56 protein-coding genes and 1 pseudogene (1 of these 57 only partly in view) are annotated in these 54591 nt (G+C 71.5%); 19 read left to right on the top strand and 38 right to left on the bottom strand.

Annotated features, from left to right (window positions below):
* Window positions 1–525 (top strand): TCP-1/cpn60 chaperonin family protein (locus tag ACFY5C_RS16405; RefSeq protein ID WP_389444849.1); only part of this gene is annotated, 525 nt, incomplete at its 5' end.
* A 113-nt stretch (window positions 526–638) separates the two neighbouring features.
* Here ACFY5C_RS16405 and ACFY5C_RS16410 read toward each other — a convergent pair.
* The gene (locus tag ACFY5C_RS16410; protein ID WP_389444850.1) at window positions 639–1043 is read right to left on the bottom strand and encodes a cupin domain-containing protein; all 405 of its coding nucleotides are present in this window, start codon (window positions 1041–1043) and stop codon (window positions 639–641) included.
* Between the two features lie 238 nt (window positions 1044–1281).
* On the opposite strand from ACFY5C_RS16410, the gene ACFY5C_RS16415 reads away from it, so the two are divergent.
* A complete protein-coding gene (locus tag ACFY5C_RS16415; protein ID WP_389444852.1) occupies window positions 1282–2409 on the top strand; it encodes an NADH:flavin oxidoreductase in 1128 nt (375 codons plus the stop codon).
* Window positions 2410–2476: 67 nt separating this feature from the next.
* Here the strand turns inward: ACFY5C_RS16415 and ACFY5C_RS16420 are convergent, their stop codons facing one another.
* The 13 genes from ACFY5C_RS16420 to ACFY5C_RS16480 are packed head-to-tail and all read right to left on the bottom strand — an operon-like array spanning window position 2477 to window position 15293.
* Window positions 2477–2773: a putative quinol monooxygenase gene (locus ACFY5C_RS16420; protein ID WP_389444853.1), complete on the bottom strand. Its 297-nt coding sequence runs from the start codon at window positions 2771–2773 to the stop codon at window positions 2477–2479.
* Window positions 2773–3741: an NAD-dependent epimerase/dehydratase family protein gene (locus ACFY5C_RS16425; protein WP_389444854.1), complete on the bottom strand. Its 969-nt coding sequence runs from the start codon at window positions 3739–3741 to the stop codon at window positions 2773–2775. Before ACFY5C_RS16425 ends, ACFY5C_RS16420 begins: the two co-directional genes overlap by 1 nt.
* Entirely contained in the window at window positions 3734–4978 is a 1245-nt protein-coding gene (locus ACFY5C_RS16430) for an MFS transporter (RefSeq protein WP_389444856.1), read from the bottom strand. Before ACFY5C_RS16430 ends, ACFY5C_RS16425 begins: the two co-directional genes overlap by 8 nt.
* Entirely contained in the window at window positions 4975–6288 is a 1314-nt protein-coding gene (locus tag ACFY5C_RS16435) for a hydrolase (protein WP_389444858.1), read from the bottom strand. The genes ACFY5C_RS16430 and ACFY5C_RS16435 overlap by 4 nt, the downstream gene beginning before the upstream one ends.
* A complete protein-coding gene (locus ACFY5C_RS16440) occupies window positions 6285–7538 on the bottom strand; it encodes an ATP-grasp domain-containing protein (RefSeq protein WP_389444860.1) in 1254 nt (417 codons plus the stop codon). Before ACFY5C_RS16440 ends, ACFY5C_RS16435 begins: the two co-directional genes overlap by 4 nt.
* Window positions 7539–7594: 56 nt before the next feature.
* Entirely contained in the window at window positions 7595–8554 is a 960-nt protein-coding gene (locus tag ACFY5C_RS16445; RefSeq protein WP_389444862.1) for a transketolase family protein, read from the bottom strand.
* Window positions 8551–9369 carry a thiamine pyrophosphate-dependent enzyme gene (locus ACFY5C_RS16450; RefSeq protein WP_389444864.1) on the bottom strand — a complete coding sequence of 273 codons (819 nt, stop codon included), beginning with the start codon at window positions 9367–9369 and terminating at the stop codon, window positions 8551–8553. Before ACFY5C_RS16450 ends, ACFY5C_RS16445 begins: the two co-directional genes overlap by 4 nt.
* Complete coding sequence (locus ACFY5C_RS16455) at window positions 9366–11222, bottom strand: M20/M25/M40 family metallo-hydrolase (protein ID WP_389444866.1); 1857 nt, start codon at window positions 11220–11222, stop codon at window positions 9366–9368. Before ACFY5C_RS16455 ends, ACFY5C_RS16450 begins: the two co-directional genes overlap by 4 nt.
* Window positions 11219–12286 carry an N-acetyl-gamma-glutamyl-phosphate reductase gene (gene argC, locus ACFY5C_RS16460; RefSeq protein WP_389444868.1) on the bottom strand — a complete coding sequence of 356 codons (1068 nt, stop codon included), beginning with the start codon at window positions 12284–12286 and terminating at the stop codon, window positions 11219–11221. The genes ACFY5C_RS16455 and argC overlap by 4 nt, the downstream gene beginning before the upstream one ends.
* Window positions 12279–13598 carry a DegT/DnrJ/EryC1/StrS family aminotransferase gene (locus tag ACFY5C_RS16465; RefSeq protein WP_389444869.1) on the bottom strand — a complete coding sequence of 440 codons (1320 nt, stop codon included), beginning with the start codon at window positions 13596–13598 and terminating at the stop codon, window positions 12279–12281. Before ACFY5C_RS16465 ends, argC begins: the two co-directional genes overlap by 8 nt.
* Complete coding sequence (locus ACFY5C_RS16470; RefSeq protein ID WP_389444871.1) at window positions 13595–14224, bottom strand: DegT/DnrJ/EryC1/StrS family aminotransferase; 630 nt, start codon at window positions 14222–14224, stop codon at window positions 13595–13597. The genes ACFY5C_RS16465 and ACFY5C_RS16470 overlap by 4 nt, the downstream gene beginning before the upstream one ends.
* Window positions 14225–14238: 14 nt before the next feature.
* The gene (locus ACFY5C_RS16475) at window positions 14239–15108 is read right to left on the bottom strand and encodes a RimK family alpha-L-glutamate ligase (protein ID WP_389444872.1); all 870 of its coding nucleotides are present in this window, start codon (window positions 15106–15108) and stop codon (window positions 14239–14241) included.
* Window positions 15105–15293, bottom strand: coding sequence for a lysine biosynthesis protein LysW (locus ACFY5C_RS16480; RefSeq protein WP_389444874.1), 189 nt, complete (start codon window positions 15291–15293; stop codon window positions 15105–15107). Before ACFY5C_RS16480 ends, ACFY5C_RS16475 begins: the two co-directional genes overlap by 4 nt.
* A 176-nt stretch (window positions 15294–15469) precedes the next feature.
* On the opposite strand from ACFY5C_RS16480, the gene ACFY5C_RS16485 reads away from it, so the two are divergent.
* A complete protein-coding gene (locus tag ACFY5C_RS16485) occupies window positions 15470–18571 on the top strand; it encodes a BTAD domain-containing putative transcriptional regulator (protein ID WP_389444875.1) in 3102 nt (1033 codons plus the stop codon).
* On the opposite strand, the gene ACFY5C_RS16490 is transcribed toward ACFY5C_RS16485, so the two are convergent.
* Entirely contained in the window at window positions 18565–18732 is a 168-nt protein-coding gene (locus ACFY5C_RS16490) for a hypothetical protein (protein WP_389444877.1), read from the bottom strand. The two genes, ACFY5C_RS16485 and ACFY5C_RS16490, sit on opposite strands and share 7 nt — an antisense overlap.
* Before the next feature lie 217 nt (window positions 18733–18949).
* On the opposite strand from ACFY5C_RS16490, the gene ACFY5C_RS16495 reads away from it, so the two are divergent.
* Complete coding sequence (locus tag ACFY5C_RS16495) at window positions 18950–20431, top strand: MFS transporter (protein ID WP_389444878.1); 1482 nt, start codon at window positions 18950–18952, stop codon at window positions 20429–20431.
* A 34-nt stretch (window positions 20432–20465) separates the two neighbouring features.
* On the opposite strand, the gene ACFY5C_RS16500 is transcribed toward ACFY5C_RS16495, so the two are convergent.
* From ACFY5C_RS16500 to ACFY5C_RS16515, 4 genes are read right to left on the bottom strand one after another with little or no spacing between them, the layout of a single operon-like run.
* Window positions 20466–21041 (bottom strand): hypothetical protein, encoded by a 576-nt coding sequence (locus tag ACFY5C_RS16500; protein ID WP_389444880.1) that lies wholly within the window; start codon window positions 21039–21041, stop codon window positions 20466–20468.
* Between the two features lie 49 nt (window positions 21042–21090).
* Window positions 21091–21624: a DinB family protein gene (locus ACFY5C_RS16505; protein ID WP_389444882.1), complete on the bottom strand. Its 534-nt coding sequence runs from the start codon at window positions 21622–21624 to the stop codon at window positions 21091–21093.
* Between the two features lie 26 nt (window positions 21625–21650).
* Window positions 21651–21854 (bottom strand): DUF397 domain-containing protein, encoded by a 204-nt coding sequence (locus tag ACFY5C_RS16510; RefSeq protein WP_389444883.1) that lies wholly within the window; start codon window positions 21852–21854, stop codon window positions 21651–21653.
* Window positions 21838–22677, bottom strand: a complete 840-nt coding sequence (locus ACFY5C_RS16515; RefSeq protein WP_389444885.1) for a Scr1 family TA system antitoxin-like transcriptional regulator — start codon at window positions 22675–22677, stop codon at window positions 21838–21840. Before ACFY5C_RS16515 ends, ACFY5C_RS16510 begins: the two co-directional genes overlap by 17 nt.
* A 117-nt stretch (window positions 22678–22794) precedes the next feature.
* Between ACFY5C_RS16515 and ACFY5C_RS16520 the strand changes: the two genes are divergently transcribed.
* Window positions 22795–23058 carry a hypothetical protein gene (locus ACFY5C_RS16520; RefSeq protein WP_389444886.1) on the top strand — a complete coding sequence of 88 codons (264 nt, stop codon included), beginning with the start codon at window positions 22795–22797 and terminating at the stop codon, window positions 23056–23058.
* A 6-nt stretch (window positions 23059–23064) separates the two neighbouring features.
* Here ACFY5C_RS16520 and ACFY5C_RS16525 read toward each other — a convergent pair whose 3' ends face one another.
* The 3 genes from ACFY5C_RS16525 to ACFY5C_RS16535 all read right to left on the bottom strand — a co-directional run bounded on the left by ACFY5C_RS16525 (window position 23065) and on the right by ACFY5C_RS16535 (window position 25899).
* Window positions 23065–23907, bottom strand: a complete 843-nt coding sequence (locus tag ACFY5C_RS16525; protein WP_389444888.1) for an aldo/keto reductase — start codon at window positions 23905–23907, stop codon at window positions 23065–23067.
* A 43-nt stretch (window positions 23908–23950) separates the two neighbouring features.
* Window positions 23951–24898, bottom strand: coding sequence for an N-acetylmuramic acid 6-phosphate etherase (gene murQ, locus ACFY5C_RS16530; protein ID WP_389444889.1), 948 nt, complete (start codon window positions 24896–24898; stop codon window positions 23951–23953).
* Between the two features lie 80 nt (window positions 24899–24978).
* Complete coding sequence (locus tag ACFY5C_RS16535) at window positions 24979–25899, bottom strand: MurR/RpiR family transcriptional regulator (RefSeq protein ID WP_389444891.1); 921 nt, start codon at window positions 25897–25899, stop codon at window positions 24979–24981.
* Between the two features lie 63 nt (window positions 25900–25962).
* On the opposite strand from ACFY5C_RS16535, the gene ACFY5C_RS16540 reads away from it, so the two are divergent.
* A complete protein-coding gene (locus ACFY5C_RS16540; RefSeq protein ID WP_389445445.1) occupies window positions 25963–26361 on the top strand; it encodes a hypothetical protein in 399 nt (132 codons plus the stop codon).
* Window positions 26362–26365: 4 nt separating this feature from the next.
* On the top strand, window positions 26366–26635 hold the full coding sequence (locus ACFY5C_RS16545) for a DUF4031 domain-containing protein (protein WP_328426892.1): 270 nt from the start codon (window positions 26366–26368) through the stop codon (window positions 26633–26635).
* Window positions 26636–26677: 42 nt separating this feature from the next.
* On the opposite strand, the gene ACFY5C_RS16550 is transcribed toward ACFY5C_RS16545, so the two are convergent.
* The 4 genes from ACFY5C_RS16550 to ACFY5C_RS16565 form a co-directional block, all read right to left on the bottom strand.
* Window positions 26678–27151: a carboxymuconolactone decarboxylase family protein gene (locus ACFY5C_RS16550; protein ID WP_389444892.1), complete on the bottom strand. Its 474-nt coding sequence runs from the start codon at window positions 27149–27151 to the stop codon at window positions 26678–26680.
* Window positions 27152–27257: 106 nt separating this feature from the next.
* The gene (locus ACFY5C_RS16555; RefSeq protein ID WP_389444894.1) at window positions 27258–27701 is read right to left on the bottom strand and encodes a PPOX class F420-dependent oxidoreductase; all 444 of its coding nucleotides are present in this window, start codon (window positions 27699–27701) and stop codon (window positions 27258–27260) included.
* Window positions 27702–27741: 40 nt separating this feature from the next.
* Window positions 27742–28860 carry a GNAT family N-acetyltransferase gene (locus ACFY5C_RS16560; protein WP_389444895.1) on the bottom strand — a complete coding sequence of 373 codons (1119 nt, stop codon included), beginning with the start codon at window positions 28858–28860 and terminating at the stop codon, window positions 27742–27744.
* A 28-nt stretch (window positions 28861–28888) separates the two neighbouring features.
* Window positions 28889–29551 carry a hypothetical protein gene (locus ACFY5C_RS16565; protein WP_389444896.1) on the bottom strand — a complete coding sequence of 221 codons (663 nt, stop codon included), beginning with the start codon at window positions 29549–29551 and terminating at the stop codon, window positions 28889–28891.
* A 300-nt stretch (window positions 29552–29851) separates the two neighbouring features.
* Here ACFY5C_RS16565 and ACFY5C_RS16570 point away from each other — a divergent pair, with 300 nt between their 5' ends.
* A complete protein-coding gene (locus ACFY5C_RS16570; protein WP_389444898.1) occupies window positions 29852–30526 on the top strand; it encodes a maleylpyruvate isomerase family mycothiol-dependent enzyme in 675 nt (224 codons plus the stop codon).
* An 88-nt stretch (window positions 30527–30614) separates the two neighbouring features.
* A complete protein-coding gene (locus ACFY5C_RS16575; protein ID WP_389444900.1) occupies window positions 30615–31310 on the top strand; it encodes a copper homeostasis protein CutC in 696 nt (231 codons plus the stop codon).
* A 459-nt stretch (window positions 31311–31769) separates the two neighbouring features.
* Here ACFY5C_RS16575 and ACFY5C_RS16580 read toward each other — a convergent pair whose 3' ends face one another.
* Window positions 31770–33818, bottom strand: a complete 2049-nt coding sequence (locus ACFY5C_RS16580; RefSeq protein WP_389444901.1) for a HelD family protein — start codon at window positions 33816–33818, stop codon at window positions 31770–31772.
* A 545-nt stretch (window positions 33819–34363) separates the two neighbouring features.
* On the opposite strand from ACFY5C_RS16580, the gene ACFY5C_RS16585 reads away from it, so the two are divergent.
* Window positions 34364–34543: a hypothetical protein gene (locus ACFY5C_RS16585; protein ID WP_389444903.1), complete on the top strand. Its 180-nt coding sequence runs from the start codon at window positions 34364–34366 to the stop codon at window positions 34541–34543.
* 109 nt (window positions 34544–34652) lie between these two features.
* A pseudogene (locus tag ACFY5C_RS16590) lies at window positions 34653–35657 on the top strand (glycosyltransferase 87 family protein); the annotation flags it as partial.
* Window positions 35658–35659: 2 nt separating this feature from the next.
* Here the strand turns inward: ACFY5C_RS16590 and ACFY5C_RS16595 are convergent.
* Window positions 35660–37303, bottom strand: a complete 1644-nt coding sequence (locus ACFY5C_RS16595; RefSeq protein WP_389444904.1) for a DNA repair helicase XPB — start codon at window positions 37301–37303, stop codon at window positions 35660–35662.
* A 141-nt stretch (window positions 37304–37444) separates the two neighbouring features.
* On the opposite strand from ACFY5C_RS16595, the gene istB reads away from it, so the two are divergent.
* Window positions 37445–38665, top strand: coding sequence for an IS21-like element helper ATPase IstB (gene istB / locus ACFY5C_RS16600; RefSeq protein ID WP_389444906.1), 1221 nt, complete (start codon window positions 37445–37447; stop codon window positions 38663–38665).
* Here istB and ACFY5C_RS16605 read toward each other — a convergent pair.
* Entirely contained in the window at window positions 38643–38861 is a 219-nt protein-coding gene (locus ACFY5C_RS16605) for a hypothetical protein (protein WP_389444908.1), read from the bottom strand. The genes istB and ACFY5C_RS16605 overlap by 23 nt on opposite strands.
* 346 nt (window positions 38862–39207) lie before the next feature.
* Window positions 39208–41745, bottom strand: coding sequence for a helicase-associated domain-containing protein (locus ACFY5C_RS16610; protein ID WP_389444910.1), 2538 nt, complete (start codon window positions 41743–41745; stop codon window positions 39208–39210).
* A gap of 210 nt (window positions 41746–41955) precedes the next feature.
* Between ACFY5C_RS16610 and ACFY5C_RS16615 the strand changes: the two genes are divergently transcribed.
* The 3 genes from ACFY5C_RS16615 to ACFY5C_RS16625 all read left to right on the top strand — a co-directional run bounded on the left by ACFY5C_RS16615 (window position 41956) and on the right by ACFY5C_RS16625 (window position 45437).
* Window positions 41956–43611 (top strand): substrate-binding domain-containing protein, encoded by a 1656-nt coding sequence (locus ACFY5C_RS16615; protein WP_389444912.1) that lies wholly within the window; start codon window positions 41956–41958, stop codon window positions 43609–43611.
* Window positions 43612–43686: 75 nt separating this feature from the next.
* On the top strand, window positions 43687–44715 hold the full coding sequence (locus ACFY5C_RS16620; protein ID WP_389444913.1) for a hypothetical protein: 1029 nt from the start codon (window positions 43687–43689) through the stop codon (window positions 44713–44715).
* A gap of 77 nt (window positions 44716–44792) precedes the next feature.
* Window positions 44793–45437, top strand: a complete 645-nt coding sequence (locus tag ACFY5C_RS16625; protein WP_389444915.1) for an HAD family hydrolase — start codon at window positions 44793–44795, stop codon at window positions 45435–45437.
* Here the strand turns inward: ACFY5C_RS16625 and ACFY5C_RS16630 are convergent.
* Window positions 45413–45664: a hypothetical protein gene (locus ACFY5C_RS16630; protein ID WP_019760504.1), complete on the bottom strand. Its 252-nt coding sequence runs from the start codon at window positions 45662–45664 to the stop codon at window positions 45413–45415. The genes ACFY5C_RS16625 and ACFY5C_RS16630 overlap by 25 nt on opposite strands.
* A gap of 165 nt (window positions 45665–45829) precedes the next feature.
* Here ACFY5C_RS16630 and ACFY5C_RS16635 point away from each other — a divergent pair, with 165 nt between their 5' ends.
* On the top strand, window positions 45830–46213 hold the full coding sequence (locus ACFY5C_RS16635; protein ID WP_328426909.1) for a cold-shock protein: 384 nt from the start codon (window positions 45830–45832) through the stop codon (window positions 46211–46213).
* A 117-nt stretch (window positions 46214–46330) separates the two neighbouring features.
* Here the strand turns inward: ACFY5C_RS16635 and ACFY5C_RS16640 are convergent, their stop codons facing one another.
* From ACFY5C_RS16640 to ACFY5C_RS16655, 4 genes are all read right to left on the bottom strand, one after another.
* Complete coding sequence (locus tag ACFY5C_RS16640; RefSeq protein ID WP_389444916.1) at window positions 46331–47191, bottom strand: 1,4-dihydroxy-6-naphthoate synthase; 861 nt, start codon at window positions 47189–47191, stop codon at window positions 46331–46333.
* Window positions 47181–47909, bottom strand: coding sequence for a futalosine hydrolase (locus ACFY5C_RS16645; RefSeq protein ID WP_389445447.1), 729 nt, complete (start codon window positions 47907–47909; stop codon window positions 47181–47183). Before ACFY5C_RS16645 ends, ACFY5C_RS16640 begins: the two co-directional genes overlap by 11 nt.
* Before the next feature lie 14 nt (window positions 47910–47923).
* Window positions 47924–48397: a DUF2771 domain-containing protein gene (locus ACFY5C_RS16650; RefSeq protein WP_389444917.1), complete on the bottom strand. Its 474-nt coding sequence runs from the start codon at window positions 48395–48397 to the stop codon at window positions 47924–47926.
* 81 nt (window positions 48398–48478) lie between these two features.
* Window positions 48479–49906, bottom strand: coding sequence for an MFS transporter (locus ACFY5C_RS16655; protein ID WP_389444918.1), 1428 nt, complete (start codon window positions 49904–49906; stop codon window positions 48479–48481).
* Between the two features lie 325 nt (window positions 49907–50231).
* Between ACFY5C_RS16655 and ACFY5C_RS16660 the strand changes: the two genes are divergently transcribed.
* Window positions 50232–51158, top strand: a complete 927-nt coding sequence (locus ACFY5C_RS16660) for a DUF3027 domain-containing protein (RefSeq protein WP_389444920.1) — start codon at window positions 50232–50234, stop codon at window positions 51156–51158.
* Between the two features lie 3 nt (window positions 51159–51161).
* On the opposite strand, the gene ACFY5C_RS16665 is transcribed toward ACFY5C_RS16660, so the two are convergent.
* The 3 genes from ACFY5C_RS16665 to ACFY5C_RS16675 all read right to left on the bottom strand — a co-directional run bounded on the left by ACFY5C_RS16665 (window position 51162) and on the right by ACFY5C_RS16675 (window position 53362).
* Entirely contained in the window at window positions 51162–51776 is a 615-nt protein-coding gene (locus ACFY5C_RS16665; RefSeq protein WP_389444922.1) for a Uma2 family endonuclease, read from the bottom strand.
* A 52-nt stretch (window positions 51777–51828) separates the two neighbouring features.
* Window positions 51829–52689 (bottom strand): helix-turn-helix domain-containing protein, encoded by an 861-nt coding sequence (locus tag ACFY5C_RS16670; RefSeq protein ID WP_389444924.1) that lies wholly within the window; start codon window positions 52687–52689, stop codon window positions 51829–51831.
* A gap of 199 nt (window positions 52690–52888) precedes the next feature.
* Complete coding sequence (locus ACFY5C_RS16675) at window positions 52889–53362, bottom strand: ATP-binding protein (RefSeq protein ID WP_389444925.1); 474 nt, start codon at window positions 53360–53362, stop codon at window positions 52889–52891.
* Between the two features lie 156 nt (window positions 53363–53518).
* On the opposite strand from ACFY5C_RS16675, the gene ACFY5C_RS16680 reads away from it, so the two are divergent.
* Both ACFY5C_RS16680 and ACFY5C_RS16685 read left to right on the top strand, forming a co-directional pair.
* On the top strand, window positions 53519–54394 hold the full coding sequence (locus ACFY5C_RS16680; protein WP_389445448.1) for a helix-turn-helix domain-containing protein: 876 nt from the start codon (window positions 53519–53521) through the stop codon (window positions 54392–54394).
* Window positions 54391–54591 carry the 5' portion of a DUF397 domain-containing protein gene (locus ACFY5C_RS16685; RefSeq protein WP_389444927.1) on the top strand. The gene runs 12 nt beyond the window's last position, so 201 of the gene's 213 nt are visible here — the first part of the coding sequence; its start codon is at window positions 54391–54393; its stop codon lies off the right edge, out of view. The genes ACFY5C_RS16680 and ACFY5C_RS16685 overlap by 4 nt, the downstream gene beginning before the upstream one ends.

Below are 54591 nucleotides of genomic sequence, written 5' to 3' on the forward strand. Positions count from 1 at the left end.
CTGGCGAAGCTCGCCGGCGGTGTCGCGGTCATCAAGGCCGGTGCCGCCACCGAGGTGGAGCTCAAGGAGCGCAAGCACCGCATCGAGGACGCCGTTCGCAATGCCAAGGCGGCCGTCGAGGAGGGCATCGTCGCCGGTGGTGGCGTGGCGCTCATCCAGGCGTCCTCCGTCTTCGAGAAGCTCGACCTCGAGGGTGACGAGGCGACCGGCGCCAACGCCGTGAAGCTCGCGCTCGAGGCCCCGCTCAAGCAGATCGCCGTCAACGGTGGTCTCGAGGGTGGCGTCGTCGTCGAGAAGGTGCGCAACCTTCAGGTCGGCCACGGTCTCAACGCCGCGACCGGCGAGTACGTCGACATGATCGCCGAGGGCATCATCGACCCGGCGAAGGTGACCCGCTCTGCCCTGCAGAACGCCGCCTCCATCGCCGCGCTGTTCCTCACCACCGAGGCCGTCATCGCCGACAAGCCGGAGAAGGCCGCCGCGCCTGCCGGTGGCGGCATGCCGGGCGGTGACATGGACTTCTGAGCCTCTTCGCAAGAAGGCTCGGACCCGGTCCGTCCATACCGAGGGCGGCACTCCCTGTTACGACAGGGGGTGCCGCCCTCGGGCGTTTGCTCACCCGGCGATGGTCATCCTGGCTACGCGACCCGGAGGTGCCGGCGTTCGGCGAGCTCCTGCGCGCCGACCACGGTCAGAACCGGGGAGCCAGGCGGCGCGAACATGGTCACCACCAGCTGCGACTGCGCGTCCGGAAGGTTGTTGGCGCCCTGGTAGTGGATCACGTCACCCCCGGGCTCGAACAGGGCGTCACCCGCCTTGAGCACCCGGGGCGGCTGCCCCTCCAGCTCAAAGAGGATCTCGCCCTGGGTCACATAGCCGAAGAGCGGCCCCGGGTGCCGGTGCGGCGGCGCACCCGGGTCACCGGGCGCCAGGGTGACCCGGATCGTCCTGGCTTCGGAGCCCGCCGGAATCCGGGCCGCCGCCTCCGGCAGGGTCGTGATCACCTCGACGCCCGGGGGCAGGTGTGCGTGCTCAGCGCTCATGTATTCCTCCAAACAGGGAGTGTCCGCAGTGAGGACCGGACCGCTTCCCCGTTTGTGACAGCCCGCTCCACGAACGCAGCCGTGCCGGTCGTGCCGCGCTGTGTGTGGCCGGGGTCACGGCCGCCCGGGGCGGGATACGGAATAGGCAGCCTTCGGTGAGCAGTTGCTTAAGGGGGTGCAACAATGCGTGTGCACATACCCACTGGTCAACAGAACTGCTCACCGAGGAGACCCCCACGTGACCGTCACCGAGCCCACCGCCTCCCGTGCGGCCCAGATCCTGTCCCGGCCGACCGTGATCAATGGTCTGACTGTTCCCAACCGCATCGCGATGGCGCCGATGACGCGCATGTTCTCCCCGGGCGGCGTGCCCGGCGAGGACGTCGTGTCGTACTACGCGCGCCGTGCCGCCGCGGGTGTCGGTCTGATCGTCACCGAGGGCACGTACGTCGGGCACGACTCGGCCGGACAGAGCGACAGGGTGCCGCGTTTCCACGGTGCGGAGCAGCTGGCGGGGTGGGCGAAGGTCGCCGAGGCCGTGCATGCGGCGGGCGGCACGATCGTGCCGCAGCTGTGGCACATCGGCATGGTGCGTGAGCAGGGCCAGCCGCCGTACGCCGAGGCTCCCGCCGTCGGCCCCTCCGGCCTGCGCATCGGTGCCGACGAGGCCACCGGCAAGGCGATGACCCGGAGCGATCTGGACGACGTCATCGGCGCGTTCGCCCAGGCCGCCGCGGACGCGGAGCGCATCGGCTTCGACGGCGTGGAGATCCACGGCGCCCACGGCTACCTCGTCGACCAGTTCCTGTGGGAGGGCACCAACCGCCGCACCGACGCGTACGGCGGTGACCCGGTCGCCCGTACGACGTTCGCGGCGGAGATCGTGGCCGCCGTACGCGAGAGGGTCTCCGCATCCTTCCCGGTGATCTTCCGCTACTCGCAGTGGAAGCAGGAGGCCTACGACGCCCGGCTCGCCGAGACCCCCGAGCAGCTGGAGGCCATCCTCACGCCGCTCGCCGCGGCCGGTGTCGACGCCTTCCACGCCTCCACCCGCCGCTACTGGGTCCCGGAGTTCGACGGCTCCGACCTGAACCTCGCCGGCTGGACCAAGAAGCTCACCGGCAAGTCGGTCATCACGGTCGGCTCGGTCGGACTGAACGGCGACTTCATCAAGGCCTTCGCCGGTCAGGGATCCGAGCTCAAGGGCATCGACGACCTCCTGGACCGCCTGGAGCGCGACGAGTTCGACATGGTGGCTGTCGGCCGCGCCCTGCTTCAGGACCCGCAGTGGGCGGCGAAGGTCCTGGCGGACCGCCTCGACGAGCTGAAGCCGTACGACGCGACGGCGCTGAAGACGCTGTTCTGAGCCCCGGATTCCCGCTGCCGTCCGAGAGATGCGAGTACGGCATCTCTCGGACCTTCGGGGCGCCGAGCTACCGCGCGCTGCTCACGGGGCTGCTCGGGTGCACCTCGCGTTCGATGCGCGGCATGATCTCCTGGACGTAGATCTTCTGGATGGCGTCGCCGGAGTCGTGCGCCTCCCAGTGGGCGCGGCTCGCCCAGCGCTCGACGAGGACGAAGCGGCCCGGGTCGTCCTGCGACTGGTACGCCTCCCAGCTGACGCAGCCGTCCTCGGTGAGACACAGGGGGCGCATCCGGGCCAGCGCATCGGCCACCGGCGCGATGTCGTCGGACTCGGGGACCCGGACGATGACGATGAGGTCGAACATCACTGCTCCTCGGAGTGGGGGGAGTCGGCCCGGCCGGCCATGGCGGCGCGGGCAACTGCGGGAAGCCACTGGGCGATCGGGGTGAAGCGGTAGCCGAGGGCCTGCGCCCGGTCGCTCGCCATGCCGAAGTCGGACGGGCAGGAGAACGGGGACAGGTCGGAATCGCCCGCGGGGTCCTCCTTCTCGATCACGTCGGCCGTGAGTCCGGTGGCGCTCTCCACCGCGGCGCAGACGTCATAGACATCGGCGGTGTCCGGAGAGGCGACGTTGACCGCTCCGGTGGCGTCGGACAGGGCCGCCCAGGCGAGGAAGCCGGCGGCCTCCTCGGCCCGAACCAGTGACGTCCGGCCGGGCGACGTGTGGGCGACGACGGGCTGCCCGGCGCTGATGCGGTCGAGATGGAACCGCAGCCGACCGGTGAAGTCGCCCTCCGCGGCCAGCACATGGGCGACCCGGGCCAGCAGCACCGGCACCTTCGCGCGGCGGGTCAGCGCGGTTTCGGCCTGGCGCTTTCCCTCGCCGTAGTGGATGTCCAGGTAGCCGGGCGCGTACCAGGGCAAGGTGGTGTCGAAGTCGTAGTCCGCCGGGTCGAGTTCCGCCTCGCGGGCCCGGGCACTGAACGGCGGCGCCTGGAACCGCCACCGGAAGGTGTCCCTGTTGTACACCTCGATGGTGCTGGTCATGACGATCTTCCCGGCCCGTTCCCTGAATGCCTCGCACGCCTCCACGGCGGCGTTCGGCGTGTAGCACATCTGATGCACCACCGCGTCGAACCGTTCCCCCGCCACCGCGGCGGTCAGCTCTCCGAGGACATTGACGTCGGCGCGCAGCCGCCGCACCGAGTCGCCGAACGGGTCGGGGGCCTGCCCGCGATTGACGAGCGTGACCCGGTGCCCGTCGTCCAGCAGCTGTCGCACCAGCATCTTGCCGAAGTACCGGGTCCCCCCGATGACGCAGATGTCAGACATTCTCCCTCACCTTTTCCTCGTTCTCCGTGCCTTCTGTGACCTCGGCCCGCTGACTCCCGTCGGCAGTGCCGGAGTTCCGGCCGCTCAGGCAGACCAGTGCACAGCCCGCCGCCAGCAGGGCCGCGACGTACCAGTTGCCACCCGCCACATCGAGGGAGCGTGACAGGTCGAACAGGATCCCCGCGGCCAGGGAGCCGGCCATGTTCCCCGCGCTTCGGAAGAAGTGCATCGCGCCCATGGCCCTGGCCAGCCGGTCCTCGGGAACCCTGCGGGCGATCCAGAGGTCGAACGACGGCACGAAGAGAATCTCTCCGAGCACGACGGTCAGACAGCCGACCACCACCCAGGGGGCGGTGCGACCGGCCCCGAAGGCGACGAACGCGACCGTCATGCCGGCCAGGCCGACGGCCATGACCGCCCCGGGGCTGAATCGCTTGTCGAACAGCTTGAACAGCGGGTACTGCAGCGCCAGGACGCTCAGACCCGTGATCCAGAACGGCGCGGAGGGGGCCCACCCCGGCACGTACTCCGCCATGTGCAGCGGGATGCCGACCACGAAGCCCAGGGACAGGAACCAGAACGCGGCGGACAGCAGGAAGTAGCGGGTCGCGCCGCGCACTTCGATGCCCTTGAACGCCGTCAGGCTGAACAGCGGGACGCGGCTGCCGCCGGCCGTCGCACTCTCGAAGCCGTCCCGGGGAATCAGCGCCGAGGCGATCAGACAGAAGCCGATGAAGAACGCGAACACCACCGAGAACAGGGTCCGCAGTTCCACGTCGGCCAGTACGGCGCCCAGCAGCGCGCCACCGAAGAGGCCGACCTGCCCCGCCATCTGGAACGCGGAGAACGCCTTGGGCCGTTCGTCCTCGGGAAAGGAGACCAGCACGTTCTTCAGCCCCGGGAAGGAGACTCCCGAGCCGAAGCCGATGAAGAACGCCAGCACGCTGTACGCGAGCACGCCGTCGGTGAACCCCATGAGCCCGAGCGCCACAGCTTCCAGCGCGGTACCGAGGAACACACCCCCGCGGACACCCGAGCGGGCCGCGATCCCTTCGTAGCAGAAGGTGGCGAGCAGCCGGCCGACGTACGTCATACACATGACCACGCCGGCCCAGAAGCCGCTGTCGGTGCCGCCGAGGGTGGCGACGAGCACGGGGAACCAGATGTAACTCCCCACGTTCGCCAGGAGGATGCCCCCGGTCACGCCGACGAGTGCGCGTTTGCGTTCCTTGATCAAAGCTCCTCCTTCCGGTCCGCCCCGGCGGCGCGCAGCTCGGCGATGGTGCGCGCGACGGCCTGCCGGTCGATCGGCACGCCCCGGACGACGGTCCGCACCGGAAGGGCGGACAGCGGTCGTCCCGGAGCATGCAGGTTGTAGGTGGCGCACTCGCCGACGCTCAGCGGATGGACGTCCCGGGTGTCGCCGCTCAGTTCGCCGAAGTAGCGCCGGCCCCCGACCGTGGCCTGGTGCCGCAGCCGCTCTTCGAGCGAGGCGTCGTCGCCGCGCAGCAGGTCGAGTTCGCTCAGGAAGGAGTAGCCGTGGTACGCGCCCGTGTTGCCCGAGTCGGTTCCGATCAGCAACTTGCCCTCGTGCAGGGTGGCCAGGGCGTTGCGGCGCATGTCGGCCAGCGCTGCCGTGCGCGTCTCCTGGCAGCCGAACTCGATGCCGTACGGCTTCTCGATGGCCTGGGCGAACTCCAGGTTGCGGATGTCCTGGGTCTCGGCGAAGCCCTCGCGTCCGTACTCGGCCCGGAATTCGTCCCCGGTCATGATCATGGGGCGCAGGCCGGCCAGGGTGGAGACGAAGCGGGCACCCTCGAACTCCTTCCAGTCGGCCGCGTCGAGCGTCCGGTCGCGCACGCTGTGGGCGAAGAGGCGGAAGCCGCACTCGTAGGCCCAGCGGGTCTCCTGGAGGGTGTTGCAGTCGATGACCGCGGTGATGCCCCGCTCGGCGGCGATCCGGGCGGAGAACTCGAGCACCCGGCGGGACAGCCGGGAGAACTTCACCGGGCTGTCCGGCTGTTCGGTGCCGTCCGTGAACATCACCTTGAGGAAGGTGCCGCCGCGTTCGACGTTGGAACGTATCGCGTGTTCCAGGTCGGCCTCGGTGCCGATCATGTGCACCGGGGCCGGGAACTCGACGCCGTGGCCGGTGAGGCCGGCGGCGTTCGTCATCGCGGTGACCGCGTAGCCGCAGTGGACGATCTCGGGGTACGGCACGGTCGAGGCCTCGCGGCCGGCCGCCCAGGCGTCGGCCACCAGCGGGAAGCCGAACATGTCCACCACATGGGTGACGCCGTGGTAGAGGTACTGCAGCGCGACGATCCGCGGGTCGTCGGCCGTGTCGTCCCAGTTGGCGGGCAACGAGACATGGGCATGGGTCTCGGTGTAGCCGGGCCACAGCTCCGTCTCGCCGCCGCGCCGGCCGCCCGAGGGCTCGATGCGGGTGAAGACGCCGTCCTCGACGGTGACGTCGTACACGGCTCCGGCGTCGAGGGAGGGGATCGCCACCCCGTGCAGTTCCTGACGCCGCGCATCCGCGGTCATCGGGCCACCTCGACCTTCATCCGCAGGTCGATGCGGTCCAGGGCCTCCACACAACGCTTGTTGACCTCGGTGCGGTCGGCGCCGGTGAAGATGGTGTGCCCGATCCAGTCGAAGTTGCTCCGGGAGAGCCGGTTGACCTGGGTGCCGGGCTTCTTGTACGCCAGCGCGCTGTGGAAGCCGGGCAGCTCCTGCAGGCCGTCGAAGCCGATGGCCTCGACGGTTCCGCCGATCGGGGCGCCGAACCAGCGGCCACCGGCGGTGGTCTCGCCGGGGAAGGGGAGCTCGGGACGCTCGCCGAGCGCCTGCCGGATGACCTCCAGGTAAGGGTCGACGCCGGAGGTCAGCTCCATCAGGCTCGGCACGATGCCGCCGACCAGCCGGCCGTTGACCTCGCACAGGACAGGGCCGTCGGGGCTGAGGAGGAACTCGGTGTGGATGAAGCCGAAGTCCACACCCAGCTCGTTCAGCAGGCGCGTCGTCAGGTCGAACAGTTCGTCCTGGAGCGGGTGCCCGGTGAAGTAGGTGGCGCCCATCTCGATGAAGTACGGGAATCCGCTCAGCGGACGGTCGGTGAGGCCGAGGTTGACCACCTCGCCCCTGCCGAGGACGCAGGACTCCACCGAGATCAGCTCGCCGGTGACGAACTCCTCGATCAGCAGGTCCGGGACACGGACCACACCGCGGCCGTAGTCGGCCACATCGGCGAGCTCCGCGAGGTAGGCGCGCAGGTCCTCCTCGTCCTTGAGGTGCAGGACGTGCAGGCTGGCCGTGCCGTCGGACGGCTTGACCACACAGGGGAAGCCGATCTCGCGTACGGCCGCCTCCACGTCCTTCGGGTCGGCCACGTGGACGAAGCGGGGCTGGCGGATGCCCTTGCCGTCCAGGGTGAGCCGGGTCAGGTGCTTGTGGCGGGCGTTGCGCGCGCCGTCCACGCTCATGCCGGGCAGCCCCAGGGCTTCGGCGACCGCCGCCGTGTGGACGGTGTGGTACTCGCTGTAGGTGGTCACGCCGTGGATCGGCTTCTGAGCGTGCAGCGTGCGGGCCAGCGTCTTCAGCTCCTCGATGGAGAAGGCCTCGGCGCTCTTGACCACCTGGCAGTTCGGGTGGGCGTAGGCCGCCTCGGCCAGCGGGGAGGCCGCGAGGTAGAAGTCGGGGTCCACCGACACCAGCGTGACGTCGTGGCCCAGGTCCAAGGCGTTGGCGATGCCCGCGATGCCGTTGGGATTGCATTCGATCATGAGGATATGCATGTTCAGTGCTCCGTAACTTCCTGGAGTTGGATGAGGAGTTGCCCGGGACGGCGGAGTCAGTGGGCGCAGGCGGGGGCGTACCCTGCGGCGGTCGTGGCCGCCGGCCGGCCGTGACGGGCCCTTGCCACGGCTGCGAGCACGGCGGGCAGATCGAGGCCGAGCGCCGCCATGACCTCCTGGTGGTCGCCACCGGTCGAGGGCCATTCCTGGCCGGCTCCCACCGACGTGACCTCGCACCGGGGCATCAGCAGCGCGAGCGCTTCGGCCACTCCGCCCTGGCTGCGGTGTTCCTCGACGACGACGAACCGGGTGTGCCGGCGGGACAGTTCAGCGGCCGCATCGGCCAGGTGCTCGTGGTCCAGGTAGACCAGGTGGGCGTGGGAGACCCCCGTGGTGGCGCGGGCCTCCAGGGCCAGGCGGGTGCCCTCCTCGCCCACCGACACCAGGCAGACGTCCTCGGGGCCCGCTGCGAAGTCCCAGTTGACCAGCGGCAGTTCGGTGCCGGGCAGGTCGAGCGACTCATAGGTGGCGTTGCGGCCCGTGCGGATGTAGTGCGGTCTGCCGCTGCGCGCCGCGGACCGGATCACGGCACGCATCTCGGCCTCGCCGTAGGGGGCCGCGATGGTCACGCCGGGGACGCTGCGCAGCACCGCGAGGTCCTCCAGACAGTGGTGGGTGGTGCCGAACCAGGCACCGGACACGCCCGCGTACGGTGCCACGACGGTGACCCCGGCGTTCAGGTAGCCCAGCGTCAGCTTCAGGCTCTCCGCGGCCCGCAGTGCCGCGAACGGGGCGAAGGTGCTGACGAAGGGCTTGTAGCCACCGGCGGCCAGTCCCGCTGCCATGTCGACCATGGCGCCCTCGGCGATACCGACGTTGAAGAACCGGTCCGGATGCGCGATGTGGAAGGGGTGGTTCTTGCCGCCCAGGTCCGCCTCCAGGCAGACGATGGAGGCGTCCTCGACGGCGAGGGCGGTCAGCTCCTCGCGGTAGGCGTCACGGCCGGAAAGGGTCATCGGATCGCTCGCTTCCACTTCGCGGCGCGGGTGGCGTCGATGGTCACGTAGTGACAACCCGCCTTGCCCTCCACGGCCGGCACACCCTTGCCCTTGACGGTGTGGGCGACGACGGCGAGAGGGCGGCGCGCCGCCGACCGGTCCCGGGCGAACAGCTCGGCCAGCGCGGCCGGGTCGTGCCCGTCGGTCTCAGCGACCTCGAACCCGAAGGCGGCGAATCGCTCGGTGAGACCGGGCAGCGGCGAGATGTCCGCGACAAGCCCGTCGTTCTGCCCGCCGTTGCGGTCCACGACGAGCACGAAGTTGCCCAGTTCCTGCGCCGCGGCCACCTGGCAGGTCTCCCAGACCAGCCCTTCCTGGAGCTCGCCATCACCTGCGACGGCTATGCCCAGGCCGCCCTGTCCGCCGATCCGGCGGGCCAGGGCCCAGCCCGCCGCGTACGGGACGCCGTGCCCGAGGCTCCCGGTGGGGAACCGGACACCGGGCACCTTGGGGCCCGGATGGCCGGTGTAGGGCAGGCCCGCCCTGCCGTACAGCGGCGCCGGGTTCTCCGGCAGCATGCCGCTGACGTACAGCGCGGCATACAGTCCGGCGGCGGCGTGCCCCTTGCTCAGCACGACCTCCGTGCCGTCGGCGGCGGAGGACCGGTGCAGGGCGGCGACCAGGATGTCGAGCACCGACAGGCTGCCGCCCAGATGGCAGCCGCGTTCGGACGCCGCCATGTCGACGACCAGCCGCCGGGCTTCCAGGGCCCGTTCGGCGAGCGTGGCCGCGAGGGCCTCGGTGCCGGTGGGACTGTCCAGCACGGCAGTCATCGGCGGCTCCCTTCCAAAAGGGCGAACCAGCGGTTCACCGCGTCGGCGAGCAGCGCGCGGGCGGCGCGGTACTCGTCGCCGCCGATGCGTTCCTCGTCGGTGTGGTCGAGGGCGGAGTCGCCCGGCCCGTACGCCACCATCGGCACGTCGTGCCACGTGGTCGCCAGGGTGTTCATGTCCGACGTCCCCTTCTTCACCACGAAGCGGGGCCTGACCCCGGCCTCGGCGAAGGCCCGGGTGAACGCCTTGGCCAGCGGGCCCGAACGGCCGCCCTGGTGACCCGGGGTGGCGCGCAGTGCCTCGATGTCGACCCCGTCGCCGGCGTGCCGGAGCGCGGCGGTGCGCAGCGCTTCGAGATCGGCCCCCGGCGGCACCCGGAAGTTGAGGACTCCGGACGCCCGGTCGCGCTCCCGGCCGCGCTCGCAGCGGATGTCGATGACCGCGCTGAGCGCTTCGGGAGCGTGCTCCAGAACCGACGCGCGGATCTCCCCGAGGGCGCGGATCAGGCGGTCGGGGGCCGACACCGCGTCCATGCCGGCCGAGTGGCCGGTGGGCACCGAGGCGGTCACCGCCAGTTTGAAGAGCCCGAAGTAGCCGAGGGTGAGCTTCCCCGAGCCGCTGGGTTCGCCGATGACGACCGCGTCGGCGGGGTAGTTGTCCCGTACGTGGAACGCCCCCTTGGAGGAGGAGATCTCCTCCTCGACCGCGCCGACCACGGTCAGTTGTCCGTCCTCGGGTATCGCCGCGTCCGCCAGTACCTCCAGGAACGCGGCGAGGCTGCCCTTGGCGTCGACGCTGCCGCGCCCCCACAGCTCACCGTCCCGCCACTCGGCGGGCCAGCGGTGCGGGACCGTGTCGAGGTGGCCCAGGAGCAGCAGCCGGCGGGAACCGGTGCCCTTGGACGCGACGAGGTTGCCCGCCGGGTCGATGCGGGCCTCGATGCCCCGCCCCAGGCACCATTCGGCGAGACAGGCGGCGAGTTCCGCCTCGTCGCCGGAGACCGAGGGCACCAGGACCGCGCGAGTGAGCAGGTCGAGGTCGTCGGCGGGTCCCCGGGTGCGCCAGAACCGGGTCCATCCGGACGCCTCGCTCATGGTGTGCGGACCGGTGATGGCCACGTCGGCGCTGCTGTCCTGCAGGGCGATCTCGGCCGCGCGCACCTTCTGGCGCATGCGCCCACCGGCGTACCGCGCCCCGTCGCCCGGGTAGGCGTCGCGCAGCGTCGAGTCCGGGTCGTCCGGATCGGTCAGCAGACCCGCGGTGCCGGTGACCAGCCGGAGGTGGTCGGCGTCCAGGGCGACCGCGAGCACCGCGGCCAGGACGTCGGCGTCCACGTTCAGCGCAGCGCCGCCGTCCCGGTCCGCGACCGGCGGGGACAGGCAGACCACGTCGTACGTGTCGAGCAGGGCATTCAGCGCCTCGGTGTCGGCATCGGCGGGCACACCCGCACGGTGGTCCCGGACCACGACGGGGCGGCCCTCGGCGGACAGCGCCTTCAGCGGGCGATTGGCCCGGCCGACGACCAGGCCGCCCCGAGCGGCGACGGCCGTGAACGTCCGCAGGCCCTGGGCTCGCAGGCCGCGTTCCACGGCGGGCAGGGTGACCCGCTCGTAGGCGTCGACGAGGTGGTCCATCTCCTCGGGAGGGCAGTAGCGCACCTCGTCGCCGTTGGTCAGCCGGAGCGTGGGGACCGGGCGGTCGATCGCCGCGTAGTGGCGTTCGATGCCCGTGGCCCCGCCCGCCACCAGGAGCACCCGGGCGCCGCGGGCGGCCACGTCGGCGATCTCCTTGTGGATGGCGTCGCGGTCGAGCGTCGCACTGCCGACCTTGATGACGTACAGCGGCCGGGTCATGGCGACACCGCCGTGATCGGCAGCCCGGCCGCCTCGTCGAAGCCGTGGATGAGGTTCATGGCCTGGATGGCCTGGCCTGCCGCCCCCTTGATCAGGTTGTCGAGGGCGGCCACCGTGACGCACTGGCCGTCGCGGACGGAAACCGCCACCTCGGCGACGTTGGAGCCGGTGACGGCCTTGAGCATGGGGAAGTCCTGGGGCGCCTTGGGCGCCGGGCGGACCCGCACGAACGGCTTGCCGACGTAGGCCTTGGCGTAGGCGCGCTTGACGTCCAGGGCCGTGACTCCGGGCCGCAGCTCCGAGTAGGCGGTCACCATGATGCCGCGCGACACGTCCAGGCTGTGCGTGGAGAACCGCAGATCGACGGCGGCGCCCGTGAAGTCGGCGATGGCCTGCTCGACCTCCGGCGCGTGCCGGTGGCCGTGCAGCTTGTGCACCCGGAAGTTGCCGCTGCGCTCGGCCGGCTGCTCGCCGCTGCCGCGGCCGCCGCCGGTGGACCCGGTCTTGGCGTCGACCACCACCCGGTCGGCGACCAGCGGACCGGCGTCGGCGAACAGCGGGTACAGGGCGTAGATCGTGGTGACGGCCATGCAGCCGGGCAGGCTGACGAACCGGCTCTCGGGGATGCCGGGACTCAACTCCGGTACGTAGTAGGCGAAGTCGTCCAGCGGCGGGTGGGCCGCGGTCCCCGGGTAGTGCTTGCCGACCTGCTTCTCGTCGCGCAGCCGGAAGTCGCCGCCCAGGTTCAGCACCCGCTTGGCCCGGTCGGCGACCAGCGGCAGCTGCTCGGGCAGCGCACCGGTGGGCAGGCAGCCGAAGGCGACATCGACGGTGTCGGTGTCCGCGAGCTCGGCCAGCGGCCGGAATGTGAGGCCGGACGCCTTGGGGTGGTTGCGCAGCCAGGGGTGGATGCTGCCGACAGCGGTGCCCGCGGCGCGCTCCGCCGAGAGGAACGCGAGTTCCACCTGCGGGTGCTCCAGGAGCAGCCGGATCACCTCGCCGCCGGTGTAGCCGCTGGCGCCGAGGACGGCGACGCGGATCTTCTCGTACGCTGCGTCAGCCAAGGCGGGCCGCCTTGTCGTACGGGCGCTGGTAGTCGCGGGTCTCGACGAGCTTGCGGATGGCGTCCGGACGACGAGCGACCTTCCGGAAGGCGTCGGCGTAGCGCAGGATCCGCTCGTACTCCACCGGGGAGCGCAGCTCGCGGCAGAGGACGAGGGTGCTGTCGAGCATGCCGAGGGTGACCGGGAAGTCCTCCGGCCGGTGGTCGCGCACGGCACCGGGGTTGAGGGTGAACGGGTAGCCGTTTCCGAAGCCGTCCCGGTGCTGGAAGGGCAGGTGGCAGGGGATGGGGGTGTTCTGCCACTCACGGGCCGGGACGCCCTCGGCGACCAGCAGCTCGTGCACGGCCTCCTTGACCGCGAACACCGGTACGTCGTCCAGGCCCACGGCCTCGGGGTGCAGGGTGACGCGGTACATGTTGTACGCGTGGACGTGCCCGTCGGGTACGTGCGGCGGGGTGAACAGGCCGGTTTCGCGCAGCGCCGCACCGAGCAGCGCGGCATTGCGTGCCCGGACCTCGTCGTAGTACGGCAGCCGCTTGAGCTGGCTGGCGCCGAAGGCGGCCGCGACCCACGACATGCCGTAGTCGATGCCGTGCCGCTCCAGGTAGGACCGGGCCCGGTCGTAGCTCTCCTCGGTGGCGAAGAAGGCGATGCCGCCCTCGCCGCCGAGCGGGAAGTTCTTGTCGGCCATCAGGCTCTGGCCGGCGGCGTCCCCGAGGGAGCCGGCCACCCGCTCGCCGACCTTCGCGGAGTGGGCGTGCGAGGCGTCCTCGACGAGGGCGATGCCGTGCCGGTCGGCGAGGGCGCGCAGGGCGGACACATCGGCGGGCAGGCCGTGCACGTGCACCGGCATCAGCGCGCGGGTGCGGTCGGTGATCGCGGCGGCCGCTGCCTGGGGGTCCATGCAGTAGGTGACGGGGTCGATGTCGACGAACACGGGGATCGCGTGCGCGGCCACGACGGCCTGTGCGGTCGCGATGAAGGTGAACGCCGGCACGATGACCTCGTCGCCGGGCTGCACACCGGCGCCGACGAGGGCCATGTGCAGGCTGGAGGTGCCACTGGCGGTGGGCAGCGCGTGCGCCGCACCGACGTAGGAGCGATAGGCCTCGGCGAAGTCGGCGACGACCTTCTCGGGCGCCTGCCGCTGGGCGAGCATCAGGTTGAAGACGTCTTCCTTGGTGATGACCGGGAAGAGGGTGCGACGCGACGCCTTGGGAATCATGGCCCCGCCGCCGAGGGCGGCGAGTTCGGAGCCGAGTTCAGCGGGGTCGGGCAGGGGCAGCGGCGCTGCCGGGAAGTCGGTGATCATGAGCGCGCTCCGGTGGAGGTGGCGGGACGTACCGCCTGGGTCAGGGCCATCCGCACGCAGGCGGCCACGAGTGGGCTGAGCCGGTAGTTGAACTGGACCCCGGGCACCAGGGCGGCGTCGGCCTCCTGCTGCGTCCACATCGTGCGCAGGTCGTAGGCGCCGAAGATCTTCAGTCGCTCGGCGCGGGCCCAGATGCCGTCGTCGTCGGTGAGGACGGCGGCGGCCGGCCCGAAGCCGAGGCCGGTGAGGTCCACGACGAGGGCGGGGGCGGGGGCGGACCGGGTCAGCTCGCCCAGCTGGTCGGCGTTCGCTGAATCCAGCGACACGTGGTCGTACGCGGCCGGCCCCTGTTCCCCGACGCTGACGCCGAGCCAATTGAGGAAGCGGCCGGTCGCCGGGTCCGGTTCGGGGAGGGCGACGGTGTCCCCGTGGCCGATGCCCTGGCCGGCGAGCGCCGCGTGGATCGCGGCGGTACGGCTGTTGACGAGGACGGCCCGTGCGCGTCCGGTCTTCTTGGTCAGGAGTCGTTCGAGGCCGGGCAGTTCCCGGTCACTCTTCTCGATGCTCATGACCACGCCCGTGGTGAGGACGCGGGCGAGCACCGTTGCGGTGTCGAACAGTTCCATGGGTCTTCTCCGTGTCACACGGCCGAGGCCGTGAGGGTCTCCGCGACGTAGGCGGCGAGGTGGCCGGCCACGTTCACTCCGTGCTGGGCGGAGGAACGGGCGAATTCGGGATTGGCGTTGACTTCGAGCACGAGCAGTTCGCCCGTGGACCGGTCCTCGACCAGGTCCACCCCGAAGAAGCCCGGGCCGAGGGCGTCGACGACCTGGCCGCAGAGCTTCTCCATCTCCGCGGTGACCTCGACACGCCGGACCTCGGCGCCCAGGTGGGTGTTGGTGCGCCAGTCGTCCGACACCCGCTGGATGGCCACCACCGGGGTCCGCCCGACGACCACCACCCGCAGATCGTGGCCGGGCTTGTCGATGTACTCCTGCACCACGACCGGGAAGTGCTTTCCCGTGGCGTCGGCGGACTCGCGGCCCGCGGCCCACGCCTCCACGCAGTCGGCGTGCGTCATCTTGCTGACCCCGCGGCCCCAGGAGCCGCTCACCGGCTTGATCACCGCGGGCATGCCCAGGTCGGCGACGGACTCGCGTACCTGGTCGAAGCTGAAGGCGTGCCGGGTGTCGGGGTGCGGAATCGCGTGCCGGGCGAAGAGCAACGACTGCAGTCCCTTGTCGTTGCAGGTCTCGATCGTCGCCGCGCGGTTGAGGGTGGGGACTCCGGCGTGTTCCAGACGGCGGGAGACGCTGATCGCGTCCCGGTGGGAAAGGTTCCTGATCAGGGCGAGAGCGGGCGGGCCGGTGCGGCCCGCCACGATCTCGGCCAGATCCTCCATGAGCAGCGGTTGCGCCGTCAGGCCCTCGTCACGCAGTGCGCCCAGGAGCAGCTTCTCCTCCGGGCGCAGCATCGTGACCGAGAGCAGGACCTGGTCGGAGGTTGTCACTCGCCCCAGTCCTCTTCCACCTCAGGGGCAAGGTCCAGGCGTATGCCGGTCGCGGACTTCTCGACGACCTCGTGTTCCTGGCCGCAGGCCCCGCACTCGGTGATCTCGCCCTTCTCCCAGTCCTCGCGCACCTCGAATTCGGTGTCGCATACGAGACAGCTGGCGACGGTAGTCGCAGTTGCCATGTCGATGGCTCCTTTGTGTGGAATGGCGCCGCAGGACGTGCCGGCGCGCCTTTCGGTGGCTGGAAGGAGCCTGCCTGGCGGCGATACCGCTCACCTACCGGTCGAGTACCGCTGTTCGGGGTGTCGCCGCAAGCGCTTGACCTGTTACTTTCCAGGACAGCGCACGGGGGGTGCATATGACGGTCACAGAAAGTCGCGGGCTGCGGTTCAACGTTCTCGGGTCCCTGGAATGCCTGGCCGACGGGCGTCGGATCAAGCTCGGGGGACCGCTGCAGGACCGCATTCTGACGTCCTTGCTCTTGGAGTCCGGGCGGACGGTGCCCATCGAGCGCCTCATCGAGACGGCTTGGGGAGAAGCCGCACCCGACACCGCCAAGCAGCAGGTCCGCAAAGCAATTGCCGACCTTCGGCGGCGCATCCCCGACGGTCCGGCGCTGATCGTGACGGAGGACGCCGGGTACCGCGTGTCCGTGGAGCCGCTCCAGGTCGACCTGCATCTCTTCTCGCGCCATGTCCAGGTGTCCGCGGCCGAGCGCGCCGCGGGAGAGCTCGGTGCGGCGGCCCGGGAGTTGCGCCGGGCCCTCGCGCTGTGGCGGGGCCCGGTACTGAACGGGACGGGCGGGCCGGTCCTCGACGCGGCGTCCACCGTCCTGGAGGAACGGCGCCTGGCCGCGGTCGAGGAGCTCTTCGCGCTGCGCCTCCAGCTGGGTGAGGACAGCGACATCGTCAGCGAGATACGCGAGTTCGCCGACGCCCACCCACTGCGCGAGGGGCTGCGCGCCCAGCTGATGCTCGCTCTGTACCGTGCCGGCCGGCAGGCTGACGCGCTCCACGAGTACGCCGCCGTACGAGAGTTGCTGGCGGAAGAGCTCGGGATCAGCCCCTGTCCGGACCTGACCGGCCTGTTCGAGAAGATCCTTCGGGCCAGCCCCGACCTGGACACGCCCGCACCGGCGCCCCCGGCCCCGTCCCCGCGCCCGTCCGAGGAGGTGCGACCCGCCGAGAACGCCCCGTGCACCCTGCCGTACGAACTGCCGGACTTCACCGGCCGTCAGCTGGAACTCGGCTACCTGCTCGACCGTGGACAGGCGGGCGACGGGGTGCGGATCGTCGCCGTCGACGGGATGGGCGGCGCCGGCAAGACCACCCTCATCGTGCGTGCGGCGCACCGCTTGGCCGCCTCCTATCCCGACGGTCAGCTCTACATCGACCTGCGCGGCTTCACCCCGGGGGAGCGCCCCATGCCGCCCGAGGAGGCGACGCGGATACTGCTGCGCGCCCTGGGGACACCCGACAACGCCGTCCCCGACGACACCGAGAGCCGTCTCGCGATGTGGCAGGCCGCCACGGCCTCGCGCAGGCTGCTCCTCGTCCTCGACAACGCGGCGGAGGCGGCACAGATACGTCCGCTCCTGCCCGTCACGTCCGAGTGCCTGGTCCTGGTGGCCAGCCGTGGCCGACTGCTCGATCTCGACGGTGCCCACTGGATATCGCTGGGCACTCTGGCGCCTCAGGAAAGCGCGGCGCTGCTCGCCCGCACGCTCGGCGAGGAACGCGTGGCCGCCGACCCCGAAGCCGCGAAGTCACTGGCCACGCTCTGCGGGCATCTGCCTCTCGCGCTGCGTATCGCCACCGCCAGGCTCCACAACCGCCCCCGCTGGACGCTGCAGTACTTCGTCGACCGCCTGCGCGAGGGGGACGCCCTGCTCACGGAGCTCCGCTCCACCGAACGCAGCGTCGCCACCACCATCCAGCTCTCCTACGAGGCCCTGGGCGAGGAGCACCGCCGGGCGTTCATGCTCCTCGGGGTGCACCCCGGGCCGAACTTCGACCCGCACGCGGCCGCGGCTCTCACGGACATGGCGCCCAAGGACGCGGAGCAGATGCTGGAGGACCTGCTCGATTCGCAACTGCTGCAGCAGCACGAGGCAGGGCGGTATTCGTTCCACGACCTCATCCGCAGCTTCGCCCTCAGCCTCTGGGACGATTCCGTGCGGCATGAGAAGGACTCAGCGGTCGGCCGGCTGCTGAACTACTACCTGGGCGCGACCAACGAGGCGTGCCGGATCCTGTTCCCCGGACTGCGTCAGTACGCGTCCGCTCCGGCGGGCAACGCGCCGGGGCTGCCCGCGTTCGGTGACGCACCGACCGCCCGCCGGTGGTACGACCGGGAGAGCAGGGGCCTTCAGGCCACCGTCCGACTGGGACAGAAACACGCCTTTCATCGCCTGGCCAGCTACCTGGCCAGGAACACGGTGCTCCACCTGCACGCGCAGGGAGACATCCGGGATTTCCGGGAGCTGGCGGAGGTCGCGGTGGCCGCGGCCCGCCGGGCGGCGGACACCCAGGCCCTGTGTCTGAGCCTGGCCAATCTGGCTTCGGCTCACCAGATACTCGGAGAGTTCCGGCTGGCGACCGAGGCCGCGGAAGAGGGTCTGCGGGTGGCACGGTCGCAGGGGGACCCCGTCAGCGAAGCGGCCTTCCTGGACCTGCTCGGCTGGGCACACATCGTGCTCGGCAGCCTTTCCGAGGGGTACGACCTCCTCATGCGGGGCATCGCGCTGCACCGCGAGTTCGGAGCCCTGCGGCGGGAATCCATCGCGCTGTGCAATCTCAGCACGCTGCACCTGTGGCAGAGCCGGACCACGGAAGCGATCGCCGCCGCCGAACGGGCCGTCATGCTCTGCCAGGAAGTCGGGGAGCAGGAACACGAAGTAGCCGCCCTCAACGACCTGGTCATAGCGCACCTGGACGGAGGCGACGACGCGTCGGCACAGAAGTACCTCGACCGGGCCCTGGCACTCGGCGAACACTCACCGATGCCCAGGAACCGGGCCATGTCCCTGGCTTTACGAGCCGTTCTCCACCAGCGGCGCGGACAGGGCGACGACGTGATGACGTACATCGAGCAGGCACTCGCGCTGGTCAGCCCGCTGGGTACGGTGACATGGCAGTGCGAGGTCGAGAACATCGCGGGACTGGTCCACCAACGCGGCGGGGACCACGAGAAGGCGCTCGGCCTGCACCGAAGTGCCCATCACAGGGCACTGGGTATCGGATACCGCATGGGTATGGCACAGGGACTGCACGGTATGGCGAAAGCCGAGAAGTCGCTGGGCAGAAATGAAATTGCCCGGGAGCACCTGCGCGACGCTGAGGAGCTTTTCGCTGCAATGAACATCCCCCGGGCCATCTTCGGCTCACCCGGCCGTGCGTCTGTGGGCTGCACCCTTGGGTCATTTTGCTGCAGCACACAGACGCAAGGCGTGGGTCAGTAGCCCGTCCCCCTCATCGGCGGCAGACCCGGCCCCTCATTGGTGGCCAGAATGTGCACGCCCTTACCGACTCCGTCGGTCTCGGAGTGGTGCACCATCACTCCGGTCCCCAGAACGACGGCCATTGCGAGTATGCCGATCAGGCCGGTCAGCTTTCCGCGCATGTTTCCCCCTCGATGTGCAAGATCCCCTCGGATGCCACCGATCTTCATGCAATCACGGCCCGTTTCTGTTCCATTTGGATACCCCTCGCCTCACCCCGGGCAGGGCGTGGGAAGCCGGAGGCGTGAGCAGGGTCGCTTGAGTAAGTCAATCAACTGACTTAAGGTTGCCTCGGTCAATTACGTACCTTCATGTTCGTACGCCGACGGAGGCCCCGCCATGTCCCACGCCCCTGCCCCTGCCGCCGAGGCCGGGGGCGGCTCCCCGCCGAGGTCGAACGCCGTGGTGGCGGTGCTGGCCTTCGCCGGGATCGTCGTCTCGCTGATGCAGACCCTGGTCATCCCGATCGTCCCGGAACTGCCCCGGCTGCTCGACGCCCCGGCGTCGGACACCGCCTGGGCGGTCACGGCCACGCTGCTCGCCGCCGCCGTCGCCACGCCGGTGATGGGGCGGCTCGGCGACATGTACGGCAAGCGGCGGATGCTGCTGGTCAGCGTCGTACTGCTGGTGGGCGGCTCCGTGGTCTGCGCCCTGAGCGACACACTGGTCCCGATGATCGTCGGTCGGGTGCTCCAGGGCCTGGCCTCCGGCGTGATCCCGCTCGGCATCAGCATCATGCGCGACGAACTCCCCGCCGATCGCCTCGGCTCCGCCACCGCCCTGATGAGCGCCTCCCTGGGTATCGGCGGCGCGCTCGGACTGCCCGCCGCCGCGCTGATCGCGGACAGCTTCGACTGGCACATGCTGTTCTGGACGTCGGCCGTTATGGGCGTCGTGGCGTTGGTGTGTGTGGTGCTGTTCGTGCCCGAGTCGCGGGTGCGTACCGGCGGGCGTTTCGACCTGGTGGGCGGCATCGGGATGGCGGCCGGACTGGTCTGCCTGCTCCTCGGCATCTCCAAGGGCGCCGACTGGGGCTGGACCAGCGGTACGACGCTCGGTCTGTTCGTGGCGGCCGTACTCGTCCTGCTCGCCTGGGGCTGGTGGGAGCTGCGCACCGAGCAGCCGCTGGTTGATCTGCGGACGACCGCCCGGCGTCAGGTGCTGGTCACCAACCTGGCCTCGATCGCGGTGGGCTTCGCGATGTTCGCGATGAGCCTCGTCATCCCGCAGCTCCTCCAGCTCCCCGCGCAGAGCGGATACGGCCTCGGCAAGTCGATGCTCGTCGCGGGCCTGTGCATGGCCCCCTCCGGCCTGGTGATGATGGCGACGGCACCGGTGTCGGCCGCGATCTCCCGTGCCAAGGGCCCGAAGGTCACGCTGATGATCGGCGTCCTGATCGTGGCCGTGGGCTACGGCCTCAACATCGTCCTGATGTCCGAGGTCTGGCACTTCGTCCTGGTGGCCTGCATCATCGGCGCCGGTGTCGGGTTCGGCTACGGCTCGATGCCCGCCCTCATCATGAGCGCCGTGCCCGCATCGGAGACGGCCGCCGCGAACAGCCTCAACACGCTGATGCGTTCCCTCGGTACGTCCACCGCGAGTGCCGTCGCGGGCGTGATCCTCGCCCAGATGACGACCGGCCTCGGCGGTTACGCCCTCCCGTCCGAGAACGGCTTCAAGGTGGTCCTGGCGGTGGGTGCCGGGGCGGCGTTGCTGGCGTTCGTGGTGGCGTCGTTCATCCCGAGGCAGCAGGCGGCCGTCGCCGGTGCCCAGCCGGTGACGGAAGTGGCGGCCCAGCCGGCGGGAGCGACGGCGAAGTAGCAGTACGGGACGGCAGCCGGGCCCTGCGGAGTCCCTACAGGTTGCCGAGCGGCTCGATGTCGACCTTCACCGGGGTGCCCCACACGCGCAGCACCTCGTAGTCGGTGAACTCGTGCACGAGCCGGTAGGCCATGGCGGGGCGCGGCCCGCGACGCTGGGCGGCGATGTACAGCTCGGCCTCGCGGCGGTCGCGGCGCGGCGTTCCGCACAGCTGCCACTCCTGACCGTTCCACAGCTCCGGCAGCCAGCGCTGCTGGGGCTGTGGACGGTCGCCCCGCACGCCGTAGCGGGACGGGGCGGTGTGCTCGGGGGAGCGGGGGGCCGCCGGGCCGGTGCCGTTGTACTCGGAGCGGCGGGCCGCCCGGCGGCGGGTCTCGCAGAGCAGACAGAGGTCCGGGGCCGCCGTGTCGACCGGGCCGCCCGGATGCTCCGGGCAGCGGGTGGTCGGGGCGGCCGTGGACACGCTCTCGTCCAGGAGATCGACAGCGCGCCGCAGGTCCGCCTTGACCTCGTGCAGCTTGGCATCCGGGGTGGTGGCAGTGAGGGCCTCGCCGTGCTCGCCGAGGAGGCGGAGGGCGCGGCCCAGGGCGGTCAGCTGGGCGTGGTTCATGGGTGCCAGTGTGGGCGAAGCCCTCGGCTCTTCGCCAACGACCCCGACGTCAGCCCATGCTCTTCGCCCCGTCCAGGGACTCCCTGAGGATGTCGGCGTGCCCGGCGTGCTGGGCGGTCTCCGCGATGATGTGCAGCAGCACCCTGCGGGCTGACATCCGAGCCCCGGGCTCGTTCCAGGGGGCCTTGGGAAGCGGATGGCTGATGTTCAGGTCGGGCAGGGCGACGACCAACTCGTCGGTCTGACGGGCCACTTTTTCGTACGCCGCCAGTACGCCCGCCAGCGTCTCACCGGGCAGCATCCGGAATTCGTCGGCCCGCTTGGCGAAGTCGGCCTCGGTCATGGCGGTGAAGTCGGGCATCGCCGACGGGCCGTGCTGGATGAACTCGGCCCAGTGCCGTTCCACCGACGTGACGTGCTTGATCAGGCCGCCGATGCACAGCTCGCTTGCCGTGGTCCGCTGTCCTGCCTGCTCGTCGGTGAGGTCGCGGGCGGTGAAGCGGAGGAAGTGCCGGTGCTTGGCCAGCGTCTCCAGCAGGTCGCTGCGCTCGGCGGTGGCGGTGTTGTGCGTGGTCTCAGTCATGAGAGTCACGGTAGGAGCCGATTAGGTCAGATTCTGACCGCATTGACGAAGGCGGACCAGGCGGATGCGGTGAATATGAGATTGGGGCCGTGGGGGGTCTTGGAGTCTCGGACGGGGATGAGGGTGGGGAGGTCGTGGGTGACTTCGAGGCAGTCGCCGCCGCTGCCGCCGCTGTAGCTGGACTTGTGCCAGGTCACGCCGTCCAGGTCGTACTCAGGGATGCTCCTCATGGGCGTAATCCTGCGCCATTGCCTCGATCAGGGCCAGGGACTTCTGCGGCGATAGCGCGCAGGCCGTGAGGAGTTCGTAGGTGAATCTATGGTGCTTGACAGTTGCCGGATCGTCGTCGAGCCGTCCGGTGCCGACTCCTTCGAAGTAGACCAACGGTGGGGCGTCCTCGAAGTCCATCAGCTTGATCGAGCCCTCCATCGCGGCGTGTGGTCCCGCGTCGAACGGCAGCACCTGCACGAGGACCCGACTCCTGCGGCTCAAGTGGGCGATGCGATGTAGGGCTTCCGCCATCACCTCGGACCCGCCCGTCACTCGTCGCAGGGCGGCCTCGTCAATCACCACCCACAACAACGGATCTGTTGGATCGTCCAGGAGTCGGGTCCGCTCCATTCGGGCCGCCACGAACTCCTCGATCTTCTCTTCCGGGGCCGTCGGCTGGTACGCACGGCACACAGCCCGTGCGTACGCGGGCGTCTGCAGCAGTCCGGGGATGAGCAGGGGGGCGTACTGCCTGATCGCCGTCGCGTCTGCTTCGGCCTCCGCCGCCTCCGCGAAGTGCTCCGGATACCTGGACTTGGTGGCGGCCCCGCAGTTCCGCGTGAAGAAGCCCTTCGTCTCCAGCACCTCGTCCACCATCACGGCCATGTCGGGCCGCAACCGCCGCGTCCCCGCCTCCAGTTGGCCGATGAACGCGCCGCTCACGAACAGCTTCATGCCCAGGGCGTCCTGACTGAGCCCCTTCTTCTCGCGTGCATGGCGCAACTCCGCGCCCAGCAGCGCGCGTGGCGACGACGACGGATCGAGATCCTTCGGTGCTGGCATGTGCAACTCCCGGTCCACCAGACGAGGTTGTTGGGGCGCCCCGTATGGCCAGGCTAGAGCCGTGACCGACACGCTGTGTTGTGAATCGCAAACTCTGCGTGGAGAGGTGAGGCAAACGTGCGGTCGACCGAGGAAGTCGTGCTGTCCCTGCGGGAGGCTCTCAGGGGCGTGGGTGTCGTCCTGCCGTCCCTGTCTGTGGACCCGGTGACCGGCGCCGGCGAAGAGCCGTTCGCGCTCGTCCAGTTGGGGCGTTGCAATGTGCGGACCGCGGAGCGGCTGGCGGCGGTGCTGCGGGGCGAGCCGGTGGAGCCCGCGCCGACGAAGGAGGAGCTGTTGGCGCGGGTCCGGCAGGTCAACCGTGAGGGGAGACTGCCCCGTTAGGCCGGGTCAGGCGGACTCGGAGGCGCGGCTGAGGCGGTCGTACTGTTCCTGGGTGAGGTGGACGGCGTCCGCGCCGACGTTCTCCTCCAGGTGCGCGATGCTCGTGGTCCCCGGGATGGGGACGATCACGGGCGAGTGGGCGAGGAGCCAGGCGAGGACGACCTGCGTCGGGGTGGCGTCCAGTTCCTTTGCCACCGCGGCGATTTCCGCCCTCGCCCCCGACTGCCCGGCGGCCACCGGCCGCCACGGCAGGAAGGCGATACCCGCCTCCTCGCAGGCCTTGAGTACGGGCTCGTGCTCGCGGTCGAGGAGGTTGTACCGGTTCTGGACACTCGCGATGTCGACGACGGTCCGGGCCTCCGCCAGCTCTGCGGCCGTGACCTCGGACAGGCCGATCCGGCCCACCTTGCCCTCGGCGCGCAGGTCGCGCAGGGCGCCGAGCTGGTCGGGGAGCGGTACGCCGGGGTCGAGCCGGTGGAGCTGGAGCAGCTCGATGCGGTCGAGGCGGAGGCGGCGCAGGGCCTCGTCGACCTGGACGCGCAGGTCGGCGGGCTCGCCCGCGTGCCGCCAGCCCTCGCCCGAGGTGGTCTGGCGGATACCGACCTTGGTGGCGATCACGAGGTCGGCCGGGTAGGGGTGCAGGGCCTCGGCGAGGAGGTCCTCGTTCGCTCCCCAGCCGTACAGGTGCGCCGTGTCGATCAGCGTGACGCCGAGTTCGACGGCACGCCGGGCGACGGCGAGGTGGGCGGCGCGGGCCTCGTCGGTCTCCGGGCGCAGATGCATGGCCCCGAACCCGAGCCGTCGTACTTCCAGATCGCCGCCGATGCGGAACGTCTTCGGAGCCGTCATGTCGCCACGCTAACAGGGGAGTTGATACGGCGAAGGGGTCCGGTCAGCGGCCGCCCGTCCGCCCGCCCGCACCCATCGCTGCCCGCAGATGACCGTTCGCCGCAGCCAGAAGCCCCGTCGCCGTCGGGCCGTCCACGTCCGCCAGGAGGATCAGGATCGCCGTCTTCACCTCGCCGCCGGCCTCGGTCAGGGCCCGTTCGATGTCGGTGTCGTCGGCGCCCGTGGCCAGGGCGACGATGCGGCGGGAGCGGGCTCGCAGCTTGGCGTTGGAGGCGCGGACGTCGACCATCAGGTTTCCGTAGGTCTTGCCCAGGCGGATCATCGTGATCGTCGAGAGCATGTTGAGGACCAGCTTCTGGGCCGTGCCCGCCTTCAGGCGTGTCGAGCCGGTGAGGAGTTCCGGGCCCACGACGATCTCGATGCCGTGCTCGGCGGCCGCCGCCAGGGCGCTGTCCGGGTTGCAGGACAGGCCGATCGTCAACGCGCCCTGCGTGCGGGCGTGTTCGACCGCGCCGATGGCGTACGGCGTGCGCCCGGAGGCGGAGATGCCGACCACCGTGTCGGTGGGGGTGAGCGCGAGGGCGTCGAGGTCGGCGCGGGCCAGGTCCTTGGAGTCCTCGGCGCCCTCGACCGAGACGACCATGGCCTCGGGGCCGCCCGCGATGAGGCCGACGACCTGGGAGGGGGCGGTGTTGAAGGTGGGCGGGCACTCGGAGGCGTCGAGCACGCCGAGGCGCCCGGCGGTGCCTGCGCCCGCGTAGATGAGACGGCCGCCCTGGGCCATCCGGTCCGCGATGGCGTCGATGGCGGCGGCGATCTGGGGGAGGCACTGCGCGACGGCGGTGGGTACGGCCGCGTCCTCGCCGTTCATGAGCCGGGCGATGTCGAGGGTGGGGAGACGGTCGATCTCGGCGAGCTCGGGGCGGAACGCCTCGGTGGTCAGGGTCTCCAACTCGGCGCGGAGATCACGGGGGTTGGATGGAGAGGTCATGGCGGAGGCGGCTCTTTCCAGTTTCCGGTGTGCTGTCCGACCCAAAGGCAACGGGGTGCGGGAGCCGTCGGGCCTGCGGTCTATCTGCGGTGCCGGTGCGCCAGCGCCTCGTAGGACGCGGACAGCGCAGGCGCCGCCGTGTCGTAAGTCCGCTGCGCCACCCCCACGAACAGGCAGTCCACGACGAGAAGCTGACTGGTCCGGGACGACATCGCCGCCGGCCGCAGCTCGCTCTCCCGCGCCGTGGACGTCGTGAGGATGTGATCGGCGTACTGGGTGACGGCCCCGTCCGGACGCCCGGTGATCGCGACGGTCGTCGCCCCGTGCTCGAACGCCACCCGCAGCGGCTCGATGACGTCCCCGGTGGATCCGGAGTGGGTGATGGCGATCGCCACGTCACCCGCGCGCAGCTGCACGGCATTCGTCACGGCGAGGTGCGGATCGCTGTGTGCGTGGGCTATGAGCCCTATCCGCAGCAGCTTCTGGACGAGATCCTGGGCGACCAGCCCGGACGCCCCGACGCCGTACACGTCGATGCGGCGGGCGGCGGCGGCAGCCGACACGGCCGCTCCGAGCTGGGCGGTGTCGAGGCCGGCGGCCGTGTCGGCGAGGGTCTGCTGCTCGTCGTAGGCGAGCTTCGCCACCACGTCCGCGATCGGGTCGTCCACCGCGATGTCGGTCGTTATGGCGGGGGCGCGGCCCGACTGCTGCTGGGCGGCGAGGCCGGCGAGGGCGAGGCGCAGATCGCGGTAGCCGGGGTAGCCGAGGAGACGGGCGGTGCGCACGACGGTGGCCTCGCTGGTGCCGGTGAGTTCGGCCAGGCCGGTGACCGTGAGGGCCGCGCATCCCGCCGGATCGCTCGCGACCGCTTCGGCGACGCGCTGCATGGAGCGGGTCATCGACGGGGCGAGCGTGCGCACCTTGGCCGCGAGGGCGGCGGGCGCCGGGGCCGGACCGGTCGGCCCGGCGCGGCCGAAAGTTTCCTTCACTTCATTGGTCACCTTTGAAAAATATTTCCACCCCGTGCGGTGGTCAAGAGTGCGCACAATAGGACCATGGAACCCATCAGTCCGCTCAGCCCGCTGGAACAGGCGCTGCACACGGCCCGCGCCCTCGTGCTCGCCGACCTGGTCGCGGGCGAGGTCGCCGAGGCGGACGTCGTGTCGCTGGTCGAGGAGTCGGTCGTACAACGGCGTTGGTGGGTGGAGCAGTGGCCGGACGGCGTGGAGTTCGTGGCGGGGCTGGTCGCCCAGGACGTGCAGGACGCGCTGCTGGACCGGTTCGGGCGCTGGCCGCTGTGCCCGGTGTGCGGCGCCGGCGATCCGCATGCGCTGGAGGTCGAGCCGGAGCTGGGGCCCGATCCGCACTGGGTGTGCCACAAGGCGGGTGTGACGGTCGCGGCGGTGGGGTCGCTGGGGGCGGCCGGTGCGGGCGGAGCGCAGTCCTCGGGAGAGAGCGCGTGACGCCGTGACGATCTACATCGACCCGCCGACCTGGCCGGGGCACGGGCGGATGTGGTCGCATCTCGTGAGCGACCTGTCGTACGACGAACTGCACGCGTTCGCCGACGGTTTGGGCGTACCGCGGCGGGCCTTCGAGCGGGACCACTACGACGTGCCGTCCCACCGCTATGCCGATGCGGTGCGGGCCGGTGCCGTGGAGGTCAGCAGCCGTGAGGTGGTCCGGCTGTTGCAGGGGGCGGGGCTGCGCAGGCCGAAGGGGCGGGAGGCGGGCTGACGCCCCCCTGACCGCCCCCTGGGCCGGCGGGATGGGTCCCGGCTACGCGAACTGGCCCGGCTGGTAGTCGCCGGCGGGCTGCTGGATGAGGACGTTCATCCGGTTGTAGGCGTTGATGAGGCCGATCAGGAACACCAGGGAGGCGAGCTGCTCCTCGTCGTAGTGCTTGGCGGCGTTGGCCCACACCTCGTCCGAGACCCCGCCGGCCGCGTCCGCGATGCGCGTGCCCTCCTCCGCCAGCTCGAGGGCGGCGCGCTCGGCCTCGGTGAAGCAGGTGGCCTCGCGCCAGGCCGCGACCATGTTGAGGCGCAGCCAGTCCTCGCCCGCGGCGACGGCGTCCTTGCTGTGCATGTCGGTGCAGAAGCCGCAGCCGTTGATCTGGCTGGCGCGGAGCGTCACCAGGTGCTGGGTGGTGAGCGGCAGTGTCGAGTCGTGCACCACCTTGCTCGCCGAGGTGATGTGCTTGATGATCTTGCCGGCGCTGGGGATTCCGAAGATGTTCAGTCGGGCGCTCATGGCCAACTCCCTTGCCGTTCGTCGGTGGTTACACAGCTATGACGGACCGGCTCGGAGCGATGTGACATGAGTGGGTGTGACCTGGGTCACGGCCGAGGATTCGGGGTCAGGGGTTCGGCGTGGAGTGCGGTGTGGAGTGCTCGGCCCGGCGCATGGGGTACCAGGACTCCCCGGCCGGCCGGGGCGGGTCCGACAGGTTCCAGCTCCAGGACAGCGTCGGCGTGATGCGCAGGTAGTGGCCGGGCCCCACCATGCCGACCCGCTCCACCGGACCGTCCGCGACGCCGTACACCCGGATGCCGCGGGCGACGAACGGCTCGACGGAGACCATGTCGTCCACGACGAAGGCCACCTTGTCGCGGCCGCGGACGACATTGCGGAACTTGCGGGTGCCGAGGACCTCCGCGCCGGGGCCACCCACCCAGAAGTGGGTGCCGTCGAACTCCAGGGCCACCGGCACCACGTCGGGCTGCTCGTCCGCGCAGAGGCTGGCGAGACGGGCCAGCGGGTTCGCGGTGAGATAGGCGATCTCCTCGGCGGTGAACGACATGGCGGCTCCCTGCGACGGTGCGGGTCGGCTCCGCTCCAGGCTAGGCCGCCGTGGCGTGCCCGCGGCGGACGTAGAGCCGCAGGGAGGCGTCCATGTCGTGCTGCTCCCGTGCAGCCCGCTCCTCCTCGACGGTCGTGCGTACGTATCCGGCGCGGGAGACGACGCGCTGTGACGGGACGTTGTCGTCGTGGATCGCCGCGAAGAGGAGGCGTACGTCGTCCCGGGCCAGGGCCCACTCCGACAGTGCGCTCAGCGCCTCACTCGCGTAGCCGCGTCCGCGGACACCCTCCACGAGGTCGTAGCCGACCTCTGCCACGCCCTCCTCGTCGGGGGTGCCGTGAAAGCCGATGCCGCCGACCGCGAGGCCGTCCTGGCGCCGTACGAGGACGAACAGACCGAACTCGGGGCGGTGCACCCCCTCCTCGTACGCCTTCGACATCATCCCGGCGGCTTCCCGCGTCCCCTCGAAGGGGCCGCCCACGACCCACGTGAATCCGCCGTCGCCGCCCGAGCTCAGGTCGGCGGCGGCCGCGGGCGTGACGCCCTGGAGGGTGAGGCGGTCGGTGGGCAGGACGAGGTTGTTGCGCCAGCGCCACTCGGTGACCGGCGCGCGGCCGGGCAGGTCGCCACGGCCGGTGGCCCAGAGCAGGGTGCGCCAGGCGTCGGGGCCGGGGCGGACGTGCGGAAAGATCGTCGTGAGGACGAACCCGGGCAGCTCGGCGGGCGGTTCGTACGCCACCCCGAGTCCCTCGGCGATGTCGTGCGTGTGCAGCAGCACTTCGGCGACGCCCATCGCGGCGAAGCCCTCGCGGTTCGCGCTGCGGAAGGGGTACGGGTGGAAGGCGCGGACCTCGCGGGGAGCGGTGCGGACGGCTGCGGTGAGGAGGGCGCCGGTCGTCTCGATGACGTGGATCAGCCCTTCGCTGCCGGTGCCCTCGTCGAGGGTGATCTCGAAGGGGACGTAGGCGTCCCGGGCGCGGCCGGCCAGGTTGGCGGCGTAGGCGATGAGGTCCTCGGCGATGTGGAACGCCGTCTTGTGGCAACTCCACTCCAGCCGCCCGGCCTTCGGCCCGCCCCAGTCCCGGTCCGTCACCGTCCGCAGCAGCGCCGCGCAGCTCGCCACGGCTTCCTGTACGCGTTCCCCGCCCATGTCTCGCATGCCGTGCAGGGTACGGCGGCGGGACTCGTCAGAGCGACAGCATTTCCAGCTCGGCGGCGAGGTTGTAGCGGGCGGTGGCCTCCCACTTCTCATGTCCGTACGGCGTGCTGAACAGGCTTGGCAGGTCGAGGAGTTGGCGCAGGATCGCGGCGCGGCCCTCGCGGAAGGCGTCGTTCGGGACGAAGTGGTACTCCTCGCGGACCGCGGCCGTGTACGCGGCGTACGCGGAGGGCGGCGCCGCGAGGATCGCGAGGTCGGCGTCGCACAGGACCTGGCCGTCGGGGTCGTCCGGCGCCGGGGCGTGGGTGACGGTGAGCCGGACCAGGCGGGCCACCTCGGCGGTCCGCTCCGCGGGGACACCGGCTTCCACGAGGGCGCGTTCTGCGAGGCGGGCCGAGCGCTCCTCGTTCTCCGAGCGGTCGGGGAGGTACACCGCGTCGTGGAACCAGGCGGCGAGCCGCACGACGTCCGGGTCACGGGCGTGCCCCGCCAGCTCGTCGATGCGGTCCAGGACCGCGGTGAGGTGGGTGAGCGTGTGGTAGCGCCGCTGCGGTTCCTGCCAGCGGGTGAGGAGGCTCTCGGCGTAGGGGGTGGGGTCGGGGGTGGTGGCGGGGGAGCGGGTTGCGTTCAGGGCTTGGGTGAAGCGGGTGCGGAGGGTGTTGAGGGCGGCGGGGGTGTGGAGGTCGGCCATGGGGCCATTGTTCCGGGGGTGGCGGGTTTCGGGGGGTCGGGGGTGGTGGCGGTTTGTGTTCGGGGTGCGGGTGGGTGGGGGCTGGTCGCGCAGTTCCCCGCGCCCCTGAGGGGGCTGCAGGTGCCGTAGCTGTGGGCAGGACTGGCCCTGAGGGGTGGGCATCCTCTGGGTGCTGGGTGCTGGGTGCTGGGTGCTGGGTGCTGGGTGCTGGGTGCTGGGTGCTGGGCGCTGGGTGCTGGGCGCTGGGCGCGGGCGGGAGGTTCTGGCCCTGTCGCGGCGCGGGAGCCCTAGCGTGGGGGCATGACTTCTGCTGACGGGTACGACGTACGGGATCCCGAGTTGCCGGGGCGGCTGTTGGTCGTCGAGCGGGATGCGTTGGTTCCGCTGTTGCGGGCGAGGTCGGATGCCGACTTCGCGGTGGCGACCGTTGCGTGTCCGGGGTGGTCGGTGCGGGATGTGCTGGCGCACTGCTCGGCCGCGTTGATGCGGGTGGTGGAGAACCGGTTCGAGGAGGGTGTGTTCTCGCCCGAGTCCAACGACCGGGACATCGCCGAGCGAGCCGACTGGACCAACGCTCAGGTCGTCGACGAGCTGGAACGCGGCATGACCGAGGCGGGGCCCGTGATCGCCAAGGCGGGCGGGGCCCTGGACGGCATCGCGCTGGGGGAGTGGGTGCACGCCGGTGACGTGCGGGACGTGCTCGGGGAGCCGGGCGCGTATGCCGGGGCCGGGCTGCCGCTCGCGCTGCGACTGCTGGTCCGGCTGTCCCGGGAGCGGCACGGCATCCCGCTCCATGCCGACCTGGACGACGTCGATGAGGCCCTGCGCCTGGGCGACCCGACGGCTCCGAGTCCCCCGGCTCGGTACATCGGGGACGCCGCCACCCTCGTACGGCTGTATGCGGGGCGGCCGGTGGCGGGGGCGTCGTACGAGCTGGCGGGGGCGGAGGCGGAGGAGCTGAACATCTTCGGGTGACCCTGCGCGTCCTCGGGCGAGCCTCCACCCCGTACCCTTGGATTGGACTAGACCTGTAGCCGTCGTCACTGCCGAGGAATGGGGTCCCATGAGCAAGCGTGCAGTCCTGGAGGTGATCGCCCTCGGCGTCGAGGACGCGGTCGCCGCCCAGGCCGGGGGTGCGGACCGGCTCGAACTGGTCACCGACATGGCCGCCGACGGGCTCACCCCGCCGGTCGAGACCTTCGCCGGGATCCGAGCCGCCGTCGACATCGACCTGCGCGTGATGCTGAGGCTGGCGGACGGGTTCGCGGCGGGGGACGTGGGGCGGCTCGTGCGGGTGGCTCGGGAGCTGCGGCGCGCCGGGGCGGACGAGTTCGTGCTCGGGTTCCTCGACGCCGACGGCGGGGTGGACCTCGAGGCCGTCGAGCGGGTGGTGAGTGAGCTGGACGGGTGCCGGTGGACGTTCCACCGGGCCATCGACCGGGCCGCCGACCGGGACGCCCTGCGCAAGCAGCTGGACGGCATGCCGGGCCTGGACACCTACCTCACGGCCGGCTCAGCGACCGGAGTCGACGACGGCCTCGCCGTCCTGCTCACCGAGGCGGCGAAGGCCGGGGAGCCCGGCTACGAGCAGCGGATCCTGGTGGGGGGCGGGCTGCGACTCGACCACGTACCGACCCTGCTGACCGTCGGCATCGACGCCTTCCACATCGGCGGCGCGGCCCGTCCGGACGGCTGGGAGGGGCCGGTGTCGGTGGCGGCGGTGGCTGAGTGGCGGGCCGTCCTGGACGGTGTTGCGTAGGCGGGCCGACGGGGCGCTAGGGCGGGGGGTGGATCGCGCGGCTCGCCCCCCCTCAGGGCCAGCCCTGCCCGCAGCTACGGCACCCGCACCGCCCCGGGGGCGCGGGGAACTGCGCGACCAGCCGCTACCCACCCGCACCCCGAACACAAACCGCCACCACCCCGAGCCTCCCGCGCCCCGCCCCGGCGCCCCCGGGCTTCCCGGTCGACCGTCCTGCAACCCCTCTCAGGGGCGCGGGGAACTGCGCGACCAGCCCCCACCCACCCGCACCCCGAACACAAACCGCCACCACCCCGAGCCTCCCGCGCCCCGCCCCGGCGCCCCCCGGGCTTCCCGGTCGGCGGTCCTGCAACCCCCTCTCAGGGCGCGGGGAACTGCGCGACCAGCCCCCACCCACCCGCACCCCGAACACAGACCGTCACCACGCCCGACCCCCCGGCCAACCCCCGGAGGGACCCGTCACTCCAACTGCCCCGGCAGCGACCCCCCATGCACCACCACCAACCCCGACACCGCCCGCGTCAGCGCGACATACAACCGGCGCAACCCCGTCCGCTCATCCGGCTCCCCGTCCACCACCGCCTGCGGCTCGTCCAGTACGACATAGTCGTACTCCAGACCCTTCGCGAGAGACGCCGGCACCAGCGTCAACCGGGTCTGCTCGGTCGTCTCCTCGCCGGGAGCCAGATACCTGATCCCCGCAGCCGCGAGCCCCTCCGCCAGCACCGGAACCCGCGCATCCGCGGCGATCAGGCCGATCGACCCCTCCCGGCGCAGCAACTCCGCGCACGCGGCGATGACTTCAGCCGCCTCCGACACCTTACGGACCTCGAAGAACCCCGGGTTCTCACGGATCGACGCCACCGGCGTCAGGCCGGGCGCGATGTGGGGAAGGAGGCGGGAGGCGTAGGCGATGACGTCCGTCGGGACGCGGAATCCGGCCGTCAGCTCCTCGATCACCCCCTCCGACTTGCCGAGGTGAGCCAACGCCTCGTCCCAGCTCCGCGTCGCCCAAGGGGTCGTGCCCTGCGCCAGATCCCCCAGCACCGTCGCCGAACCGGTCGTGCAACGCCGGCCCACCGCCCGGTACTGCATCGGCGAGAGATCCTGCGCCTCGTCGAGCACGACATGGCCGAGGGACGGCGTACGCGCCACGATGTCGTTCGCCTCGTCGATCAGCACCGCATCCGCCGCGGACCACCTGGCGGCCTTCACCGACCGCGCCGGCTTCTCCCACAGGATCGTCTTCTGCTCGTCCGCGTCGAGGACCCCGGCCGCGTGCTCGGCCAGGAAGTCCGCGTCGGCGAGCAGCCGCAACACCAGCTTCGCCGGATCGACCGGCGGCCAGATCGCCTTGACCGCGGCCTTCACCGCGCTGTTGCGGGCCACCGCGTCCTGCACCCGGTCGTCCGGTGCCTCCCCCGACCGCTCCATCTGCACCAGCACGGCGTGCGCGATGCGCTGCGGGAGGGCCTCGCGGGCAGCGCCGTAGCGGATGTCGCGGGCGAGCAACTCACGCACGGTCTCTTCGAGTTCGTACGCCGGGACCCGCCACCGCCGTGATCCGCGTACCACGACCACCGGCTCAGTCGGCATGGTCACGTGCGAGTACACCGCGCGCCGCAGCACCTCCGCCATCCTCGCGTCGCCCTTGATGACCGCGGCCGCCGCGTCGTCCGTGCCGCGCACCTCGACGTGCGCGACCAGGTCGTCCACCGTCGCCTGCCGGACACTCAACTCGCCGAGCGCCGGGAGGACTTGCTCGATGTAGTGCAGGAAGGAGCTGTTCGGTCCGATGACGAGGGTGCCGGTGCGGGCGAGGCGCTCGCGGTGGGCGTAGAGCAGATAGGCCACCCGGTGCAGGCCCACCGCCGTCTTCCCCGTGCCCGGACCGCCCTGCACACACACCGTGCCGCCGAGCCCCGACCGTACGATCTCGTCCTGCTCCGGCTGGATGGTCGCCACGATGTCCCGCATCGGGCCGACGCGCGGGCGCTCGATCTCCTGCTGGAGCAGCTTGCTGGTGCGGGCCGCCTCGGTCGGGTCGGAGAGGTGCTCGTCCTCGTACGCCGTGAGGTCACCGCCCGTGTAACCGAAGCGGCGGCGCAGCGCGATGTCCATCGGGTCCTTCTTGGACGCCCGGTAGAACGGCTGGGACACCGGCGCCCGCCAGTCGATGACCATCGGGTCGCCTTCGGCGTCGTGCACGTGCCGGCGCCCGATGTAGAAGCGCTCGCCCGCCGCGCCCTCGGCCTCCTCGGCGCCGGGGGCGTGCAGGTAGTCGAGCCGGCCGAAGAACAGCGGGGTGTCGCTGAGGTCGGCCAGGGCCTTGATGCGCTCGTCGATCTGGCGGGCGAGCACTTCGGCGTTGACCCAGTTCGCGGTGACATCGCGGATGTCGAGGGACTCGACGTCCTCGCGCATGGCACGCAGGGCGGCACGGGACACGGCCAGGTGGGAGCGCTCTCGCGAGAGCGGGGCGAGGGGATCGTCGGCGGGCGTGGACAAGGGGGTGCCTCCGGAGGGACCTACACGTAGGTGATCGAGAGAGCCGACCGGTTTCCGTCCGGACGGCGGCACTCCGCGGGGGAGGCGGGCAAGAGCGGAGATTTTAGGCGAAGGGGGAAGCCAATCGCCAACGAATATTCCGCCCCGCCAGACCCGCCGGCCCCGCTCGCCCCGCCAGACCCGCCGGCCCCGCTCGCCCCGCCAGACCCGCCCGCCCCGCTCGCCCGGCCCGCCCGACCCGCCGCCCCGGCCCGCCCGACCCGCCGCCCCGGCCCGCCCGACCCGCCGCCCCGGCCCGCCCCGCCCCGGCCCGCCCCGCCCGACCCGCCCCGGCCCGCCCCGCCGCCCCGGCCCGCCCGACCCGACCCAGACCGACCCGCCCGACCCCGCCCGACCCCGCCCGACCGCCCCACCCCGCCCGACCCCTAGGGGACGCCGCCTCCTCCCCAGGGGGACGGCATCCGCCCGGAGGTGTACGGCGGCAGTACGCCGCTTCGGTCCGCAGGCCGATGCGGTCTTTATGTCCGCGAATCCATCATGGAGACATGAGCGCAGCAACCATCCATCCAGCACCCGTGGGCCCCCGCGGAGCCACAGCGCTCAAGGGGCACCACCGTCATCGCCTCGGTGAAGCCCTGCGTGCCGTCAAGGTGTTCGCAGGCGCGGCCTTCGACGTGATCGTCCTCGGTGAGTACGGCGAGGAGGCGGGCGTCCGCCGCAAGTGACGCCTAGGGTCACTGAGTGACCCGCCGATCACATTCCGCAACTCCCTACTGCCTTCTGGCGGTTTCCCTACTCGCTTTCACGGCACTCTGCACCCACCAGCCCCTCCCGATGGCCGACGCGCTGGTCTACCGGGCGGAAGGCGAAGCCGTCCTCCGCGGGGAGGATCTCTACGGCTTCACCGTCACGCAGTGGCAGCTCCCCGCCACCTACCCGCCCTTCGCGGCACTCCTCTTCGTCCCGGCGGCGCTGATCCCCCTCGCCACCCTCAAGGCGGTCTTCCTGGCGGGCAACGCGCTCATGCTCGCCGTACTCGTCCACCTCTCCGCCCGGCTGGCAGGCGGCCTTGCCAAGCTCCGCCCGCCCGCCCTGTGCGCCGCCACCGCGGTGGCCCTCTGGCTGGAGCCGGTCCTCCAGACGCTGCTCTTCGGCCAGATCAACCTCGCTCTGGTCTGCCTGGTGCTGTGGGACCTCACGCCACCGACGGGCGCCCGCTGGAAGGGCGCGGCGGTCGGCATCGCCGCCGGGATCAAGCTGACTCCGGCGATCTTCATCGCGTATCTGCTGCTGCGCGGGCGGCGCCGGGAGGCGGGCACGGCTGCGGCGGCCCTCGCGGGGACGGTCGCGCTCGGCGCCCTCGCCCTGCCGCGTGCGAGCCTCGACTACTGGACCCGCCGCCTCTACGAGACGGACCGCGTGGGCAAGGTCTGGATCGTCGACAACCAGTCCCTGCAGGGGATGGTCGCCCGCGCCCTGGGCGACCCGGCGCCGGGCCTCGCCTGGGCTCTCCCGGCCGCCGCGGTCACGGTCACCGGCCTGTGGCTGGCGGCGCGGGCCGCCGAGGAGAGCCGCGCGATCCTCCTCACGGCCTTCACCGCCCTGCTCGTCTCGCCGATCAGCTGGTCCCACCACTGGGTGTGGTGCGTCCCGCTGACCGCCGTACTCATGGCGGAGGGCCGCTCCCGCCTCGCGGCGGCAACGGCCCTCCTCTTCACGACCCGCACGATGTGGCTGCTCCCGCACGAGGGCGCGCGCGACCTCCAACTGCCTTGGTGGCAGCAGCCGTTGGCATCGCCGTACGCGCTCTACGGGGTGCTCGGCATCGCCCTCCTGGCCTGCTACCCCTCGGCCAGGATCTCGTCCGCGTCGACGATCCGGTACGCGTACCCCTGTTCCGCCAGGAAGCGCTGGCGGTGGGCGGCGAAGTCCTGGTCGATGGTGTCGCGGGCGACGACCGAGTAGAAGTGGGCCTGGTGACCGTCGGCCTTCGGGCGCAGGACCCGGCCGAGGCGCTGGGCCTCCTCCTGGCGGGAGCCGAAGGTGCCCGAGACCTGGATGGCGACCGTGGCCTCCGGCAGGTCGATGGAGAAGTTCGCGACCTTGGAGACGACGAGGACGCTGATCTCGCCCTCCCGGAAGGCGTCGAAGAGCTTCTCGCGCTGCGCGTTGGAGGTCTCGCCCTTGATGACCGGGGCGTTCAGATGCTCGCCCAGCTCGTCGAGCTGGTCGATGTACTGCCCGATGACGAGGATCTGCTGCCCGGCGAACCGGCGGACGATGGCCTCGGTGACCTTCCGCTTGGTGTCGGTCGTCGCGCAGAAGCGGTACTTCTCCTCCTGCTCGGCGGTGGCGTACGCGAGCCGCTCGGCGTCGGTGAGGTTGACCCGGACCTCGACGCAGTCGGCGGGCGCGATGTACCCCTGCGCCTCGATCTCCTTCCACGGAGCGTCGAACCGCTTCGGCCCGATGAGGGAGAAGACGTCCGACTCGCGGCCGTCCTCCCGGACCAGGGTCGCGGTCAGGCCCAGGCGGCGGCGGGCCTGGAGGTCCGCGGTGAACTTGAAGACGGGCGCGGGCAGCAGGTGCACCTCGTCGTAGAGGATCAGGCCCCAGTCCCGGGAGTCGAAGAGCTCCAGGTGCGGATAGACACCCTTCCGCTTCGTCGTCAGCACCTGGTACGTGGCGATGGTGACCGGGCGGATCTCCTTCTTCGTACCGCTGTACTCGCCGATCTCCTCCTCGGTGAGCGACGTGCGCTTCACCAGCTCGTGCTTCCACTGCCGGGCCGAGACGGTGTTGGTGACGAGGATGAGGGTCGTCGACTTCGCCTGGGCCATGGAGCCGGCGCCCACGAGGGTCTTCCCGGCGCCGCACGGCAGCACCACGACCCCGCTGCCGCCGTGCCAGAAGTTCTCCACGGCCTGCTTCTGGTAGGGCCTGAGCGCCCACCCGTCCTCGTGCAGCTCGATCGGGTGCGCCTCGCCGTCGACGTAACCGGCGAGGTCCTCGGCCGGCCAGCCCAGCTTCAGCAGCGTCTGCTTGATCTGGCCGCGCTCGGAGGGGTGCACGGCGACGGTGTCCGGGTCGATGCGGGCGCCGACGAGCGGTGCGACCCGCTTCGAGCGCAGCACCTCCTCCAGGACCGGACGGTCGGTGGTGGTCAGGACGAGGCCGTGCGTGGGGTGCTTGGAGAGCGTCAGGCGGCCGTAGCGGTCCATCGTGTCGGCGATGTCGACGAGCAGCGCGTGCGGCACGGGGTAGCGGCTGTACGTGACCAGGGCGTCCACGACCTGCTCGGCGTCGTGCCCGGCCGCGCGGGCGTTCCACAGGCCGAGCGGCGTCACCCGGTAGGTGTGGATGTGCTCGGGTGCCCGCTCCAGCTCCGCGAACACGGCGATCGCCCGACGGCAGTCATCGGCCCGCTCGTGATCGACTTCCAGGAGCAGGGTCTTGTCCGACTGGACGATCAGTGGTCCGTTCACGTGCGTATGTCCTTCCGCTCGGCCACCCGACCAAACGTCCAGTGTGCCTGATCGATTCCTGATCGATTCCGGAGTCCTACAGGATGTCTTTTCATTCCTGTGAGTGGCGTGGTTTCACCTGTACGGCGGTGCTTGCGAAGAATGCCGACCGTGCAGCCCATCTCGCGTGATCCGTCCCCCACGACCACCACCCTCGGGTACGCCCTGTTCGCCACCCGCTGGCTGCAGGCCCCCCTCTACTTCGGCCTCGTGGCCGCCCAGGGGGTGTACGTCTACAAGTTCTTCAACGAGCTGTGGGCCTTAATCCTCCGCTGTGTGACCGGGCAGGCGACCGAGAACTACGTCATGCTCGCCGTGCTGAAGCTCGTCGACGTCGTCATGATCGCCAACCTGCTGATCATGGTGATCGTCGGCGGTTACGAGACGTTCGTCTCCCGCATCGGCCTCCAGGGCCACCGCGACCAGCCGGAATGGCTCTCGCACGTCAACTCCAACGTGCTGAAGGTCAAGCTCGCCACCGCCATCGTAGGTATCTCCTCGGTCCATCTGCTCCAGATGTTCGTGGATGTCCACCACACCTCACGGCACGCACTGCTGTGGGGCACGGTGATCCACATGGCGTTCATCGCCTCGGCGGCGATCCTGGCGTACATGTCGGGGCCGATGGCCGCGCAGAGTGAGCGGGCCGCCGCTCAGCACGCGCACGAGGCGCACGTCCCCGAGGAACCCGCCGCGAAGGTATTCGTCCCGGCGCAGGCCGCGGCCCGTGACGACGAGCCGAGCGCGGAGGAGCGGGTGCGCGCCGCCGGTTTCCCCGCGCGCAAGCTGCTGGAGGAGTTCGACTCCGAGCACCCGAGCTCCTTCGACCGCGAGACCGTGGCCCGGCTCGGCAAGCTGGACTTCGTCGCCGCCCGCCGCAACGTGGTCTTCGTCGGGCCGCCCGGCACCGGCAAGACGCATCTGGCCGTCGGCCTCGGCGTACGGGCCTGCCAGGCCGGGCACTCGGTGCGGTTCGCGACCGCCGCGCAGTGGGCCGCCCGGCTGGCCGGCGCACGGGACGCCGGACGGCTCGCCGAGGAGCTGACCGCGCTCGACGAGCACGCCGTGCTGATCGTCGACGAGGTCGGCTACACCCCCTTCGAGGCGGGGACGGCGCCGCTGTTCTTCCAGTTGGTCGCGCACCGCTACGAGCGGGCCTCGCTGATCGTGACCAGCGACCGCCCGCTCGGCCGCTGGGACGAGATCTTCGGCGGCCCTTCCGCGCTCGCGATGGTGGACCGGCTGGCCCACCACGCCGAGCTCGTACGCATCGACGGCGACAGCTACCGGATGCGGCGCGCTACTTCAGCGTGGGCAGAGTGATGTTGTTGACCAGCGGTCCTTCGATGGTGAGCCCCTCGCTGACGAGCGGTTCGGCGCCGGCGGCGGGGAGCGGCAGCGGCAGCGCGGACGGGTTCGCGGCGGCCTCGGGCGCGAGCGCGGCGACGAGCGCGACGGCGGAGAGCAGGGCGCCTGCGGAGGCGGCGACTGCGGAACGGGTGGGGCGCTTGGGAGGCATGAGGACTTCGGGGCCTTTCTGAGCCGATGGAGGAGCGGGCCGGGCCCAGGGGACTGGGACCGGCCCGGGGGGCGGGACGCGTCAGAGGGTCAGGCCCCCGCCGAGATCGATGCCGACGGCGGCGGCCTGGGTGGCGAGGGCGCCGATCATCGTTGCGGTGGCGGTCAGGACAGTGGTGATCCGACGAACGGCTCGCATGGGGACTCCCTTTCAGCTGCTTGCTCAGGACACCGGGTGGCTGCCCGGCGTCCTGAGGCGCGATGCGGAAGGCCCTTCAAGGTCATTCGAGAGTGGGAAGAACCCGGCGTGGCGTGCATGAACCCGCGCCTACGCCCGAACGAGTGGATCAGCCCGCGTCGTCGGCCAGTTCGGCGACGCCGGTGATCCGGTGCAGCGGATACGTCCGCACCTCGTCCGCGGTGTGGTCGTACGCCGTCACGAACCCGCCCTCGACACGCACCGGCGCGATCACCCGCTGACTCGCGGCGCCCTCGGCGTTGACGTACCCGATCCACAGCGCCTCGCCGGTCAGGACGGCGGCCTGCATGGTGGCGAGGGTCTCGGCGGAGGTGGTGCGGGGCAGCTCACCGCCGGTCACCGCGGCGGAGTCGCCGGTGGCGGCGGGCTTGCGCGGTGCCGTGGAGGCGAGGTCGCCCGCCCGGATGGCGCGGATCGCGGCCGCCAGCAGGGTGGAGTCCGGCGTCGGCGGGCCGTCCGGGACCGGCTCGGGCGCCGTGCGCGGCGGGGTGCGGTGGGCGTCGGCGCGGGTGATCAGGACGTCACCCTCGGCCGACTCGGCGGCCGGTGCGAAGCCCATCGCGCGCAGGCCCTCCAGCAGCGCGGCCGGGTCGACCTGGGCGGCCAGCACGGTCGGCGCGAGGCGCCGCAGGCGCAGGCCCGCGGCCCGCTTGTCGGCGAGGATCTCGTTCAGCACGGCGTCGTCGTCGCAGCGGACGTAGGCCGACGCGGCGCCGACGCGCAGATGTCCGTGCCTGCGGGCCACGTCGTCGATCAGGTACGCGAGCGGCTGCGGTACCGGCGTACGCGCGTGCTCGGCGAGGAAGGCGTGCAGGTCGGAGGCGCTGCGCCCGGCGTCCAGGGCGCGCCGCACCGACCCCGGGGTGAACCGGTACACCGTCGCGCCGCCCTTGGACTCCACGTCCGCGAGCACGTCCAGCATGGCCGCGAGCGGCCGCTGCAGCGGCCCGGGCGCCACGGCCGTCAGGTCGGCCTGGAGCAGGACGTGGTCGAGCGGCTCGGGGAGGAGCGGGGTGAGGAGCCGGGCGGCGGTGGCGGAGGCGGTGGCCTGCTCGGCGGGGGAGAGGGGCTCGGGGGGCGGGGCCGGGCGGTGATGCACGGGGAGCTTGTCGCCGGGGCCTGCCGGTTCCTCGGGCGCGGGCTCCGGCACCGGCATCCCCAGCAGCGCCCGCCCGTGCGCCGACAGCGCGCCGCGCCCCGTGACCCCCAGCATCTCCGCTTCCCTCAGCGTCCACTGGGCCAGGCGGCCGCGCAGGTCGTCGTCCCGCTGGGGCCCCCGCAGCGGCCGCTCCCAGCGCAGCCGGGCCAGTACCGACTCGGCGGACGGCGACGCGCCCTCGGGCAGCCCGGCGAGCAGGGTCAGCACCCGGTGGCGGACCTCGGGCGCGGCGGAGCGGTCCAGGCCCGGGCCAAGCGCCGACAGCGTGCGGTCCTTGGCGTCCCGCCCGCCGACCACACCCGACGTACGCGTCGCCGTCAGCCATGTCTCCGCAAGCAGTGCCCAGCGCTGCGCGGCGGGCTGCTCCAGCCACTCGTCGTAGGCCGGGGTCGCCGCGTACCGCTCGTCGGCCTCGCCGTCGGAGGCCAGCAGTCCGGCGGCGTAGGCGAGCTCGACCCAGAAGGCGGCCAGGGGTTCGGACACATCGAGGGCGACCGCGGTGCGCTTGAGGTCACGCACGCTCAGGCCGCCCGCCCGCAGCACCGTCGGACCGCCCTCGTCCCAGTCCTTCAGCAGCTCCTCGACGGTCGCCAGCGCCGTGTACGCCTGCCCGGCCGCGGTCGCGTCCACAACCTGTGGACGGTGCGTCGAGCTCGCCTCGACGGGCGGCGGCAACGGCTCGGTGGTGCGGTGCGCCCGGCCGGCGCGCAGATGCAGGGCCACCTCGCGGGGCAGCACGACCGTGCCGGGTGCCGTCGGGAGGAGGAGGCCGCGGTCCAGGAGCCAGCGCAGGTGCGCCGCGGGGTCGGCGGTGACCTGGCCGTACGGCGGACCCCACACGAGCCGGGACAGGACCTCCCGGGACTCCGCGGGTGCGCCCGCGAGCAGGGCCGCCATGCGCCGCCGGTCGCCGAACAGCGCCGTGAGCGACGACACCGCGGACACGGCGTCGTGGGTCGAGGGCAGCCCGGCCGTCGTGACGATCTCCTGGATGCGCCCCGGCGACATGCCCGCGGTGGCTTCCTGCACGGTCGGGCCCAGGCCGGTGGGGGACGGGTGCTGCGGCGAGGGCGCGAGCAGCTCACGTGCGGTGCGAACGAGCCGCAGCCGGTCGTCGGCGCCCCACACCAGGGCCTGGTCGCGCAGGGTCGCGAGGGCGTGCGGCAGCGCCCCGGCGACCGCCGGATCGCCCTCGTCACCGGCCATCAGCGCGAGCAGTTCGGCGTACGTCGCCGGATCCGCCGCCACCGCCAGCGCCTCCGCCGTCTGCAGCGCGCACCGGTCCAGCCGCTCCAGTGCGCGCACCACGGAGGCCCGGGTGCCGGCCCGGGTCGCCAGCTGCGTGAGGTCGGTGGGGACGGGGGTGATGAGATCGGGCCGGCTGCGCAGCAGCACGGCCAGGGAGGCGTCGTCCCGCACGCGGAGGGCTTCCGCGAGGGAACGGGGCGGTGCAGCCGGGTCGCTCATCCGACCAAATCTAGCGGGTGGGGGCCGGAGCGGGGGGTGCGCCGGCCGCCCGGATCGCCACCCCGGCGGCTAACGGAGCGTTTCGCAAATGGCCGCCGGATGAACATCATCCGGAGGAATCCGGCACCCCTGGCAACACGTCATCCCCACTCGTCACCCTGGGCTCCCGGTCAACTACTTCACGGCTCAATGGAATTGGGGGTTCCAGCGGTGAGCGAGCAGGTCGAGCAGTGGATCGCGATCCTGAGTCTCACGTTCCCCGTCGCGGCATTCCTGTGGGAGTTCGCCATCGTCGGCCGCAAGCGGCTCGGCTACCGGGTGCAGATGGACACGCTCGCCGCGGACGCCGCCGACAAGCCGTACGCCGACGTGCTCGGGGACATGGAGCACGACGGCCACCAGCTGAAGGACCCCTCGTTCGTCCTGCTGCGCATCGAGAACGCAGGCTCGACCAAGATCGTCTCCGACGACTATCTGGCCGACCCCGACGACCCCTACGGCATCAAGGTCACCTTCCGGGACCGCCGGGTCGCGGCCGTCGTCCTCACCGACCCGAGCCGCGAAGAGCTGCGCGACTTCTTCTTCCGGGACGAGGAGTACCGGGCGGATGACGGCACCGACCGCACCCGCACCGTCGCCAAACCCGGCTTCCGCCGCGACAACAACGAGGGGCAGCGCACGGGCACCATCCGGCTGCCGAAGGTGATGCTGCCCCGGGGCGACGAGTACAAGGTGCTCGTCGTGCTGGAACGCTGGGCCGCCGACAACGGCACCGGCCCCTTTCCGGAACCGGTCGTCCAGGGCGCCGACGGGACCGACCGCTGGTACGACCCGGTGCTGCGGTTCTTCCGGTTGCAGGCGACCAGGACCGAGAGCCACGTCTTCGCCTCCCGGCCCGCCTGGTGGGTCATCTGGATCCTGATCGCGGCCGTCCTCGCCCAGGCGTGCTTCACCCTCTTCGTCCGCGAGGACCGGCGCCCCCCGCTGGACTGCGTCGGCGGCACCCTGAACCTGCACGGCTCCACCGCCTTCGCGCCCGCCGTGCGGGCCGCCGCCGAGGACTACCTCAAGCGGTGCGAGGGGGCGGGCGTGTCGATTCCGCTCGCCGACGACACCTTCAAGGGCAGCACCGACGGTGTGACCGACCTGGACCAGGCCGGCAAGAACGCCGAGATCCAGGTCGGTGACGGCCTCGCCGACCACATCGCGTTCACCGACGGCCTCGCCTCCGACGGCCACCCCCGGCTGGTCCCCAAGCCCGTCGCCTTCTCCGTGTTCACCCTCGTCGTCAACAAGGACGCGGGCGTGGAGAACCTGAGACTGGCCCAGATCCGCGACATCTTCGCCGGCCGGGTGACGAACTGGTCCCAGGTCGGCGGCAACGACGTCCCCGTCCACCTGGTCAACCGCGACCCCGGCTCCGGCACCCGCAGCACCCTCGTCACCAAGGTCCTGGACGGCAGGGAACCACCCCAGTTCACCGTGACCGACTGCGCGGCCCTGAAGTCCGGCCGGTACGGCCGCTGCGAGGTCACCAGCACGGACACCATGCTGAACACCAGCGCCTCGACGCCCGGCGCCATCGGCTACAGCGAGGCGGCGGGAGTCGCCGGCCACAAGGCCGCCGGCCGGCTCGTCAAGCTGAAGATCGACGGCAGGGAACCCACGGCGGAAGGCGTCGAGGACACCAACTACCCGTACTGGCAGACCGAGTTCGCCTACACCTACGGCGAGGCGCCGGCCGGCTCCGTCGTGGCGGCCTTCCTGAACTTCCTCACCCAGCAGAGCGGTCGCGACATCCTGCACGAGCACGGCCACGGTCTGTGCTCCGAGGCGCAGGACGCGGGGGAGTGCCGGCCGGTCTGACCCGCACCGCGCACCCTGTGCTGCGCTAACGTCGTCCCCACGGGGCTTCAGCACACCCACCCCGGAGGGGACTTCGTGGGGATCGAGAGCGACCAGGTCGTCTACGAGTATCTGAGCCGCGTCGGCGACGTGGCTCAGCAGCGTCAGCTGCCGTCGGCCACCCGCATGCGCCTGGTGAACGACTTGCGCGGCGAGATCGACCGCCGTCGTGCCAGGGCCGCGGTCGACAGCCCCGCCGCCGTCCGCCGCATCATCGCCCGGCTCGGCACCCCGGACGAGATCGTCGCGGCCGCAGGGGGTACCGGCCCCGCACCGCAGGCACCGGTCACCTCCGTGCCCGTCCAGCCGGAGGGCCGGGACGGGCACGCCGAGGAGGAGCGCCCCAAGGGCCTGCGCCGGCTCGTGCCGCGCCCGCGGCCCGCCGAGGCCCCGACGGCACGCGACGACGCGCCTCCGCCGCCCCACCTCGCGAGCACGGCCGACCTCGGGGGCAGCGCGCTCCAGCCGGACTGGTGGCGGGTGGACAGCAGCGCCTTCGGGCCCGGCGACGACGTCCCCGGCTTCGTCGGCGGCGTCGAGATCCCGGAGATGCTCAGGCGCCCGCCGTCCAAGGAGCAGAAGGAACAGGAGGAGGCGCGGCTCCGCAAGAAGGAACCCGTCGAGGAGCCCGAGGAGGCCGCCGCCGCGGAGGCCGACGCTCCGGAAGCGGCCGCCCCTGCCGCCCGTCGCCGCCGCCTCTTCCCGCGCCGCCCGTCGCTCCCGACCAGCCGCTGGAGCAACCCCCTCCTGCTGCTCTCCGCCGCCCTCCTCGTCGCCGGCGCCGTCCTCGGCAACCTCATCGTCCTGCTGCTCGGCTGGCTCATCGCCTGGGGCTCCCGGCGGCTGAGCGACGCCGAGACCAAGTGGGCGGTCGTGATCCTGCCCGGCCTCGCCCTCACGGCCGGCGTCGCCTGGCTGTGGGGCCGCACCAACGGCCGCTGGGGCGACCCCATCGCCGAGGGCCACATGAACGCCGCCCTCGCGGACACCTGGCCCTGGGTGCTGCGGGGGGCGGCGGTGGCGTCGGCGCTGTTCATCGTCTGGCGGTCACAGCGGGAGAAGTAGGCGTCCGCGAGGTGCGGACGAAGGATGGATGCACGTCACACCCACCCGGTGTCTGCCCCGTCCCCGGCCTGGGCACAATGGCGCATATGGCCTCCTCGACCCCGCCCCCGCTCACCGTCGGCTTCGACCTCGACATGACCCTCATCGACTCCCGCCCCGGCATCCACGCCTGCTACACGGCGCTGGCCGAGCGCACGGGGACGTACATAGACGCCGACCTCGCGATCACCCGGCTCGGGCCGCCGCTGGAGGAGGAGCTGGTCCACTGGTTCCCGGCGGAGCAGGTCCCGGCCATCGCCGACCGGTACCGCGCGATGTACCCGACGATCGCCATCGCCGCGACCCCCGCCCTGCCGGGCGCGCGTCAGGCGATCGCCGCCGTACGGGCCGCCGGCGGGCGCGCGATCGTCGTCACCGCCAAGTACGAGCCGAACGCAAAGCTGCACCTGGAGCACCTCGGCATCGAGCCGGACGCGGTGATCGGCAATCTCTGGGCCGAGCAGAAGGCGGTGGCCCTGCGCGAGCACGAAGCGGGCGTCTACGTCGGCGACCACGAGGGCGACGTACGCGCCGCCCGCGCGGCCGACGCCCTGTCGGTCACGGTGGCGACGGGGCCGTTCAGCACGCAACAGCTGGGCGCGCTCGGCGCGGACGTGGTCCTCACGGACCTGACGGAGTTCCCCGGCTGGCTCGCCCGCTACCTCGAAGCGCCCCGCGCCTGACGCCGTCCCGCCGCGACGGACTGCAGTACGCCGGCACCGGCGACGAGGAATCCGACGCCCATCAGCATGCTCAGTCCGAACATATAGGTCGGAAATGGCGTCGTACCGAGCAGGAACGGGGCCACCGTGACCAGAGTGGCCACGGCACCGATGAAGAACACGACCGCACCGGCACGGATCAGTCGGTCGCCGGGAGCCGCGGAATTCGTTTGGGTTTTGTCACGCACCGGACCAGGGTAGTTCCCTGCGCGAAGGAACAACCGGGCGACGTCTTGTCACCGGCTCCGGGAGCATTAGCCTTGGTAGCGGCGGGTCACGGTCGACCCGCTGTAGTGCTATCAAGAGCCGTTTTCAGAAGCAGTTTTCCGACGAGTACGAGGACGAGGACAGACGTGCCTACCGGCAAGGTCAAGTGGTTCAACAGCGAGAAGGGCTTCGGCTTTCTCTCCCGCGACGACGGCGGTGACGTCTTCGTCCATTCCTCGGTCCTCCCCGCCGGAGTCGACGTACTCAAGCCGGGACAGCGAGTCGAGTTCGGGGTGGTCGCCGGTCAGCGCGGTGACCAGGCCCTCTCGGTCACCATCCTCGACCCGACCCCGTCGGTCGCGGCGGCCCAGCGCAAGAAGCCGGACGAACTGGCCTCCATCGTCCAGGATCTGACAACGCTCCTCGAGAACATCACGCCGATGCTGGAGCGGGGCCGCTATCCCGAGAAGACCGCCGGCAAGAAGATCGCCGGCCTCCTGCGCGCGGTCGCCGACCAGCTCGACGTCTAGCTCCCGCGCACCGCTGGATTCCTGGGGCGGATCCAACACCTCCCGGCCGAGGGGCGACACCAGCCCCTCGGCCGCCGCACGTGTGAGCAGCCCACGCAGGGCCGCGGCGGTTGAGGCTCAGGGGAACGACAGCGCTTCCGGCCCGAGTGCGGGCGTCAGCCCTTCCGCCGCCGCACGCGTCAGCAGGCCCCGCACTGCCGCGTAGCCGTCGTCGCCGAGGTCGGCGGTGAACTCGTTGACGTACAGGCCGATGTGCTGGTCGGCGACGGCCGGGTTCATCTCCTGGGCGTGCTCCATGACGTAGGCGCGGGAGACTTCCGGGTCGTCCCAGGCGGCGCGTACGGAGGTGCGGATGGAGTCGGCCAGGAGGGTCAGCCGCTGCGCGCCCAGGGAACGCTTGGCGATGATCGCGCCCAGCGGGATGGGCAGCCCCGTCGTGGACTCCCAGTGCTCGCCCATGTCCGCGAGCTTGTGCAGCCCGTAGTTCTGGTACGTGAAGCGCGCCTCGTGGATGACGAGCCCCGCGTCGACCTTCCCGTCCCGCACGGCGGGCATGATCTCGTGGAACGGCATGACCACGATCTCACCCACCCCGGCGGGCAGCGTGTCGGCGGCCCACAGGCGGAACAGCAGATACGCCGTCGACTTCTCGCTCGGCACCGCGACCGTACGGCCGCTGAGGTCCACGTCCGGCTCGCGCGTCAGGACCAGCGGGCCGCAGCCCCGGCCCAGCGCGCCGCCGCAGGGCAGCAGGGCGTACTCGTCGAGGACGTACGGCAGCACGGCGTACGACACCTTCAGCACGTCGAACTCGCCGCGCTCGGCCATACCGTTGGTGATGTCGATGTCCGCGAAGGTGACGTCGAGCGCGGGGGCGCCGGGCACCCGGTCGTGGGCGAGGGCGTCGAAGACGAAGGTGTCGTTCGGGCAGGGCGAGTACGCGATCCGCAGGGGCTGTCGCTGCTGTTCACCGGTCATGTGGTTGCCAACTCTCCAGGACGGGCGTGAGCTTCCCGAAGGCCTCGGTGAGGGCCGCCAGCGCGTCCCCGATGCGCCAGGCGGCGCGGTCACGCGGGCCGACGGGGTTGGATACCGCGCGCAGCTCCAGCACGGGTGTGCCGTGCGCGGCGGCGGCCTCGGCGACGCCGAAGCCCTCCATGGCCTCGGCCAGGGCGGTGGGGTGGCGCTCGCGCAGTCGCGCGGCGCGGACGGCGGTGCCGGTCACGGTGGAGACGGTGAGGACGGCACCGGTGCGGGCGCCGGTGGCGGCCGCCGCTTCCCGTACGAGTGCTTCGGGCGGACGGTGGGTGACGGTGCCGAAGCCCAGCTCGGTGACGGGCAGGAAGCCGTCGGGGGTCTCGGCGCCCAGGTCGGCGGCGGTGATCTCGTCGGCGACGACGAGGGAGCCGACGGGGGCGTGGGGCGCGAAGCCGCCGGCGATGCCGGTGGAGACGACCAGGCCGTAGGGTGCGCCGTCGCGGGTGGCCGTGGTGAGGGCCGACGCGGCGGTGGCCGCGGCTCGGGCCGGGCCTACTCCGACTGCGACGAGGTCGATGACCGGCCGGCCGCGGCCGGCCGGACCGGGCGCCGGGTCGACGGGCCCGAGCAGCACCCGTCCCTCGTCGGCGGCTGCCGCGAACGCCCGGGCCACCGCGTCCCTCTCCGCGGGGACGGCGGTGGCCACGAGCACGTGCAGCCCAGCGGCAGGGATCAGCTGTCCTTCTTGAGCTTGAAGGACCACAGGCCCGTCACGTCCCGCTCGCCCTCCTTGATGGAGACCAGCGTGGAGTCGCCGCTCGCGCCGTACTGGGCGTTGAAGAACACGCTGCCCGGGACGGTGCGGTACGTCTTCGTGCTGGAGTCGGTGAGCGGCTGGCCGTTCATGAGGATCGTCCAGCCCTCGTCCGCGATCTCCGGGTCGACACCGAAGCGCACGGTCTCGTCCGGGTCCACCTTGATGGACTCGATGCCCTTGTCCTTCAGGCAGCCGGCCAGGTCCGCGGTCTTCACGGCCTCGCCCTCACCGCCGCAGGTGGCCTGCGAGTGGACGGAGGAGGTGCCTACGGTGACCGTGGCCAGCGGCGTCGGCTTGTCGCAGGCCGACAGGACGAGCAGTCCGGCGGAAACGGCGCCGGCGGCGGCGAGCGCGCGGCGGCGTCGCACTTCGGATTGCAGCGTGGTCATGGGCGAAGGCTATCGGGAGCGTGTGACGGTCTCTCTACGTGGGGGGCGGCGTGCCGTGGCCGGGCCGGCGGACACAGCCCGTCAGGTCACGCGCGGGTGGCTGTGGCCGCCCTGCCGGGCCGAGCCGATCAGGCCCTTGATGGTGGTCAGCCAGCCGAGCGCGACGATCGTCGCGCCGACCAGCAGGCCCAGGGAGCCCTTCAGAGGCAGCACGATGCCGATAGCGCCGCCGAGCACCCAGGACACCTGCAGCAGCGTCTCGGAGCGCGCGAACGCCGACGTACGGACCAGTTCGGGCACGTCCCGCTGGATCAGCGCGTCCAGGGACAGCTTGGCCAGCGCCTGGGCGAACCCGGCGGTCGCCGCGAGGAACGCCACCACGACCGCGCCGAAGAAGATCGCGGCGGTGAGCGCCGCGAGCAGGACGAAGCCCACCACCGTCACGATGATGATCTCTGGAGCCCGCGAGCGCAGCCATGCGCCGACCGCGGTACCGCAGGCGTTTCCGACCCCCGCCGAGACGGCCACTATGCCCAGCGACACGGCCGCGCTCTGGCCGGACATCGGGTGCTCGCGCAGCAGGAACGCCAGGAAGAAGATCAGAAAGCCGGAGAGGCAGCGCAGGGCGGCGTTGGCGCCGAGGGCGTGGGTGACGGCGATGCCGACGGTGCGCAGCCCCGGGCGTTTGACCGGCTGGCGGTGCGGCCCGTGCAGGTGCTGCTCGTCGGCCGCCAGCAGCGCGGTGTCCTCGCCCTTGGCCGAGTCGACCTTCGGCGGCAGGGTGAAGGACAGGATCGTGCCGGCGACGAAGATCACGAAGGCGCCGTAGAGCGGATAGCGCGGCCCGAGCGCCTGGAGTCCCGCGCCGATGGGCGCGGCGATGCCGGTGGCCAGCAGGCCGCCCAGGGTGACGCGGGAGTTGGCCTTCACCAGGGAGAAGCGGGGTGGCAGGAGCCGGGGCACCACGGCGCTTCTGACGACGCCGTAGGCCTTGGAGGCGACCAGGACGCCGAGCGCGGCCGGATACAGCTCGATGCTGCCGGTGGCGACGGCCCCGGCCAGCACCAGCGCGAGCATCGCCCGGGCGAACATCGCGCCGGCCATCGCGGCGCGGCGGCCGTGCGGGATGCGGTCGAGGAGGGGGCCGATCACGGGCGCGAGGACCGTGAACGGCGCCATGGTGATGCCGAGGTAGAGCGCGACCCGCCCGCGCGCCTCGTCGGTGGGGACGGAGAAGAAGACGGTGGAGGCGAGGGCGACGGTGATCATCATGTCCCCGGCGCCGTTCACCGCGTGCAGTTCGATCAGCTTGCCGAGGCCGGACTCGCCGGCGCCGTGCGCGTGCGTGGCCTTGCGGATGCCGCGGGCCGGGCCGGTGAACGGGAAGTGCAGGGCACGGCCGAGCGCGCGGAGGGAGCCGCGCTTCCGGCCCGTTCCGCCACCTCGATCACGGCCGCCCTTGGCGCCACCGATGCCGGTGGCTCCTTCGGGCTGCCTCGCGGTTGCCACGACGCAATAGTGCCCCGAGATGGGGGTGGGTAGTGCGGCTACGGCGCGTATGGAGGGCAGTGACTCGGATTGGTACGGGGCAGCGCACGGCCCGGTGGCAGGGTTCCGCCACCCGCCGCGCAGCGGTGAAAGGGGCCGTCGGTGTAGGCCCAGCGCCCGCGAGCAGGTAGCGTGCGTATCTCAGCCATCCCGCACAATGGATGACGTAGGTGCGCCCGAGCGTGATTCGGACGCGGACGTCGACGCGGCCCACAGGTCCGCTCCGTCTGCCCCATCGCCTCAAGGCACCGCACCCGAGAGACGGCGTAGGAGAGAAGCGATACCTGTGAGCGCAGCGACAACGCGAAGCCGCACCCCCGACCGTCTGTGCGCCGAGGCGGTCGACCTCGCCCGCAGTGCCGCCGAGGAGGCCGCCGCGCCCGGCGTGGTCGGCGAGCACGCGAGTCTGGTCTCCGAGGGCGACCGCGTTGTCACGCACTTCTTCGAGTGCAAGGAGCTCGGGTACCGCGGCTGGCGCTGGGCGGTGACGGTGGCCCGCGCCTCACGCGCGAAGGTCGTCACGCTCGACGAGGTGGTCCTCCTCCCCGGCCCGGACGCCCTCCTCGCGCCCGAGTGGGTGCCGTGGAGCGAGCGCCTGCGCCCCGGCGACATGGGCCCGGGCGACCTGCTCCCCACGGACGCCGAGGACCTGCGCCTGGAGCCCGGCTACACGGGTGAGGACGAACCGGGACCGAACTCGCCGGTCTCGCACGAGATGACCGAACTGGTCGAGGCGGAGGACGCGGAAGTGACCGCGACCGCCCCCGCGAACCTGCCGGCGGCGCCCTCCCGCGGCTCGATCGCGGCCGTCGCCGAGGAACTCGGCATGCGCCGCGCCCGCGTCCTGTCCCGCTACGGCCTGCACGTCGCCGCGGACCGCTGGGAGGACGCCTACGGCGCCAAGACCCCCATGGCCCAGGCGGCCCCGGCCTCCTGCGTCACCTGCGGCTTCCTGGCCCCGATCGGCGGCTCCCTCGGCCAGGCCTTCGGCGTCTGCGCCAACGAGTTCTCCCCGGCCGACGGCCGCGTGGTGTCGTTGACGTACGGCTGCGGCGGCCATTCCGAGGCCGCGGTCATGCCCAAGCCCCCGCGCCCGGCTCCGCCGGTGATCGACGAGACCCGCGTGGACCCCTTCCCGCTGCGCCCGGCGCCGGACTCGGGGTCGGTGTCGGTGGGAGCGGACGGGGACTCGGGGGAGCTGGGGCACTCGTAGGGGTCAGGACGTCTGCTCGCCCTCGGGTTCGTACCGGGGCAGGTTCTCGGTCGAGATCGTCCAGTCCGCGATGGTGACGTCTTCGCCGTACAGGAAGTCCTTGCGGGTCGCGTAGCGGGGGCCGTCGGGGGTTGCGTGGATGTCGGTGAGGACGGCACCTGTGCCGGTGCGGGGGTCGAAGACCGCGTAGACGGGGATGCCGATCAGAGGGTAGTCGCGCATCTTGGCGACCCAGTCGTTGTCGGGGTTGGAGCGCGACACGACCTCGATGGCGGCGATGAGCGTCCGAGGGTCGAAAGAACCCGGGACGTCCATGTCTGCCATGGCGATGACCATCATGTCGGGTCGGCGCATGATGCCTGCGCTCGCATCCTCGACGTCGGGTTCGCCCGTGTGGGCCACGATCTCTTCCGGCATCGTCTTTTCGAGGCGCCTTCGCAGATGCACTGTGGTCAGCTCGTGCGGACCGACGGGCGCCATCATGTCGTGAACGATCCCCTCTTTGGTGACTTCGAATTTGCCGGGCAGCGTGTCGTCCATGGACTGAACGAAGTCGCGCATGACCCGAAAGCGGTGGGAGGCGCCGCCCTGTCGCGCGTTGTCCGGGGCGATGGTCATGGCGCTCGCTCCTCGTGGTCTGTGCCCGGGGGCAAGGATCGTCGCTTTCATGCTAGGCGGCCTCCAGGAGGTCGGATCGGCAGTCGCGACAGCAGCCGCCTGGTTCGGGGGCGCGGAACGCCCGGTCACATCCGTCGCAGGTCTGCAACGGATGTCGTACGTCCGGCGGTGGGGCCAAGGCCCGGAACGGGGGTGGCGCCGGCAGCTGGGCGGTCAGGCGGTGGGCCAGGAGGGCCGCCGGTCGGCACAGGGGCTCGGGTGGCAGGTCGGTGGTCAGGGTGTGGCGTACGGCGGTGGGGCTGACGTCGCGCTCCAGCCAGGCGGCGACGCCGGGGGCCAGGTGGGACGTGTCGTGCTCGCTGAGAAGCAGGCGGGGGTCGTGGCGGCGGAGGTCCGCGAGGAGGTCCGTGGCTGCCTGGAGGAGGGCGGGGGCCGGGCAGGCGGGCTGCGGTACGGCGGGGAGGGGCTTGCGGGGTCCCGGGGTTGGCTTCTTGCGGGTCGGCGCGGCCTGGTGGTCCTGCGTACGGCGGTGACCTGGCTGGTTGCAGGAGACCGTGCGGGTGACGATGCGGCCGGCGGGAGTGCGTTGGCGTTCGCGGCGCAGGTAGCCGTGGGTCTCCAGCTCGCGCAGGGCGGCGGCGATACGGGTCGTGCCCTCGGGGAAGCGCGCGGCGAGGGTCTTGATGTCGACGCGGGCGCCTGCGGGGAGCGACTGGATGTGGACGCCGAGGCCGATCGCGAGAGCCGACAGCTCCGGGTGCTGGGCGAGGTGGTTGCCGATCACCGTGAAGCGGGTGGTGTGGCGGGCGTTGTCGTGGAGGAGGCCGCCCGCGTGAGCCTGACCGTGGGGGTGGTTTTTGCCCGCGATGCGGGACTGGGCGCGCATGGGCGCGCTAGGGTTTTGGGTGTCCATCGGGAAGGCCGTTACTTCCTTGGTGGTCAGGCCCTCGCACTGGGATTGCCGTCCCGGCGAGGGCCGTCGTATGTCTGGGGTTGTGTTGCGGCGAGCGTAAGGCAGGCAACCTGCCCCGAATCCAGCCGAGTTGATGATGTTCACCCGGTTGGGTGAGTTTGCGCCCCGGGCGGGAGGGGTGGGGCTTGGTGAGGTTCTTTCACTGGTTTGTTCCTTGAGGGAGACCGCCCGTGCCACCGGGGAACGGGTTTCCGGGTTCCGGTGGCAATGTGACTTCGGCCCAGACCGTCTTGCGTGGCGGCAGCCCTGGTGATGCGCCCCAGCGGTCGGCCAACGCCGCGACGATGGCGAGTCCGCGGCCGGACTCCGCCTCGGGGGTGGGGTGTTGGGGGTGCGGGAGTCGGTCGCCGCAGGTGTCGGTGATTTCGATACGGAGGGTGCCGCCGACGACGTACAGGAGCAGCAGGAAGTCCCGGCCGGGGACGCGGCCGTGCGTGACCGCGTTGGTGGCCAGCTCGGCCACGAGGTGCGCCGCCGGGTCCAGCGGCAGGCCCCAGCTGCGGAGTTGTTCGGTGGCGAGGAGGCGGGCGAGGCGGGCGCCGCGTGGGGTGGGGGACAGCTGCACGCTGAAGTTGCGGATGGGGGTGGTGAGTTCGGGGGATTTCTGCGTCACGTCACTCAGCGTGGTGGCGCGTGCTTACTGTGAACAGTGACTCGGCGGGTGCGTACGGTGACTGTCCGGAGCTTGTCCGGTGGTGTCCGGGCTGTCGGGACGTTGAGTGCGGGTAGGGCGCTGCTGCACCAGGGCGGTACGACGGAGGGGTACGGCATGACGGTCGAGGCGGACACCGGACGGCTCAAGACGGAGGCGGACGAGCCGGGTTGGGAGGTGGATCCGGACGACGAGTGGGGGATCGCGGTCATCGCGACCGTCGGGCGGCAACTGAAGCTGCGGCGTGAGGCCGTGGGGATGCGGGCCGCCGAGTTCGGGGTGGCGGTGGGGTACGGGGAGGACCTGGTCTACAAGATCGAGGGCGGGAAGCGGATTCCTCGGCAGGAGTACCTGGTCAAGGCTGATGAGGTGTTGGGGGCGGGTGGGCTTGTCGCCGCGACGTGGGAGGACGTGAAGAAGGTCCGGTACCCGAAGAAGGTTCGGGCGCTGGGGGAGATGGAGGCCAAGGCGGTCGAGCTCCAGCTCTACGATCCGCTCAACGTTCATGGCCTGTTGCAGACGCCGGAGTACGCGCGAGGGCTTCTCTTGATGCGACGCCCCGCGTACACAGAGGATGAGGTGGAGCGGTTCATCGCAGCGCGTGTGGCCCGCAAGGCGGTGTTCGAGCGGGACCCGGTGCCGGAACTCAGCTTCGTCCTGGAGGAGTGGGCGCTGCGACGTCCGCTCGGAGGCAGGGTGGCGTTGCGTCGCCAGCTTGAGCATCTGCTGGAAGTGGGGCAGTTGAGGAATGTCGAGCTTCAGGTCATGCCGATGGACTGCGAGGAGCACGCTGGGCTGGCCGGTGGGATCGAGGTGCTGAAGTTCGAGGACGGCTCGGCCGTGGGGCGTTCGCCGGCCGTGGCCAACGGCCGCCCCGTCACGGAGCCCAAGCAGCTCCGTATCCTTGAGCTGCGGTATGGCATCATCCGGGCGCAGGCTCTCACGCCACGTGAGTCGACGGCCTTCATCGAACAACTGCTGGGGGAAACATGATCCGCAACGCCTCGGCCGGGGATGCCTCCGAGCTGGCGTGGTTCAAGAGCAGCTACAGCAGCAGCAGCGAGGGCGACTCCTGCGTCGAGATCGCGATAGCACCCCGCACGATCCACGTCCGCGACTCCAAGTACCCCGACACCAGCCCCCGACTGGCGCTCGCCTCGCAGGCCTGGGCAGCCTTCGTCACGTACGCG

The organism is Streptomyces sp. NPDC012935, from assembly GCF_042900345.1.
Lineage (GTDB): Bacteria > Actinomycetota > Actinomycetes > Streptomycetales > Streptomycetaceae > Streptomyces.

Bases quoted from the DNA above. Each gene is read 5' to 3' on its own strand.
- ACFY5C_RS16450 (WP_389444864.1), bottom strand. From the start codon at position 9,369: ATGACTGCCGTGCTGGACAGTCCCACCGGCACCGAGGCCCTCGCGGCC.
- ACFY5C_RS16410 (WP_389444850.1), bottom strand. From the start codon at position 1,043: ATGAGCGCTGAGCACGCACACCTGCCCCCGGGCGTCGAGGTGATCACG.
- ACFY5C_RS16490 (WP_389444877.1), bottom strand. From the start codon at position 18,732: ATGCGCGGAAAGCTGACCGGCCTGATCGGCATACTCGCAATGGCCGTC.
- ACFY5C_RS16435 (WP_389444858.1), bottom strand. From the start codon at position 6,288: ATGACCGCGGATGCGCGGCGTCAGGAACTGCACGGGGTGGCGATCCCC.
- ACFY5C_RS16680 (WP_389445448.1), top strand. From the start codon at position 53,519: ATGACGGTCGAGGCGGACACCGGACGGCTCAAGACGGAGGCGGACGAG.
- ACFY5C_RS16480 (WP_389444874.1), bottom strand. From the start codon at position 15,293: ATGGCAACTGCGACTACCGTCGCCAGCTGTCTCGTATGCGACACCGAA.
- ACFY5C_RS16525 (WP_389444888.1), bottom strand. From the start codon at position 23,907: ATGACGGCTCCGAAGACGTTCCGCATCGGCGGCGATCTGGAAGTACGA.
- ACFY5C_RS16640 (WP_389444916.1), bottom strand. From the start codon at position 47,191: ATGACCGGTGAACAGCAGCGACAGCCCCTGCGGATCGCGTACTCGCCC.
- ACFY5C_RS16575 (WP_389444900.1), top strand. From the start codon at position 30,615: ATGAGCAAGCGTGCAGTCCTGGAGGTGATCGCCCTCGGCGTCGAGGAC.
- ACFY5C_RS16550 (WP_389444892.1), bottom strand. From the start codon at position 27,151: ATGAGCGCCCGACTGAACATCTTCGGAATCCCCAGCGCCGGCAAGATC.
- ACFY5C_RS16570 (WP_389444898.1), top strand. From the start codon at position 29,852: ATGACTTCTGCTGACGGGTACGACGTACGGGATCCCGAGTTGCCGGGG.
- ACFY5C_RS16505 (WP_389444882.1), bottom strand. From the start codon at position 21,624: ATGACTGAGACCACGCACAACACCGCCACCGCCGAGCGCAGCGACCTG.
- ACFY5C_RS16495 (WP_389444878.1), top strand. From the start codon at position 18,950: ATGTCCCACGCCCCTGCCCCTGCCGCCGAGGCCGGGGGCGGCTCCCCG.
- ACFY5C_RS16670 (WP_389444924.1), bottom strand. From the start codon at position 52,689: ATGGACACCCAAAACCCTAGCGCGCCCATGCGCGCCCAGTCCCGCATC.
- ACFY5C_RS16555 (WP_389444894.1), bottom strand. From the start codon at position 27,701: ATGTCGTTCACCGCCGAGGAGATCGCCTATCTCACCGCGAACCCGCTG.
- ACFY5C_RS16515 (WP_389444885.1), bottom strand. From the start codon at position 22,677: ATGCCAGCACCGAAGGATCTCGATCCGTCGTCGTCGCCACGCGCGCTG.
- ACFY5C_RS16625 (WP_389444915.1), top strand. From the start codon at position 44,793: ATGGCGCATATGGCCTCCTCGACCCCGCCCCCGCTCACCGTCGGCTTC.
- ACFY5C_RS16455 (WP_389444866.1), bottom strand. From the start codon at position 11,222: ATGACCCGGCCGCTGTACGTCATCAAGGTCGGCAGTGCGACGCTCGAC.
- ACFY5C_RS16650 (WP_389444917.1), bottom strand. From the start codon at position 48,397: ATGACCACGCTGCAATCCGAAGTGCGACGCCGCCGCGCGCTCGCCGCC.
- ACFY5C_RS16420 (WP_389444853.1), bottom strand. From the start codon at position 2,773: ATGTTCGACCTCATCGTCATCGTCCGGGTCCCCGAGTCCGACGACATC.
- istB (WP_389444906.1), top strand. From the start codon at position 37,445: ATGCCGACCGTGCAGCCCATCTCGCGTGATCCGTCCCCCACGACCACC.
- ACFY5C_RS16485 (WP_389444875.1), top strand. From the start codon at position 15,470: ATGACGGTCACAGAAAGTCGCGGGCTGCGGTTCAACGTTCTCGGGTCC.
- ACFY5C_RS16565 (WP_389444896.1), bottom strand. From the start codon at position 29,551: ATGGCCGACCTCCACACCCCCGCCGCCCTCAACACCCTCCGCACCCGC.
- ACFY5C_RS16500 (WP_389444880.1), bottom strand. From the start codon at position 21,041: ATGAACCACGCCCAGCTGACCGCCCTGGGCCGCGCCCTCCGCCTCCTC.
- ACFY5C_RS16465 (WP_389444869.1), bottom strand. From the start codon at position 13,598: ATGATCACCGACTTCCCGGCAGCGCCGCTGCCCCTGCCCGACCCCGCT.
- ACFY5C_RS16440 (WP_389444860.1), bottom strand. From the start codon at position 7,538: ATGCATATCCTCATGATCGAATGCAATCCCAACGGCATCGCGGGCATC.
- murQ (WP_389444889.1), bottom strand. From the start codon at position 24,898: ATGACCTCTCCATCCAACCCCCGTGATCTCCGCGCCGAGTTGGAGACC.
- ACFY5C_RS16470 (WP_389444871.1), bottom strand. From the start codon at position 14,224: ATGGAACTGTTCGACACCGCAACGGTGCTCGCCCGCGTCCTCACCACG.
- ACFY5C_RS16510 (WP_389444883.1), bottom strand. From the start codon at position 21,854: ATGAGGAGCATCCCTGAGTACGACCTGGACGGCGTGACCTGGCACAAG.
- ACFY5C_RS16425 (WP_389444854.1), bottom strand. From the start codon at position 3,741: ATGTCTGACATCTGCGTCATCGGGGGGACCCGGTACTTCGGCAAGATG.
- ACFY5C_RS16665 (WP_389444922.1), bottom strand. From the start codon at position 51,776: ATGACCATCGCCCCGGACAACGCGCGACAGGGCGGCGCCTCCCACCGC.
- ACFY5C_RS16605 (WP_389444908.1), bottom strand. From the start codon at position 38,861: ATGCCTCCCAAGCGCCCCACCCGTTCCGCAGTCGCCGCCTCCGCAGGC.
- ACFY5C_RS16445 (WP_389444862.1), bottom strand. From the start codon at position 8,554: ATGACCCTTTCCGGCCGTGACGCCTACCGCGAGGAGCTGACCGCCCTC.
- ACFY5C_RS16610 (WP_389444910.1), bottom strand. From the start codon at position 41,745: ATGAGCGACCCGGCTGCACCGCCCCGTTCCCTCGCGGAAGCCCTCCGC.
- ACFY5C_RS16585 (WP_389444903.1), top strand. From the start codon at position 34,364: ATGAGCGCAGCAACCATCCATCCAGCACCCGTGGGCCCCCGCGGAGCC.
- ACFY5C_RS16560 (WP_389444895.1), bottom strand. From the start codon at position 28,860: ATGCGAGACATGGGCGGGGAACGCGTACAGGAAGCCGTGGCGAGCTGC.